Source organism: Geodermatophilus sp. SYSU D01045 (assembly GCF_054050295.1).
Map to the genome: position 1 here is coordinate 111,896 of NZ_JBJGZB010000009.1, position 51,299 is coordinate 163,194.

A 51,299-nucleotide genomic window follows, 5' to 3' on the forward strand; every position below is an offset into this window, starting at 1 on the left:
GGGGGTCGTCCACTGAAGTGAAACGAAGGCTACGAGCGGTGGACCCTCCTTCGGGTTACCCGTCCGTTACGTTCTGGTCGCCGGGCGGTTCGGACGTGCGCACGCGACCTAGGCTCGCCGGGTGGAGGTCTCCCCCGGTCCCGGCGCGCACGACGACGCGCCGAGCGGTCATCTCGAGGACGTCATCGCACTGCGCGTGCGGGAGTTCCGGCTCGCGCAGGGCATCTCGCTGGCGGAACTGGCCCGACTGACCGGCATGAGCAAGGCCATGCTGTCCAAGATCGAGAACGCGCAGACCTCCTGCAGCCTGTCCAGCCTCGCCCGCCTCGCCGAGGCGCTCGCCGTGCCGGTCACCGCACTGTTCCGGGGCCTCGACGCCGAGCGGGAGGCCGTCTTCACACCCGCCGGACACGGATCGCAGATCGTCCGCCGCGGCAGCAACGTCGGCCACCTCTACCAGCTGCTGGGGTCCCTGCGGGGCGAGCACAAGCGGCTCGAGCCGCTCCTGGTCACCCTCACCGAGGCCAGCGAGGTGTTCCCCTTGTTCCAGCACCCGGGGACGGAGTTCCTGCACATGCTGGAGGGGGTCCTGGTCTACGGGCACGGCGAGGCGCGGTACGAGATGCGCGCCGGGGACTCCCTCGTCTTCGACGGCGAGGGGCCGCACGGCCCGGTCGAGCTCGTCGAGCTGCCGGTCCGCTTCCTCAGCGTCACGGCCTACGGCCACCTGACCTGATACTCCTCACCCCCGACCCACCGGAGGCCGGTCCCGCGGCGCGGGACCGGCCTCCGTCGTCCGTGGACGGTCAGTGCGGCGTGCCACTCCCGGTGCGCGGGGCCGGCGCGGAGCCCGCGACCAGCCGCTCGGCCGAGGCGACGACGGCCTCGGGGGTCGGGCCGCTCCCGGGGGTGTGCACGGCGCCCTCGAGGTCGTAGGCGACCTCGGCGTGCTCGGTCAGGTCGAGACCGGCCGACTCGCCCTCCTTCGACACCCGCAGGCCCACCGTGTGCTTGACGGCCAGGGCGATCAGCAGGCTGATGACGAAGGAGTAGGCGACGACCGCCACGACGGCGACGGCCTGCGTGCCGAGGAGCCCCAGCCCGCCGCCGTAGAACAGGCCGGCCCGACCACTGGGCGCCTCGGCGGAACCGAACAGGCCGACCAGCAGGGTGCCGACGACGCCGCCGACGAGGTGGACGCCGACCACGTCCAGGGCGTCGTCGTAGCCGAAGCGGTACTTCAGCGCGATGGCCAGCGGGCAGACCGCACCGGCGACGGCGCCCACGGCCAGGGCGCCGAGCGGCGTGACGGCGCCGCAGGCCGGGGTGATGGCCACCAGCCCGGCGATGGCGCCGGACATCCCGCCGAGGGTGGTGGCGTGACCGTCGCGCAGCCGCTCCACCAGGAGCCAGGCGAGGATCGCCGCGCAGGTGGCGTTGAACGTCGTGAGCATGACGACCGAGGCGCTGTTGCCCGCAGCCAGGGCCGACCCGCCGTTGAAGCCGAACCACCCGAACCACAGGATGCCGGCACCGAGGGCGACGAGGGGCAGGTTGTTCGGCCGGGCCTGCCGGGGCCAGCCGGTGCGCCTGCCGACCACCAGCACCAGGGCCAGGGCGGCCACGCCCGCGTTGATGTGGACGGCCGTGCCGCCGGCGAAGTCCACCGCGCCGAGCGTGTTGGCGATCCAACCGCCCTGGACGCTGCCGTCGGCGGAGTCGAAGGCGAACACCCAGTGCGCGACCGGGAAGTACACCAGCGCCGCCCAGAGCCCGGTGAACAGCAACCACGGGCCGAACCGGACGCGGTCGGACACCGCGCCGGCGATGAGAGCGGTCGTGATGACCGCGAACAGCGCCTGGAACACCGCCACCAGGGCCGGCGGCAGGGCGGCCGTCTCGTCACCGGCCACGAGGTCACCGAGACCCAGGTACTCGGTGACGTCCCCCAGCAGACCCAGGCCGCCGTAGCTGTCCCCGAAGACCGCGGAGAAGCCGAAGAGGGTCCACAGGACGCCGACGACCGCGACGGCCCCGAACACCATCATGATCATGTTCAGGACCGAGCGGGACCCGACCATGCCGCCGTAGAAGAGCGCGAGGCCCGGGACCATGAGCGCGACCGCCATCGTGGCCGCGAGGATGAATGCAGTGCTGCCGACGTCCACGGCACACCTTTCGTCTACTGACAGTGGTCACTGTTCGGCAGCAGTAGACGACCCGCGTGTTGCCTCCGCAGTCACCCGCAGATGACTTCCACGTGACATGAACAGCGCCCGGGCGCCACGCATCTCGTCAGCTGCACGCACGGCCAAGCGGTGTCGACCGAGACCTCGCGCAGCACTGCAGGACCGCCGGACGAAGTGCCACAGCTCATGCACTCGGAGTCCCGGACGTCGGTGTGACGGGTTACCGGAGACCGGGGAGCAGGGTCAGCGGGCACGGGGCACAGCGGCCGCCGCGCCGACCGAGAGCGACGCCGGGAGCGCGAACAGCGGAGACACCAGGAGGCGCAGGCATCGGGCGAGGAGTCCGGTGCGAGCCGGCAGACGGGAGAGCACCTGACCACGGACGACGGGCCGCCGCGACGACCTGCGGCTGGTGCGGGGGGCCGATCACCCCGGGGAGCCGGGGACCGATCCCCGCGTGGTGCTCACCGACCTGCCGCCACCGCGCGTGGGAACGGAGCTGTGGGAACGGAGCCGAGCCGCGGCCTCCGGCCGGTCCGCGGTCCAGGTGGTCGAGCGACAGGTGCAGATCCGGGTCCGCTCGGCCCCGACCCGCCGGGACCGGCCGGTCGTGCTCACCGAGCTCGCCCGGCAGCTCGACGACGGTCGCATCCACGGCCGCGACCTCCCCGGCCCCGCCCGAGATCTGGGGCCCGTGCTGCAGGCGTACCGGCGGCGGGCACGCGGGACCGGAGCTCCCGAGCTGGCTGGAGCTCCGCCTCCAGGCCTTCTCCAGCAGCCGCGGACGGGTCAGCAGCGCCGTTCACCAGACGGGCGGGAGTCGCCGCCGACGCAACGGGAGAACGGCGAGCCCTGCGACCCCCGCGACGCCCTGCGCGCACTCGAGGTCGCCGCCACACGGGCCGGGATCCCGCACGCCGGGCTGCACGCCCTCCGGCACTCGGCCGCCAGCGTGATGCCGAGCCACGGCGTCCCGCTCGAGGTGGTGTCGGAGATCCTCGGCCACGCGTCGATCGCCATCACCGGCGACGTCCACGGACACGTCGCACCCGACGTCTCGCGCGAGGCGATGGACGTCCTCAGCGCTGCCTTCGGCGGGTGAGGGTGGCCTGATGGTGGTCAAGGAGGTGGTCAACCGCCCCGCGGAAGCAGTCAGGGGCCGTGTCCGGATCCCTCCGGACACGGCCCCTGAGCTGCGGTTCCCCGCTGTCGGCCTGACAGGATCTGAACCTGCGACCCCTTGACCCCCAGTCACGTTCGGGCCATTCGCTCACATCCGCGCACGTGCCATACGTGCAGGTCAGGGACTCAGAGCGTGCGCCGCCGTCCGCCGGCAGTCGTGGCCGTTCAGCGCGCGTTGCTGTACCCGTTGCTGTACTTTTCCCCCGCAGCCGGGCGTGTCATCCACGTGCAACCGGCACTGGTACCCCTTCATGGGCGAGCTGACCGTGCGCGCGGGGTCGGCCGTGCCCCAAGGTCTCCTTCAGCAGAAGCACTGCTGCTGCACAAAACCGAAGCGTAGGAGTGGCACGACGACGCCGGCGATCTCCGGTCCAGTCACAGCGACACACTCGCCGATGGCCGGTCAGACGATGCGCAGATCGACGTGCACGTCCTGGCGGGCCGCGTGGGTCATGGCGACGACCAACTCGAGTGCCATCTCCTCGAGGTCCTCGAACCTGTCGGCCTCGGTGGTACCGACACCCGGCACGTCGATCACCCAGTGGTCGCCCTCGCTGATGGCGGTCGCGGTGAAGTCGGCCATCCGTCCTCCCGATCGCTCCCAGCGGCCGGTGCGACCGGGGTGTCGCGTCAGCTGACCGCCAACCGCCCGCGTCGTCCGGGCAGCCGGAGCCCGCACGGGCCGAGCTCGTGTCGAGGCGGAACCCGGCCGCCGACCCCGCCCGCCCAGTGGACAGCGTGACGCCCCGCGGCCGGAACCCCGCCGGCCCCGGGACGGCGGTGATCCCTGGCGCCAGGGTTTCACCGCCCGACCCACGGACACCAGAGGACCTGCAGGAGCGGATCCTCCGGCGAGGGAGCGGACGATGATGACCGTGCTCACCACCAGCACGCTGCGGCCCGGAGGTCAGCAGGAGTGGGACGCAGTGATGCGGGATCGCCTCGAGGCCGCACGACGCATGCCGGGCTGGGTCTCCGGCCAGGTGCTGATCCCCGAGGACGACCCGCTGTCGCGGGTGATCGTCGGCACCTGGAACAGCCGCGAGGACTGGATGGCCTGGCACGACGATCCGGCGTTCCTCGACAAGCGCACGGTGCTCGAGGGCCTGGAATCAGCGCCCAACGTGACCCGGTGGTTCTCCGTCGTGGCCGATGCCGGGGTGGGCGGCTGACCGACCTGCCCGTGGGCTCGGGATCGGTCCGCCTCTCGCTGGGTCGCGCTGCCCGTCTCGGCGGCAGCTGCGCCCTCGCCCGTCACCGATGACGGCCGCTCCACCCCTCAGCGCGAGGCCGGGCCGGCCAGACGAAGAGCGCCTCGCCTCCCCAGGCGACGACCACCGCAGGACCGGCAGGCTCCTGATGGGCCCTCATCGCGGCCACCACGTCAGGGCCGCTGGAGCGCTCGGGACGGCGCGGCCGCCACACGGCGTCGGGCCTCAGCTGCTGCGGGGAGGGACCGGTGCGGCCCGGCGGGCGGTGAACCTGTCGAACAGCGAGCCGGCGTTGAGGGTCTCGACGTACTCGAGCATGTACTCCTGGCCGACGTCGACCGGGCCGAGCTTCGAGAACTTGACCCGTTCCTGGGTCTCCTCCTTGCTCCAGCCGGCGGCCACGCCCTCGGCGACAGCCGCCTTCCAGCTGAGGAGAGCGGCGCGCTGCCGATCCACGTAGGAGAGATCGGTGACGGGACCGTGCCCGGGGACGACGGTGTCGACGTCGAGCGACCGGATGATCTCGAGCGAGTTCAGCCACTCATCCACGTCGCTGGTCATCAGCCACGTCTGGCACTCGCAGAAGACGCTGTCGCCGGTGAAGACCATCCGCTCCTGCGGCACGTACACCGCGAGCTGACCGGGGGTGTGCCCGGGCGTGTGGAGCAGGTGGAAGTCGTGGTCCCCGACGCGCAGCGACAGGTCGCCGGTGAAGACGATCTGACCCTTGTTCGGGTCCTCGTAGTACTCGTCCCGGTCCGGGAACAGCGCGATGCCGTCCGGGTCGTCGGTGGCCAGGGCCTCGCGGGCGTACTCGAACGGGTCCAGCTCCGGATACACCGTCATGAAGTTGTCGTAGAGCCCCTTGTGGTTGACCACCGTGCCGGCGCCGCGGAAGTACCAGTTGCCGAAGATGTGGTCGACGTGGTGCTCGGTGTTGATCAGGTACTGGATGTCGCCGAACGTCTCGACGAAGCGGCGCATCTCCACGGCCCGGGTCGGCAGCTGCGGCGTGTCGATGACCACCGGACCGGCCGAGGTCACCACGAAGCTGGGGTTGCACCCCCGCACCTTGGTCTCGGTGAACACGCGGTCGTTGAGCTGCTGCATCGGAGTCTCCGTATAGCTCGGTCAGTGCGGGCGGAGGGGTCAGCTGTCCTGGGGCGTGTGTGCGCGGTTCAGCAGAGAAACGCCGAAGAACTCGATGTGCGCGCGCATCTCCTTGCCGGCCAGATCCGGGTCACGGAACTGGACGGCCATCAGCACGGGGCGGTGGAGCTCGGCGATGGCGTGCAGGTCGGAGTGCCCGCGCAGCACGCTGACCACGGTTCGGGCCTCGACCCGCAGCGAGCGCCACACCTCGAGGAGCACTTGATTCCCCGCCGCTTCGACGATGATCTCGTGGAAGCGGGTGTCGTGGACCAGTAGCGCATGCAGGTCACCGGCGTCAGCGGCATGGCGCATGCCGGTCAGCTCGTCCTCCAGCGCACCCACGTGGTCCTCTGTGATCCGGGTCGCAGCCTCCCGGCCGGCGACCTCCTCCAAGGCGGCCCGCACGGGATAGATCTGGCCCAGCTCCTCCACGGTCACTTCACGGACGCGGGCGCCCTTGTGCGGCTGCGACTCGATGAAGCGCATCGCTTCGAGATCCCGCAGCGCCTCACGAACGGGCGCCTGGCTGACACCGAACTCCGCCGCCAGCACGCTCTCCTTGACGCGGTCGCCCGGGCCGTAGGTGCCATCGAGGATGCGCTCGACGATCAGGTCCTTGATCTGGTCGCGCAGGACGCCGTCGCGGCGAAGTGGCCGATCCACTCGTTCTCCCTCGGATGAGGACCGCCCCAGGCGGCCCGCTTGATTATCGATAGTACGGCCTGATTATGTGCTGTCAACCACAGTGATCGATCGTTCACCACCCGTGAGATGCCGCCCAAGTCACGAAAACCCGGCTCGGAGGGTTGACGTGCGTCACACTGCCCTGCCAGATTATCGATAGTTCGGCCGTTCGCCCCGCTGGGTGAGAGCCGACGTACGCCCCCCACACATCTCCCAACGACCACGACCGGAGTGGGCATGAGCGACAACGTCTTGGCGACCTTCTTCGGGGACGACGAGTTCCCGGTGCAGTGGGAGGCCGGCCAGAAGGACCTGTTCTGGGTGCATGACGACCTCCACATCCCCAACCCCGTCTCCCCCATGTACGCAGACATCGGCGGCTGGTGGCTGAAGTGCGACTACATGTTCCGGCGCTTCGGTACCCCGTTCGCCTCTGACTGGATTTCCAAGATCGTCAACGGCTACGTCTACACCGCGGCCATCCCGGCCACCCCGGGCCTCTCGGCCGAGGCGTCCGAGTACGGCGCCCGCTACACGCCCCGGGTCCCCCTGGACCCGGAGGACCCGGCCGAGCTGGGCGGCTACATGGGTTGGACGCTGCCGTACTACGCCGAGAACTTCCTCGGCTGGTGGCGCGACCGGTTGCGGCCGGAGATGGAGCGCAACTTCGTGCGCTTCGACGAGTACGACTACGACGGGGCCAGCCTCGTCGAGCTCGCGATCCTGCTCGAGGACGCGATCGACATGCACGACCGGCACTGGTCCATCCACTGGGTGCTGAACTTCGCCCAGTTCTCCTCCACGCTGGCGCTCAACGCCGCGATCGCGGCGGCCAAGGGCGACGGCGACCACTCGGCGCTGATGGGCCGGCTCCAGAGCTCCACCGAGAACCGCAACTGGGACTCCATCGACGAGCTCTGGAAGATCAAGGAGTGGGTGAAGAACGAGCAGGGCGAGGTCGCCAAGGCCTTCACCAAGCCCACCGCCGTCGACGTGATCCGCGCCCTGGAGGGCACGGAGGCCGGGCGGACGTTCCTCTCAGAGCACATCGAGCCGTACCAGAAGGTCTTCGGGTACAAGTCGATGTACGCCCACGAGTTCTCGTTCAAGACGTGGCGCGAGAACCCGGCGCCGATCGTCGAGGCCGTGCGCGGCTACCTGGAGTCCGACTACGACTACCCGGCCGAGCTCAGGGCAGTGGCCGAGGACCTGGAGAGGGCGAAGGGCGAGGTCTTCGAGGGCGTGGAACCCGGCCCGGCCCGCGACGAGCTGGAGCGGGCGCTCGACCTGAGCCTGCGGATGAACCCGCTCACCCCTGACCACCACTTCTACATCGACCAGGGCACCAACGCTCGGGTCCGGCTCGTGCTCATCGCGATCGGGAAGAAGCTGGTCGGCGACGGCAAGCTCGACGATGCCGAGGACGTCATGTACCTCAAGTACAACGAGTTGCGCCGTCTGATGGCCGGCACCAACTCCTTCGACGCCCAGGAACTGGTCGGCGACCGCCGCGACGCCCGCGAGGACGCCTACGAGCTGCGGCCGCGCGACTGGGTCGGCACGGCCACCGAAGAGGCCGTCGCCTTCCCGTACCTGTCGCTGTGGGCGTTCCCGGAGAAGCTCAACCGGCCGGCGCCGAGCCACGAGGGCGAGATCCCAGGGCTCCCGGCCTCGGCCGGCGTCGTCGAGGGAACCGCCCGCGTCGTGCTCTCCCAGGAGCAGTTCAGCGAAGTCCAGCCCGACGAGATCGTGGTCTGCCGGATGACGAGCCCGTCCTGGGTCGTGCTGTTCACCAAGATCTCCGGTCTGGTCACCGACGCCGGCGGCATGGCGTCGCACCCCGCCGTGGTCTCGCGAGAGTTCGGGATCCCCGCGGTCGTCGGCACCTCCGACGCCACCCGCCGGATCAAGACCGGTGACCGCGTGCGGGTCAACGGCTCCACCGGCCGGGTCGAGATCGTGTCCGACGCCCCCGCCATTCCGGCCCCGGCCCAGGCCCCGGCCCCGGCCCCGGCCCCGGCCCTCTGAGAGGTGAGCCCGATGACCGCGATCCTCCCGCCCCCGACCGCCGAGGAGCACGCCGCCGTGTCGACGCACGAGCAGCCGCTCGTCCTGCCGTTCAGCGATCCCCGGTGCCAGGTGGTGGAGCTGACCGGCGGCAAGGGCGCCAGCCTGGCGACCATGACCGCCGAGGAACTCCCCGTCCCGCCCGGCTTCGTGATCACCTCGGCGGCCTTCGCCGCCGCGGTGGACGAGGAGGCCCTCCGGGACGCGATGCTCCGCAAGGACGTGGAGGCCGCGAGGTCCCTCGTCGCCGCGGCGAAGCCTCCGCGCGAGCTGATCGAACGTGAGTACGCCAAGCTGCAGGGTCTGGTCGCGGTCCGGTCGTCGGCCTGTGCCGAGGACTCCGAGGGCGCCAGCTACGCCGGCCAACAGGAGACGTTCCTCAACACCGAAGGCTTCGACGCGGTGCTGCACAACGTCGTCGAGTGCTGGCTGTCCTTCTTCACCGACCGCGCCGTCTTCTACCGGCAGGAGAAGGGGTCGCTGGAGGACGTCGCCATGGCCGTCGTCGTCCAGCAGATGATCGACAGCCAGAAGTCCGGGGTCATGTTCACCATCGACCCCGTGCACGGCCGCCGGGACCGCATGGTCGTCGAGGCCGCCCGAGGGCTCGGCGAGGCCGTGGTCTCCGGGGAGGTGACCCCGGACAACTACACGCTCTCCCGGCAGGGGGTCGTGAAGAGGGCCAAGGTGGTCGACGCCGAGCGGGTGCTCTCCGACGAAGAGTGCGTCGCCCTGGCCGAGATGGGCCAGAAGCTCGCCGAGCTGCACGGTGTCCCCCAGGACATCGAGTGGGCCTTCGACGCGGCGGGCGACCTCTTCCTGTTGCAGTCCCGCCCCATCACCACGGTCTGAGCGGGCCTTCCGGCCGGGCACGGCGCCGCACCTCGCCGCGCCCGGCCGGGCTGTCCACCGCACGCGAACCTCGATCAGGAGCCGCAGACGTGACCTCAGCCGCCGCTCCACCCGGCTGCCTCTCGCCCCGGAACGGGTGCTCGATCGCGCGAAGGACCCCGCGTCGTCCAGGTCTGCGACCGGCACCACGCCTGCAAGTGACGATCATCGACGCGGTCCAGGAGGTCGGCTCGTGAAGTACGTGACCTACGCAGCTCCCGACGGCACCAGCCGCGTCGGACGACTGGACGGCGACGAGGTCCTCGACATCGGCTTCGACGGCGACATGATCGCCTTCATCGAGGCCGGCGCGCCGATCGGCACAGAACGGCCGGCGCCGGACGCTCGCCTGCTGGCGCCGCTGCAGCCCCGGTCGTTCCGGGACTTCCTCGCCTTCGAGGGGCACCTGAAGAACGCGTTCAAGAACCTCGGCCGCGACATCCCCGCCGAGTGGTACGAAGTGCCCGCCTTCTACCGCAGCGTCGGCAGCACCGTCACCGGACCAGACACGGAACTGGCCTGGCCCTCCTACACCGAGCAGCTGGACCACGAGCTGGAACTCGCCGCGGTGATCGGCCGTCCGTGCAAAGACGTTCCCGCCAGCGAGGCGCTGGACTACGTCTTCGGGTTCACGATCTGGAACGACATGTCCGCCCGCGACGTCCAACGCCGCGAGCTACCGGTCGGCATGGGTCCGGCCAAGGCCAAGGAGTGGGACGGCTCCAACGTCCTCGGCCCGTGCATCGTCACCCCCGACGAGATCGACCTCGCCACCCTCGAACTCGAGGTACGGGTCAACGGAGAGCGCTGGGGCGGAGACACCACCGCCGCCATGCACCACAGCTTCGGTGACCTCATCGCCTACGCCGCCCAGGACCAGACCCTGCTGCCCGGTGAGGTGCTGGGCTCCGGCACCGCCACCGGCGGCTCCGGGCTGGAACTGGACCGCTGGCTACAGCCGGGAGACGTCATCGAGATGGAAGCCGGCCCCATCGGCGTCCTGCGCAACACCGTCGGAACACCCCATCGGAAGGACAACTGACATGGCGTTCGTCGTCGCAGCCACCTGGAAGGCCAAGCCCGGAGAGGCCAAGCGGGTCACCGACGTGATCAAGAAGATGACGCCGCTGTCGCGTGCCGAGCCGGGGAACGTCTTCTACCAGGCGCAGGTCAACCCGGAGGACCCCGAGACCTTTTTCCTCTACGAGCAGTACACCGACGCGCAGGCCTACGAGGACCACAAGAACACGCCGCACTTCCAGGAGAACGTGTTCGGCTACATCATCGAGTACCTGGCCGAGCGCAGCGTCAAGACGTACGAAACGATCGATGTCTGAGCCGTCCGGCCCCGACGTCGCTGTGGCGCACCGGCTCCTGCTGGTGCGCCACAGCGAGATCGCTTCGCACCGGGGGGACGTCCCGCTCACGGACAACGGGGTGGAGATCGCCCGGCAGGTCGGCCGTGACCTCGGCAAGGAGAGGCCGGCTTTCCGTGTCCTGACCGGCGGGACGTTGCGTACCCGGCAGACCGCCGAGGCCGTGGCCGAGGGGGCGCGGAGCGAGGGGGCGGAGGTCGAGGGACCTCGCGTGGCCTTCGCGCTGCGCAATCCCGACATCTACGTGGCAGGCGAACGGGTCGACATGGTGAGCAGCGCCGGTGCCCTCGCCGAGCAGGTTCCCGGCATGACCGAGGACCAGGCGGCGTCGAACCTGTTCTTCTCCGGGTTCTTCGACCACCCCGACCGGATCGGCTGGTGGCTGCGGCTACCGAACGTCCCCGGTGACGACGCGACGACTCTCGCCCGCCGCATCGACGCGTTCGCCGGCAGCCTGGCCGACCCAGGCGGCCCCACCGGTGGGCTCACCGTCGCGGTGACGCACTCCCCCGTGCTGCGCGCCTGCGCGCTGGCCCACCTCGGCGACGACCCCGGGGAGCCGCCGTGGGTGGGTGGCCTGGAGTACGCCGTCCTTCCCGACAGGTCGCTGCGGGTCAGCGCCTTCGCCATCGAACGCACCTGACGCCGATCGACTGACGGCCTCCGTCCTCACCGACGTGCTCGTCCTCGACTGAGCCATCGGCCGGCTCGACAACCGCCGCTGACCCACGACCAGCTAGGAGCTGCACATGCCTTCCACCGTCACCACGGTCGACCCGGCCACCGGCGAGCCACTGACGAGCTACCCCGGCTCCGACGTCGACGAGGTCCTCGCCGTCCTCGGCTCGGTGGCTGAGACGCAAGCCTCCTGGGCCGCGACCCCGGTGGAACAGAGAGCCGAGATCATCCGTGCGATCGGCGCTCAGCTGCGCAAGGACGTCGAGGAGCTCGCCGCCCTCATGACCGCCGAGATGGGCAAGCCGATCGCCGAGGCGCGCGCCGAAGTGGAGAAGTCGGCCACGGCGTGCGACTACTACGCCGACCACGGACCCGCTGCGCTGGCTCCAGTCGAGGTCGACACCGGCGACCAGCGCAGCTGGGTCGCGCACGAGCCCCTGGGCGTGGTCCTGGCCGTCATGCCCTGGAACTTCCCCTTCTGGCAGGTGCTCCGCTTCGCCGCGCCGACCCTGCTGGCGGGCAACACGGCGATCCTGAAGCACTCCCCCAACGTCACCGGCTGCGCGCTCGCCATCGAACGCGCCTTCCGGGACGCCGGCCTCCCCGAGAACGTGTTCCGCAGCATCGTCGTCGCCGAGGAGGACGTCCCCGCGGTCAGCCAGGCGCTGATCGAGGACGACCGGATCGCCGCGGTCAGCCTCACCGGCAGCGAGCGGGCCGGCTCGGCCGTCGCTGCCGCCGCCGGCCGGGCGATCAAGAAGAGCCTGCTGGAACTCGGCGGCTCCGACCCCTTCGTCGTCCTCGACGACGCCGACCTCGACCTCGCCGTCGCCGCCGCGGTCAAGAGCCGCTTCATCAACGGTGGGCAGAGCTGCCTGGCCGCCAAGCGGTTCGTCGTCCACCATGGGGTCGCCGCCGAATTCAGCCGCCGGTTCGCCGAGGCGGCGACCGAGCTGACCGTCGGACCGCCCACCGACCCGACCACGACCATCGGCCCCATGGCGCGAGCGGACCTGGTCGACGGGCTGGAGCGGCAGGTCCGCGAGTCGGTGGACGCCGGGGCCACGCTGCTGACCGGTGGTGAGCGGCTCGACCGACCGGGCGCCTGGTTCCCACCGACCGTCCTCGCCGACGTCACGCCGGAGATGCCCGTGATGGCCGAGGAGACCTTCGGACCGGTGGCCGCGGTCGTCGCGGTCGCCGACGACGACGAAGCAGCCCGCATCGCCAACACCACCCGCTACGGGCTGGCGGCCAGCGTCTGGAGCACGGACACCGAGCGCGCACTGTCCGTGGGACGGCGCATCACCTCCGGCGCGCTGTTCGTCAACGCCGTCGTCGCGTCCGACCCCCGCCTGCCGTTCGGCGGCACGAAGCGCAGCGGCTACGGCCGAGAACTCGGCGAGGCAGGCGCGATCGAGTTCACCAACGCCCGCACCTACGTCATCGGCTCGGGCGTGCTGCCCAGCGGCCCGCCCACGGAATGAGGTCCTGATGCGCGTCGTCCTGCTGGGCCCGCCGGGTGCGGGCAAGGGAACCCAGGCCCAGATCATCGCCGGGAGACTCGGTGTCCCGGCCATCTCCACCGGGGACATCTTCCGGGCCAACGTCAGCAACGGCACCGACCTCGGCCGGCAGGCCAAGGCCTTCATGGATGCCGGGGACCTGGTGCCGGACGAGATCACCGTCGCCATGGTGCTGGCTCGACTGGCCGAGACCGACGCCACCGGAGGCTTCCTCCTCGACGGCTTCCCGCGCTCCATCCCGCAGGCGGAGCGCCTGGACGAGGCGTTGGCCGAGCGGGGCCAGCGGCTCGACATCGTCCTGGAGCTCGTCGTCGACGAAGAGGAGGTCGTCCGCCGCCTCTCCGGTCGCCGGCTGCTGGTCGACGGCGAGTGGGTCGCGCGCGAGGACGACGAGCCCGAGACGGTCCGCCGCCGTCTGCAGGTGTACCGGGACCTCACGGCGCCGCTCACCGCCTTCTACGCCGCCGCGGGCCTGCTCCGTCGAATCGACGCCATCGGGGAGATCGACGAGGTGACCAAGCGGGCATGCGCCGCACTCGGTCCCAGCCCGGTCTCCACCATCAGTCATCCCTGACCAGTCACCCCGGAAGGACGGCGAGGATGCCGAGGTACTACCGGCCGACCACCACGGCCGACGCGCTGACCGCACTGGCCGACGGCGGCGAGCGCGCACGGCCGCTCGTCGGCGGCACCGACCTGCTGGTCGGGCTCCGGCACCACACCGTCGAGCCGGACCTGCTCGTGGACCTCAAGGCGGTCACCGACCTGCCCGAGCCGATCATCGCCACGGACGACGGCGTGCGGATCGGCGCCACGTGCACGCTCGGCGAGCTCGTCGCGCATCCGGTGGCCCAGGACTGGTACCCGGCGCTGGTCGAGGCGGCCCTCACGGTGGGGTCCGTGGCCATCCGCAACCGGGCGAGCCTGGTCGCCAACTCCTGCAACGCGTCGCCCGCAGCTGACACCGCTCCCCCGCTGCTCGTGCACGACGCGCGGGTCACCATCGCGTCGCTGGACGGCGAGCGCACCGCGTCGCTCGACGAGTTCTTCCTGGGGCCACGGCGCACCCTCTGCGGGCCCGGCGAGCTGGTGACGCGCATCGATCTCCCCCACCCCTCGCCAGGCTCGGGGTCGGCCTTCCGCCGCCTCACCCGGCGGCGCGGCGTCGACCTCGCCACGGTCAGCGTGGCCGCGGGGGTGCGCTCCGACGGCGGGCTGGTCGTCGGGATGGGGGCTGTCGGGCCACGGCCGCTGCGCGCCGAGGTGCCCGGACCGGTCGACCTGGCCGACGAGGGCGCCCTGGGCGCGGCCCTCGACCAGCTGCTGTCGGCCGCGACTCCGATCTCCGACGTCCGGGGCAGCCGCGAGTACCGCCTCGCCACGCTCCGCGTCCTCGCCACCCGTGCGGTGCACGCCGCCGCCAGCCGACGCAACCCCAGGGAGATGGCCTCATGAGCGTCAACGACCACCTCGTGGACGACGAGTTGCAGCCGGTCACGCTGACCGTGAACGGCAGCGAGCGCACCGTCGCCGTCCCCGCCCACCGCACCCTGCTGGACGGCCTCCGCGACGAGGTCGGGCTGCCGGGGACCAAGAGCTGCTGCGCCGAGGGCGAGTGCGGCGCGTGCACCGTGCTGCTCGACGGCAAGGCGGTCAACTCCTGCCTCGTCCTCTGCGTCGAGGCCGAGGGCCACGAGGTCACGACCGTCGAGGGGCTGTCCGCCGACGGCCTCACCGACCTGCAGGAGGAGTTCCTCAACGCGGGCGCGGTCCAGTGCGGCTTCTGCATCCCGGGCCAGGTCGTCTCCGCGGAGTACCTGCTGCGGACCAACCCGGCGCCCGACGAGACCGAGATCCGCGAGGCCCTGTCGGGCAACCTGTGCCGCTGCGCCGGTTACCAGCGCATCGTGCGCGCGGTGCAGGCGACCGCCGTCCGGCGAGGAGCGGCGCAGTGACCACCGCGCCGGAGCGCGCGATCGAGCAGCGCGACGACCTGGGCATCCCGGCGGATCTGCATCCGGGCGGGCAGGTCGGCCGGCCCGTGTTGCGCTACGGCGGGGACGCGCGGACCTCGGGCGCCCAGCGGTTCCTCGCCGACCTGCGCTTCCCCGGGGCGCTGCAGGTCGCGGTCGTGACGCTGCCAGTGGGCAGCGCGGACGTGCTCCGCATCGACGCGACGGCCGCCCGAGCGATCCCCGGCGTCGTCGACGTGGTGACCCCGGCGGACCTGCCCGCCCCCATGCCGCGGTTCGGCGTCTCCCACACCGACCGTCCGGTGCTGGCCGACGGCCGGGTCAACTACCACGGCGAGCCCGTGGCGGCGGTGGTCGCCGAGACCCTCGATGCGGCCCAGGCCGCCGCGCGCGCCGTCGTCGTCGACTACCGGGAGCTGCCGGGCGTCTACACCCTCGAGGCCGCCCTCGACCCGGGTGCGCAGCTCGTCCAGGACCCCTCGATCCGGCCGGGACACGCCCTCGCCGGCACCAACGTGCTCGAGGACGCGCACTACGCCTGGGGCGACCTCGAGACAGAGGAGGCGCGCACGGACGTCGTGGTCGAGAACACCTACACGTTCCCGATGGTCACGCACTTCCCGATCGAGCCCGGCGGCACCGTCGTCGTCCCGACGGACCAGGGCGGCCTCGACGTCTACTCACCCGTGCAGCACCCCTTCGTGCTGCAGCGCACGATCGCCTCGGTCATCGGACTGCCCCTCAACCAGGTGCGGGTCTTCGCGCCCGACCCCGGCGGAGGCTTCGGGGGCAAGCAGAACCCCAAGATCGAGCCGCTGATCGCCTTCCTCGCGCTCCGGACCCGGCGGACCTGCCGGATCGTGCTGTCCCTGGAGGAGACCTTCCAGAGCATGCGGCGTGCCGGCTGCCGGATAGCCGCCCGGACCGGCTTCACGTCCGACGGCGCGCTCACGTTCCACCAGGTGTGGGCCGACTTCCAGATCGGCGCCTACGCCGACGTGGCCCCACGAGTCATGGGCAAGGGCAGCTACGTCGCGGCCGGGCCCTACCGCATCCCCGGTGTGCGGATCGACGCCCGCGCCGTCATGACCAACACGACGCCCAGCACCGCCTTCCGCGGCTTCGGCAGCCCGCAGGTCGCGTGGGCGATCGAGTCGCAGCTCGACGCGGGCGCGAGGGAGCTGGGCCTGGACGGCCTGGAGATCCGTCGGCGGAACCTGGTCGCCCAGGGCGAGGCTTTCGTGCGCGGCGAGTCCGAGGCCGCGGCCGACGGCAGGTGGCACGAGAGCCTGGAGAAGGCCGCCGAGCTGATCGACTGGGGGACGCCGCTCCCCCCCAACAGGGGCCGTGGCATCGCGGTGGGCATCAAGCCGGGCGCCACCTCGGGGCTGTCGCAGAGTCTCGTGCGGCTGCTGGCCGACGGCAGCGCGATCGTCTACGCGGGCACCTCCGACATGGGCCAGGGCGCCCGGACGCTGTGGCAGCAGATCCTCGCGGACGAGCTCGGGGTGGCGCTCGACCACGTCTCAGTGGTCAGCGGCGACACCGGCACCGTGCCCTTCGACCTCCAGACCTCGGCGAGCCGGTCGACGGTGTTCATGGGCTCGGCCGTACTCGAGGCCTGCCAGGACGTGCGCCGGCGGGTGCTGGAGCTCTACGCCGAGTCGAAGGACGTCCCCGCCGACGAGTTGTCCGAGCGTCCCGGCGTGCTGGTCACTCCCGACGGCGAGCTGAGCCTGCCCGAGGCGGCCCGGCAGGCACTGGGCCCGCTGCGCGGGGAGTTCATCGGCCAGGGCACCCGGCGGCTGCGCGGCAAGAGCAAGCACCCGCTCGGCGGCGACGCCGCCTTCTACGAGTTCAACGCCACCGCCATCGAGGTGGAGGTGGACCGGGAGACAGGAGAGCTGCTCCTCACCAGGCACGTGACGGTGAGCGACGTCGGCACGGAGCTCAACCCGCTGCAGGTGGTCTCCCAGGACGAAGGCGCCGCGATCATGGGACTGGGCCACAGCCAGATGGAGCAACTGCTGCTCGACGAGCACGGACGAATCCGCAACCTCGGCGCCCTGGACTACCGCATTCCCACGTTCAAGGACGTCCCGGTGGAGCTGGTGAGCGCCGCCGTCGAGAACCACGACGGTCCAGGGCCCTACGGGTCGAAGGGAATCAGCGAAGGCGCGCTGCTGTGCACGGCCGGGGCCCTCGCCGCGGCAGTCACGGACGCCACCGGCGTGGTGATACGGGACCTCCCCCTGACACCGGAGCGGGTCTGGGCCTCGATCCAGGAGGCCGCGACCGACCGGCCCGGCTGAGCACGCGCCTCCCGCGGTGAGGACCCGGACTGCCCGGAGGCCTGGCTAGGGCCACCGCGACGCCTGGGTCCAGCAGCGCGTCGACGGCGACCTCGTCACCGGGACGACGTCTCCCGGCCGGCAGCCCTGCCCCGGCCCACATCGCGGCGGTGAGCAACGACGCGGACGGGTCGTGCTCACCGGGCTCGAGCACGAACGTGCTCCAGCAGCCGATCGCATGCCTGGCCTCCGGCAGGCGAACAGCAGCGACCGAGCCCTTAGGGCACGTCACACAGGCGCCCTCCAGACGAGCCAGGCGCTGGTGTCCCTGAGCGGCCGACTTTGGGACATCCGTCCAGCCATACTCCGTCGGAGCGTCCCTCGGTTGGCCCTGCCCCAAGTCCTCGTTATGTCCGACTACGACCGCTTCACGTGATCGAGTTGTCCGGACGTTTCTCGATTGCATTGGGCGGCTGCGCCGTTAGCCGAAGCTTGTCAAGGGCCCCACCACTGAACCTGAACGTCCTTCACCTCCACTCCGTCGCCCATCTCCCAACTGATGGTGTCTGACGGGGTGATCTCGAGCGATCCATCCTCCCTCCTAACAGCACTTTGGATGGTCGACGAATCGAGTGAGAACTGAGGATATCGACGCAAGGGATGAGTCAAGTGGTCGACTCCCCCGACCATGACCGCGGTTACGTATCGCGACAGGGGAGCGCAAGCAAGTGGCGACGCGGAATCGCCTGACCCCATCTCCTCAGCAAAAGACTCCTCCACGCCCAGGAGTTGCAGTATCGCCTCACGAAGATAAGCGGCGATGGTCCGATAATGAGTACCTGAGAGTTGGCGAATCTTCACCATGTCCAGATGCCGTGCTCCAAGCCATCACTGGCCTCACGCGCTTCTGCGTACGCTTCCGCGTCTCCTCGGCAGAGAACCCGTCTACGAACCTCGGAATCCAGTTGCTTCAGCTCTATGCCCCACTCGGCGAGCAGGTCATCTCTCGAGCCTGCACGCGCGACCTCTCGCGCCCGCGCGATCGGGGTGAGAGCCTCCATAGCCATCCAGGCATGCGCTATTGCCATTATCTCCATGCCGGGACGCATGTATCGAAGCGTCTCGAGGTATTGCCCAACGGCTCTCAGCATGCGCGCGGGATCATTTATTCGATCAACCGCCCTGAGGATCGCGTCGAAGTGCTCGCCGTTCGGGCGGCGCATGACGCGGGGTATGCCGACCTCCCGGTCGTAAAGTTGTTGCCAGAGCTGGTGCTCTTGCACGGCCGGAGTCGCATCGAATACCAACTCAAGCTGCAAGTAATCCATGGCAGCATTGGCCGCCAAGGACAGCATCTGCAATATCATGCTCGCAACTTGGGGTCCGTGTTGCATCGCGTCTTCAATCGTTGGCGCAGGCATCGAAACCTCGCACCAGAGATGGCGCGGAACTGAGCCACGGTCTCCGAGATCCTCATAAAAGGTTCGAATTGCCACGACACCCTCACCGAAGGCGGTCACGACCGACACTGTGAACGTCTGATCCTCGTCCAGTCGCACGGCGGACTGGCAGCGAACGACAACAACGAAGCGGGGTAGCGCAGTAGGGGCTTCCACGGACGGGACGGTATCCATCCGCAACTGCGGGGCACTCGCGCCGGCGCAGCAATCTGGTACGGGCCTCGGCCCGACAGCTCACCGGACGAGCGCCCACGTCCCTAAAGCCGCCTTCAGGGACGGTCTCCAGCCACCGCGGCTGACTCGCGCATGGCCTAGCTTCACACCTGTCGTTCGCTCCTGGCCTTGATCCCCTCGGCCTCGGCGATGAGGTAGCGATCGGTCAGCCGGCGGTAGAACCGTCCCATCACCACGCCCACGGGCCCGGCCTGCTCCACCGCCAGGGTGACGCGCGTGCCGCCGACGCCGAGATCCTCGAGCAGGTGCCGAGCGGTGGTGCGGACGCCCGGACCGGTGGCCACCCAGGTGAACGAGCGGCTCGGCTCGAGCTCCGTGACCACGTACTCGGTCGAAGGGATCCGGGGCTGCTCCACCCGAACCCGGGACCCGACGGTGAGTGGCCCGTCGTCCAAGCGTCGAACGGAGGTCACCGTCGGCGCCCACTCCGGCCACAACTCGACCTCGCTCAGCACCTTCCAGACCTGCTCGACCGGCGCCTCGACGTCGATCCTGGTGCTCTGCTCCACCAGGTCATCCTGCTCTCATCGCCACCGGAGATGGCCAAGATCAAGTGCCACACACCTCTTGCATTGTCGGCCGCGGCTTTCGTCGTGATGATTAGGATGGCCGCCATGGCCAGGAGGCGGAGGGAACAGCGAGAGCCCAATCAGCAGCCACGGACAGCGGCGTCTCCGAAGCCTGCGCCCAGCGTCGATGCCGGACGCGCAGAGGCGACTTCCGTTGCGGCCGATCCGAGTGATCGCCGCCGAGCAGCGACGACCTGCGGATGGTGCGGCGGACCGATCCAGCCGAAGGCCCGCGGGCGCATCCCCACCTGGTGCTCACCGGCATGCCGGCAACGCGCCTGGGAGCAATCACGGGCCGCGGCCTCCGGCCTCAGCGCAGTCCATGTCGTCGAGCGGCGCGTGGAGGTCCCGATGCGGCAGCCGCTCACTCGCCGAGACTGGCCCCAGGCGCTACAGGAGCTGGCTCAGCAGATTGATGACGGGCGGATCTACGACCGCGACCTCTCCGGGCTGTCCGTTGCTCTCGACGCCGTCCTCGACGCCTACAACCGCCGGCCCTACGTCCGCCTCCGAGCTGCCGACGAGCACCGCATGACCTGGGGTCCCCGACACCCGTCCCGCTGACGTGTGCGCCTGGGACAACGGGCGTACCGGAGGTCTACTGCAGGCGCCGTTCTGCAGACCGCCTCGGGAACGTGTCCTGAGCGGCCCTCTCCAGCTCTCCTCCAGTTGAGGCTCCGGGACCTGGAGAACAGTCGCAGCCCCGAGCCCCCCGCCGTGTCGACAGCGCATGCCTGGTCGCAGATGCACTGGAGGAGCACCCGAGACCGTTCCCCCATCGTCGACGGACGCACCGCATCAGCCGCCGTGCGCGAATGGCCGCAGTCGGGCGTCGGCGGGCGGAGTGGAAATGGGGAGGAGATGACATGGGCGACCCGGAGCGCCTTCACGACCTGCTGGCCAGCAATCCCCTGCTGCTGACCCCCGAGGAGGCAGCGACGGTCCTCCGCATCGGTCGGACGACCATCTACGCGCTCATGAAGGCCGGCGACCTACGCCCGGTGCACATCGGCCGCAGTTGCCGACTCCCCCGCACCGAGCTCGAGCGCTACGTCCGCTGCCTGGAGACGTCCGCGAACGCCGCGCCGGCACCGACGGCCGAGCGCCATGCAGCAGGCTCTCCGCGACGTCGGATCGACGCCAGCCCACGCCGCATACACGCCCGATAGCCGTCCCGCCTCTCGGCTGGGGACAACGCCGCCGCCATCCACCGGTTTGTCCCGCCGGCGGCTGCACCAGGCGCACCCGTGGTGACGTCGCCCAGCTGGTCTCGGGACCGCAGGTCGCCGGCAGGGAGCGAGTGCCCGGGTAGGCCGACATCGCCGGAGGAGTCGACGTGGCAAGACGCGCGAACGGCGAGGGGTCGATCTTCCGGCGGAAGGACGGCACCTGGTCGGCAGAACTCAGCTACCGAGACGACCACGGCACCCTGAAACGTCGGACGGTCTACGGGAAGACGCAGGCCGAGGTCCGGGCCAAGCTCCGCGAGGTCCGCGAGCGGATCGAGTCCGGAGCACCGGTCAAAGACGCCTCCATGACGGTGGCCGCATGGCTTGAGGACTGGATCACCAAGTCGCTTGCCGCCAGCGACCGCAAGCAGGCAACCAAGGACCTCTACGCCACCCTCGCCCGCACCCACCTCGCGCCCACGGTCGGGACGATTTCCCTCGGCCGGCTGCGTCCCTCAGACGTCGAAGCGCTCATCGTCACCAAGCGGGACGCCGGCCTGGCTGCATCAACGGTGCGGACGATCTACACCGTCCTGCGGGCGGCGCTCGACGTCGCCGCTCGCGACGGGCTGATCCGCAACAACCCCGCGGCCGCCGTCAAGCGGCCCGGCGTCGAGCGCAAGGACGGGCCGCACCTGACCACGGAGCAGGCGCATGCACTCCTACACGCGATCCGTGGCGACCGGTTGGAGAGCCTGTTCCGGCTCATGCTGGCCACCGGGCTGCGCCGCGGAGAGGCGCTGGCCCTTCACTGGTCCGACGTGGACCTCGACTCCGGGCTACTGCGGGTCCGCTGGACCCTCGCCCGGACCTCTCAGGGGCTGCGGCTCGACGAGCCCAAGACCGACAAGTCCCGCCGGACCGTGCCACTCCCCCGCTCGGCCATCGAGACGCTCCAGGTGCACCGAACCCGGCAACTGGAGGAACAGCGCACGGCTGTCGGAGCCTGGCAGGACCACGGCCTGGTCTTCACAACCGAGATCGGCACACCGCTCGAACCCCGCAACGTCCTACGGCGCTTCGAAGTCCTCGCCGCGCGCGCCAGCCTCCGCGGCATCACCCTGCACACCCTCCGGCACTCCGCGGCCAGCTCCCTGCTGGCGGCCGGAACCCACACCAAGGTGGTCCAGGAGCACCTCGGTCACTCGTCCTATGCGATCACTGCCGACATCTACAGCCACGTCGGCCCCGCCCAGCAGCGCGAGGCCGCCGACCGGCGGGAGCAGGCACTCCGCTGGTGACCGCTGCTGTATCGAGCGCCGCGTTGCTGTACGCGTTGCTGTACTGACGCGAGAGGCGGGCCACCCTCGTCGGGTGACCCGCCTCTGACCTGCGGTGTCGCTGTCGGGCTGACAGGATTTGAACCTGCGACCCCTTGACCCCCAGTCAAGTGCGCTACCAAGCTGCGCTACAGCCCGAGCGCCGGGCGGCTCGCGCCGCCCGATCGCTGCGTAGAGCAGGTTACCGCACCTGCTCCCCCGCTCCGCCCGGTGGTCGGCCGCGTGCCGCGGTGAGTCGTTCGCCGGCTCCCACAGCCGGCGCCGGACGTCGGGGTCGCGTCCCTGGCCGGGCGTGGGCAGCTCCCGGCGCCGCGCGAACAGGTTGCCCGTCACGGTCGCCGTCTCCGGGGCGGTCGCCGGCCACAGCACCGTGTCCGCGCCCTGCTCGGGCGTGCGGCCGAAGCGGTGTCGGGAATGCGCGACGACGGCCGGCGTTGGTGGTTGACCGTGACAACCGTGACCCGGGCCTCGGTCGGGCTCCGTTCCGAGCGCGGCCCCGTGTTGGGGGCGGTCATGCTCAGCACCGCGCTGATCGCCCTCGACAGCACGATCATCGCCACCGCCGTCCCCGCCGTCGTCGACGACCTCGGCGGGTTCAGCCAGTTCCCCTGGCTGTTCAGCGTCTACCTGCTCACCCAGGCGGTGACCGTGCCGGTCTACGGCAAGCTCGCCGACGTCCTCGGGCGCAAGCCGGTGCTGCTGTTCGGCATCGCGGTGTTCGTCGCCGCCTCGCTGTTCTGCGGCCTGGCCTGGTCGATGCGGGCGCTGATCGTCGGGCGGGCGCTGCAGGGCATCGGCGCCGGCGCCATCCAGCCGATCGGCATGACCGTCATCGGCGACATCTACACCGTCGAGGAGCGCGCCCGGGTCCAGGGCTACCTCGCCTCGGTGTGGGGCGTCTCGTCGGTGCTCGGGCCCACGCTCGGCGGCGTCTTCAGCGACTACCTGTCCTGGCGCTGGATCTTCCTGGTCAACCTGCCGCTGGGCGCGCTGGCGTTCGTCGCGCTGCTGCGCCGGTGGAGCGAGCGCGTCGAGCGCCGCGAGCACCGCTTCGACGTCGCCGGAGCCGTGCTGCTGTCGGCCGGGTTCGCGCTGCTGATCCTCGGGCTGCTGCAGGGCGGCAGCGCGTGGGCCTGGACGTCGGGGACGTCGATCGCGGTCCTCGCGACGGCGGTCGTCCTGCTCGCGGCCTTCGCGGTCGTCGAGCGGCGGGCCGCGGAGCCGGTGCTGCCGCCGTGGGTGCTGCGCCGCCGGATCCTGCTGTCCGGCAACGTGGCCGCCCTCGGCCTCGGCGCGCTGCTGATCGGGCTGAGCTCCTACCTGCCGACCTGGGCGCAGGGCGTCCTCGGCGCCGGTGCGCTCGAGGCCGGCTTCGCCCTCGCCGCGCTGACCCTCGGCTGGCCGATCGCGGCGAGCCTCGCCGGCCGGCTCTACCTGCGGATCGGCTTCCGCACCACCGCGCTGATCGGCGTCGCGCTCGCCGTCGCCGGGACCGTCGGGACGGCGCTGCTCGGCGCCGACGCCCGGCTGTGGCAGGTCGGCGCGTGGATGTTCGTCACCGGCGCGGGCCTCGGGCTGTCGTCGTCGCCGCTGATCGTCGCGGTGCAGTCGGTGGTCGGCTGGGACCGGCGCGGCGTCGTCACCGCCACCAACATGTTCGCCCGGTCGATGGGGTCGGCGGTCGGCGCGGCGGTGTTCGGCGCGATCGCGAACACCACGCTGGCCGCCCGGTTCGCCTCACCACCGCCGGGCCTGGACGGCGCGGTCCCCACCGACGTCGACAGCACCACCGCGGCGCTGTCGCAGGGCGGCGCCGTCGCGGAGTTCGCGCGGGAGAGCCTGCACGCGGCCTCGCACGGCGTGTTCGTCGCGACCGCCGTGACCGCCGTCGTCATCGCGCTGGCGGTGCTGGCCATGCCCCGCCGGACCGAGCCGCTGCGCTTCGACGACGACCCGGCCCCGGCGGGCTGACCTCAGCCGCGCCGGTCGTTCCCCCGGCCCTCGCGGACCTTGACCGAGATGTCCAGCGGCGTGCCGCCGAAGCCGAACCGCTCGCGCAGCTTGCGCTCGAGGAACCGGCGGTAGCCGGCCTCGAGGAACCCGGTCGAGAAGACGACGAACCGCGGCGGCCGGACGTCGGCCTGCGTCACGTACTTGATCTTCGGGGCGCGCCCGCCGCGGGCCGGCGGCGGCGTCTCCTGCACCAGCTGCCGCACGTAGGCGTTGAGCTCCGCCGTCGGCACCCGGGTCTCCCACGAGGCGAGCGCGGCGCGCAGGTGGTCCGGCAGCTTGCCGATCCCCCGGCCGGTGGCCGCGGAGATGTTGACCCGGCTGGCCCACCGGACGCGCGCGAGGTCGCGCTCGACCTCGCGCTCCAGCTGGGCGTGCCGGTCCTCGTCGAGGGTGTCCCACTTGTTGAACGCGATGACCAGCGCGCGGCCGGCCTCGATCACCTGGGTGATCACCCGCTGGTCCTGCTCGCTGATCACCTCGTCGGCGGCGAGCAGGACGACGGCGACCTCGGCGGCCTGGATCGCGGCCTCGGTGCGCAGGCTCGCGTAGTACTCCGTGCCGCTCGCCGTCGACACCTTGCGGCGCAGGCCCGCGGTGTCGACGAACCGCCACTCCTCGCCGCCGAGGGTGATGATCGAGTCGACCGGGTCGACGGTGGTGCCGGCCACCGAGTCGACGACCGAGCGCTCCTCCTTGGCCAGCCGGTTGAGCAGGCTGGACTTGCCCACGTTGGGCCGCCCGACCAGCGCCACGCGGCGCGGGCCGCCCTCCTCGGGCTGCTCCCGCGGCGCCTCGGGCAGCGCGTCGAGCACCAGGTCGAGCAGGTCACCGCTGCCCCGCCCGTGCAGCGCGCTCACCGGCTGCGGCTCCCCCAGCCCCAGCGACCACAGCTCGGCGGCGTTGGCCTCGCTGCGCTCGTCGTCGATCTTGTTCGCGACGACGATCACCGGCCGGTCGCTGCGGCGCAGGATGCGCGCGGCGGCCAGGTCGGTGTCGGTGGCGCCCACCCGGCTGTCGACGACGAACACGATGACGTCGGCGGTGCGCATCGCGAACTCGGCCTGCCGGCTGATCGACGCGCCCAGCCCCTCGGCCTTCGGGTCCCAGCCGCCGGTGTCGGTGACGGTGAACCGCCGCCCGTTCCACAGCGCCTCGTAGGAGATCCGGTCGCGGGTCACGCCCGGCACGTCCTGCACCACCGCCGCGCGCCGGCCCAGGAACCGGTTCACCAGCGTCGACTTGCCCACGTTGGGCCGGCCGACGATCGCCACCACCGGCAGCGGACCGCCGGTGCCCTCCTCGCTCATGCCCTCTCCCCTGCCCCGACCGCCGAGAGCGCCAGGTCGACGATGCGGTCGACGACGGCCTCCCGGTCCAGGTCGGTGCTGTCCACGACCACCGCGTCGGCGGCCGGCCGCAGCGGGCTGTCCGCGCGGCTGCTGTCGTACTCGTCCCGGCGGCGCATGTCGGCGGCGAGCGCCGCGACCTCGGCCGCGGTGCTCAGGCCCAGCTGGGCGGCCCGCCGCTGCGCGCGCGCCTCGGGCGCGGCGGTCAGGTAGACCTTCACCGTCGCGTCGGGCAGCACCACGGTGCCGATGTCGCGGCCCTCGACGACGACGGCGTCGGCGGCGGCCACCAGGGCGCGCTGCTGGTCGACCAGCTGCCGGCGCACCGCGGGCACCGCCGAGACCGCCGAGACGTTGCGGGTCACCTCGGCGCCGCGGATCCGCACCGCGACGTCGGTGCCGTCGACCTCGACCCGCTCGGTGTCGGCCGCCGTCCCCACCTCGATGCGCGCGCCGGCCACCACGCGGGCCACCGCCCCGGCGTCCCCGGGGTCGACGCCGGCGTCGAGGACGGCCACGGTCGCGGCCCGGTACATCGCACCGGTGTCGAGGTAGGCCGCGCCCAGCCGGGTCGCCGCCGCGCGCGCGACGCTGGACTTGCCCGTGCCCGACGGCCCGTCGAGGGTCACCTGGCCACGGAACCGCGCGCTCACTGCGCCGTCACCCCGCGCAGTGGTGTCCGCTCGCCGGCGCTCGCTCACTGCGCGATGTCCCGTCGCAGCGCCACGGCACCCCGCAGGTACACGTGCTGGATGTCCTCCCGCGGCCGCTCGGTCTCCACGTGCGCCATGAGCCGCAGCACCCGCGGCAGTGCGCGCTCCACGCCGATCTCCGTGGCGCACATCAGCGGCACGTCGCCCATCCCGAGCTCGCGGGCGGCCAGCGCCGGGAACTCCGAGACCAGGTCCGGGGTGGCGGTGAACAGGATGCTGATGATGTCGTCGTGGTGGAGGCCGTTGCGCTCGACCACGGTGCTCACCAGCTCCCGGGTGGCCTCGAGGACCTGCTCGCGCTCGTCGGCGTCCACCTGCGTCGCGCCCCGGATGGCCCGTACGGCCACGTGCACCCTCCTCGGTCGGTACCGGCTCCCGGATCAGGGGTGCCCGGTCGAGTCTAGGTACCCCGCGCCACCTCCCCGCCGCCGGTGACCGCACCCGTCGGCGCCCCCCGTGCCTTCCCCGTCCGCGCCCGGACCTGCCATTGCCAAGTAGTTGGGGATAACGGGAATGCGCGGAGTGCCGGGCACCGGTGGCCCCGCTTCCTCGACGGGGACGTGCGGACCGTGACGGGCCGCACTCCTTGCGTGTCGGCCCGCGGTGGACCGGGCCGTCCCCGGGACCTAGGGCCCTGGGGATTCCGGACGGATTCGTCACGGTGAGGGGGTGAGTCGAGAAGAGGCCCACCGCCGCACCGCCGCCCGACGACGGCGTGCCCCCTCGGGACCGCCCGCGATCCAGCGGGAGCCCGAGGACGGCGCCCGTCCGCTGCCCCCGCTGTCCACCGCGCGCACCGACCGGACCACCGGCGTCATCAGCGTCCGCGGCCGTCTCGACCGGATCGGCGCCGAGGCGCTGTGCCGGACCGTGACCGGGCTCCGGCGGCTGGGCCACCGGCAGGTCGTCGTGCGGCTCGACACGGCGACCGTGGCCGACGACGCCCGTGCGCTGCTCGCCGACCTCGCCCGCCGGATGCCCGCCGGCGAGCGCCTCGTGCTGCGGTGAGCGCGGACACGCGGCGCCGCGAGCACTGGACGATGGGCGCGGACGACGTGCGCCCCCTCGAGTGCGGCGGGGAGTCGCTGGACCTGCCGGTGGGCCGCCTGCACGCGGTGGGCGGCGACGGGCTGCTGGTCGGCCGGTCGGTGTGCCTGGCGCCGGTGACGCTGCTCGACCCGGCGGTGTGGTCCTGGCCCGAGGACCGGGACGACGCCGGCGACCCGCTGTGCTGGATCTGCCTCGCCCTGACCGCCTGACCCCCGCTCCGGCGGTCAGAGCGGGCGGATGCCCCAGGTGCCGGTCGTGGACTCCCCCGGCGCCAGCCGCCGCACGGCCTCGCCGGTGCGGAACGCGTCCGGCGGGCACGTCATCGGCTCGACGGCGAGCCCGTGCCGGCGGCGCGACGGCGGCTCGACGACGTCGCCGGTGAACACCTGCAGGTGCCCGTAGGAGGCGTCCATCCAGACCGCGGCGCCGCTGCCGTCGGGGCGGACCAGCCGCACCTCGGCGAGGCCGTCGGCGTCGCGGGCGAGGTCGGTGAAGCAGTCGTCGACCACCAGGTCGCCGACCCGCCGGCCTCCCCGCAGGTCGAACGGCGTCCCCTCCACCGGCTCGCGGCCGACCGGCAGCAGCCGGTCGTCGGTCAGCAGCCGGGTGGCCGCGGGCAGGGTGAGCGTGCAGTCGTCGACGAGCAGCCCCGGGCCTACGGCGAGGTAGGGGTGGTGCCCCTCGCCGTAGGGCAGGTCGGTGGCGCCCTCGTTGGTGGCGGTGGTGGTCACCCGCAGACCGTCGTCGGTGAGCTCCCACGCCACCTGCAGCCGCAGGCTGAAGGGGTACCCCGGCTGCGGGTGCAGCAGGTGGCCGAGGACGACGCGGTCCTCGGCCCGCTCGAGCACCCGCCAGGGCACGTGCCGCACCAGCCCGTGGATCGCCGTCCCCCGCTCGGGCTCGGTCACCGGGGTGACGTGCCGGACGCCGTCCCAGGACCAGACGCCGTCGCGCAGCCGGTTGGGCCAGGGCGCGAGCACGTGCCCGCGCACGTCGGCGGCCATCTCGGCGGTGTCGTAGCCGTCGACGACGTCGCGGCCGCCGGCCCGGTAGGTGCGCAGGCCGCCGCCGACCTCGACGACGACGGCCTCGGCGTCGCCGCGGCGGAGGACGTGCTGCTCGCCGGTGGGCGGGAGGCTCACCCGAGCCGCTCGCCGTCGACGGTGGAGAACAGGTGCACGTGGCCGGCGCGCGGCGTGACGTGCACCCGGTCGCCCTTGACCGGCGGGCGGCGGCCGTCGACCCGGACGGTCACGGTGTGCCGGGTCCCGTCGAGGTCGGCCCCCTCCAGGAGGGCATGGCCGTACACGTAGGCGTCGGCGCCGAGCTCCTCGACGACGTCGACCTCCACCGGGATGCCGTGCTCGCCGACCTCGAGGTCCTCGGGGCGGACGCCGAGCACCACCCGGTCGGCGGCCGCGCGGCCGAGCACCTCGCGCTCGACCGGGTGCACGGTGTCGCCGAACCGGACGCCGCCGTCGGTCACCGGCAGCTCGACGAGGTTCATCGCCGGCGACCCGAGGAAGCCCGCGACGAAGACGTTGCGGGGCCGGTCGTAGAGGTCCCGCGGCCGGCCTGCCTGCATGAGCAGCCCGTCCTTGAGGACGGCGACCCGGTCGCCCATGGTCATGGCCTCGACCTGGTCGTGGGTGACGTAGACGGTGGTGATGCCCAGGCGCCGCTGCAGCGCGGCGATCTGGGTGCGGGTCTGCACGCGGAGCTTGGCGTCGAGGTTGGACAGCGGCTCGTCCATCAGGAAGACCTGCGGCTGGCGGACGATCGCCCGGCCCATCGCCACGCGCTGCCGCTGCCCGCCGGAGAGGGCCTTGGGCTTGCGGTCGAGGTACTGCTCGAGGTCGAGCAGCTTCGCCGCCTCGCGCACCCGCTCGCCGATCTCGGCCTTGCCGACCTTGGCCATCTTGAGCGCGAAGGCCATGTTGTCGGCGACGGTCATGTGCGGGTACAGCGCGTAGTTCTGGAACACCATCGCGATGTCGCGGTCCTTGGCCGGCAGGTCGGTGACGTCGCGGTCGCCGATGAGGATGCGGCCGCCATCGACGTCCTCGAGGCCGGCGAGCATCCGCAGCGAGGTGGACTTGCCGCACCCGGACGGGCCGACGAGGACGAGGAACTCGCCGTCCTCGACCTGCAGGTCCAGCGCGTCGACGGCGGGCCGCTCGGCGCCGGGGTAGACGCGGGTCGCGGAGTCGTAGGTGACAGTGGCCATGGGGGTGCTCCTCGGGGGTACGGCGACGGTGCCGGTGGTGCGGGGGTGGGTCAGGTCAGGTCCGGTTCGCGGTGAGGTCGCGGACCTCGGCGTAGCGCTCGCGGACGGCGGGGGTCGGGTCGGCCTCGTGCACCTCGGTGCCCGGCCGCGGCCACTCGGGTGCGGTGTCCGCGCCGGACAGCACCCAGGCGGCCTGGCGGGCGGCGCCGTCGGCCACGTACTCCCCCGGCGGCGGCACGAGCACCGGCACGCCGAGGACGGCGGGGGCGATCCGGCGGACCGCCTCCGAGCGGGCGCCGCCGCCGACGAGGAACACCCGGCGCACCTCCGCGCCGGTGGCGCGGACGGCGTCGAGGCCGTCGGCGAGGCCGCACAGCAGCCCCTCGACGGCGGCGCGGGCGAGCGAGGCGGGGGTGGAGGTGGCCAGCGTCAGCCCGTGCAGCGCGCCGGTGGAGTCGGGACGGTCCGGCGTGCGCTCGCCCTCCAGGTAGGGCACGAGGACCAGGCCGCCGGCGCCGGCCGGGGCCGACAGCGCCAGCCGGGACAGCTCGTCGTGGCCGACGCCGAGCAGCCGCGCGGTGGCGTCGAGGACGCGGGCGGCGTTGAGCGTGGCCACCAGCGGCAGGTAGTTGCCGGTGGCGTCGGCGAACCCGGCGACGGCGCCGCTGGGGTCGGCGGCCGGGGTGGTGGAGACGATCGACACGACGCCGGAGGTGCCGATCGAGCAGACGACGTCGCCGGGCTCGGCGGCCAGGCCCAGCGCCGCGGCGGCGTTGTCGCCGGTGCCGGGGCCGAGGACGGCGCCGCTGGTGCCGCCCCACGCCACCGCCCCGGCGGCCTCGGCCGGGCCGAGCACCCGCGGCAGCACCGGCGTGCTGCCGAAGGCGCGCTGCAGCAGGTCGGGGCGGTACTCCCCCGTCGCCGCCGACCAGTACCCGGTGCCGCTGGCGTCGCCGCGGTCGGTGACCAGCGAGTCCAGGCCCGGCTCCCCGGCCAGGACCCAGGTCAGCCAGTCGTGCGGCAGGCACACCGCGGCCGTGCGCTTCGCGTTGTCGGGCTCGTGCTCGGCCAGCCAGCGCAGCTTGGTGACGGTGAACGACGCCACCGGCACCAGGCCGACGGCGTCGGCCCACGCCTGCGGGCCGCCGAGCTCGCGGGTGAGGTCGGCGGCCGCGCCGGCGGAGCGGGTGTCGTTCCAGAGCAGGGCGTCGCGCACGACCCGGCCGTCCTCGTCGAGGCAGACCATGCCGTGCTGCTGGCCGCCCACGGCGACGGCGGCGACGTCGTCGAGCCCGCCGGCCTGCGCCACCGCCTGCTCCAGGGCGGCCGCCCAGGCCGCGGGGGCCACCTCGGTGCCGTCGGGGTGCGGCGCCCGGCCCTCGCGCACGAGGGCACCGGACGCCGCGTCCCGGACGACGACCTTGCAGGCCTGGGTCGAGGTGTCGACCCCCGCGACCAGTGCCATCAGCGGGCGCCGAGCAGGTGCTCGAGGGCCAGCTGGGACAGGCGGACCTGGCCACCGCGGCGGCCGCCGGCGGCCGCGGCGTCGAAGTCCTCGAACGCCGAGCGGTCGGCCAGCAGCTGCTCGTAGGACTCGCCGTCGCCGAGGGTCGGCTGGGCGAGCTCGGGCACGGCGGCGTCGGCGAGGGCCTCCTGCACCTCCGGGTCGGCGCGGAACGCGGCGGCCCGCTCCTTGAGCAGCAGGTAGGTGCGCATGTTGGCCTCGGCCGACTCCCAGACGCCCTTCACGTCCTCGGTGCGCAGCGGCTTGTAGTCGAAGTGGCGGGGGCCCTCGTAGCGGGCGCCGCCGGACGGGAAGCCGTTCTCCAGCAGGTCGACGGTGGCGAACGCCGACAGCAGGTCGCCGTGACCGAAGACGAAGTCCTGGTCGTAGCGCGGGCCCTTCTGCCCGTTGAGGTCGATGTGGAAGAGCTTGCCCTGCCACAGCGCCTGGGCGATGCCGTGCGTGTAGTTGAGGCCGGCCATCTGCTCGTGCCCGACCTCGGGGTTCACGCCCACCAGGTCGGCGTGCTCGAGGGTGTGGATGAAGGCGATCGCGTGGCCGATGGTCGGCAGGAAGATGTCGCCGCGCGGCTCGTTGGGCTTGGGCTCCAGGGCGAAGCGCAGGCCGTAGCCGCGGTCCTCGGAGTACTGCGCCAGGGTGTCGAGGCCCTCGCGGTAGCGGTCGAGCGCGGCCTTGAGGTCCTTGGCGCTGTCGACCTCGGCGCCCTCGCGGCCACCCCACAGCACGTAGGTCTGCGCGCCGAGCTCGGCGGCGAGGTCCATGTTGCGCATGACCTTGCGCAGCGCGAACCGGCGGACGCCGCGGTCGTTGGCGGTGAGCCCGCCCTCCTTGAACACCGGGTGGGTGAACAGGTTGGTGGTCACCATCGGCACGACCAGGCCGGTGTCGGCCAGCGCCTTCTTGAACGCGTCGATCCGCTGGGTGCGGGCGGTGTCGTCGCTGCCGAACGGGATCAGGTCGTCGTCGTGGAAGGTGACGCCGTAGGCGCCGAGCTCGGCGAGCCGGTGCACGCTCTCGACCGGGTCGAGATCGGGGCGGGTGGCCTCGCCGAACGGGTCGCGCGCCGGCCAGCCGACCGTCCAGAGGCCGAAGGAGAACTTGTCCTCGCGGGTGGGCTGAGGTGTCGACATGGGGGTTCCTCTCGGGTGCGGTGCGGTGCGGGGGTGGAGTCGGGATCTGCGGTCAGCGGAGGGAGACGGCTGTCCAGGAGACCGGCGGCAGGCTCATCCGGAGCCCGCCCTCGATCAAAGCCGTTCGGGCGTTCGGCTGCAGCCGGACCCGGTCCTGCCGGTCACTGGTGTTGGCCGCGTGCGGGTCCGGGTCGGAGAGCGTCAGTGCCTCCTCGACGGTGCTCACGCCCAGCGGTGCGAGGTCGACGGAGACCTCCGCCTCCTCCGTCTGCGAGCGGTTCACGAGGAAGAGCGCGGCCACGCCGTCGTCGGCCGTGGCGGCGGCGTCGACGACGGGCACCTCGCCGTACTCGGCGGTGTCGTAGCCGGGGCACTCGACGCCCACCCGGAGGGAGACGCCGCGCGCCAGGCGCGCGGTGGTCGCGAACGGGAAGAAGGTCGACCTCCGCCACGCCGGTCCCTGCGGCTCGGCCGCGATCGGGGCGATCACGTTGACGAGCTGGGCCATCGAGGCGCTCGTGACCCGGTCCGCGTGCCGGATCAGCGACATCAGCAGGCTCCCCACGACGACGCCGTCGGCCACGGTGTAGGGCTCCTCGCTGATGGCCGGCGCGAGGGGCCAGTCGTCGATGCGCCTGGCGAGGCCGGCCGGCACCTTCGACAGGTACCAGACGTTCCACTCGTCGAAGGAGATGTCGATGGTCCGCTGGCTCTTGCGGACGGCCTTCACGTGGTCGGCGGTGGCGACGACCGTCTCGATGAACCGGTCCATGTCCGTCGCAGAGGCGAGGAAGGACCCGAGGTCGCCGTCCTTCTCCTCGTAGTACGCGTGGCAGGAGATGAAGTCCACGTCGTCGTAGGCGTGGGTGAGGACGGTGCGCTCCCACTCCCCGAAGGTCGGCATGGTCGCGCCCGACGAGCCGCAGGCGACCAGCTCGATGTCGGGGTCGACCTGGCGCATGGCCTTCGCGGTCCGGGCGGCGAGCTTCCCGTAGTCGTCCGCGGACCGCTGGCCGAGCTGCCACGGACCGTCCATCTCGTTCCCGAGGCACCACATCCGGACGTCGAACGGCTGCCGGCGCCCGTTCCGGATCCGCTGCTCCGCGAGCGTCGTGCCGGAGGGCACGTTCGCGTACTCGAGCAGGTCGAGCGCCTCGAGGGTGCCGCGGGTGCCGAGGTTCAGGGCGAGCATGAGCTCGGCGCCGACCTCCTCCAGCCACGAGGCGAACTCGTGCAGCCCGACCTCGTTGGTCTCCGTGCTGTGCCACGCGAGGTTGAGCCGGACGGGGCGGTCCTCACGGGGCCCGACGCCGTCCTCCCACCGGAACCCGGAGACGAAGTTCCCGCCGGGATACCGGACCGTCGTCACCCCCATCTCCCTGACGAGGTCGATCACGTCGCGGCGGAAGCCGTCCTCGTCCGCCGTCGGGTGCCCCGGCTCGTAGATGCCGCCGTACACGCCGCGTCCCATGTGCTCGACGAAGGCGCCGAAGAGGCGGCGGGACACCGGGCCCACCGGTCGCGTCCGGTCGACGGTGAGGCGTGCGTGCAGCATCAGGCGCCCCGCCCCTCGAGCCGGCTGCGCAGCCAGGTCAGCTGCGCGCGCTGCTGGAAGGCCTCCCCGCCCTCGTGGTCGTTGAACGGGTAGACCTCGATCTCCTTGGGTCCGGCGTACGCGTGGTACGCCGCGAAGACCGTCGACGGCGGGCAGACCTCGTCCATGAGGGCGACGGAGAACAGTGCCGGTGCCGACGACCGCCGGGCGAGGACCGCGCCGTCGAAGTACGAGAGCGTCCGGAAGACGCGGTCCACGCGGTCGCGGTGGGCCCTGAGGTACCGCACGATCTCGCCGTACGGGTCGCCGGGGGCGACGCGCGTGGCGCGCGGGAAGTCGCAGAGGAACGGCACGTCGGGCATGACCGCCCGCACCCCGTCGGCCAGCGCGGAGACGGCCAGGGCGAGGCCGCCGCCCTGGCTGGTGCCGGTGACCGCGACCCGGTCGCCGTCGACCTCGGGGTGGCCCCGCAGCACCTCGACGGCCCGCGTGGCGTCGGTGTAGACGCGCCGGTAGTAGTAGTCCTCCGGCGCCAGCACGCCCCGGGTCAGGAACCCGGGCTGCGCCGCGGCGGAGCCCACCGGGTCGCCGGTGTCCCCCACCGACCAGCCGCTGCCCTGCCCGCGCGTGTCCACGACCAGCTGGGCGAAGCCCGCCGACGCCCAGAACGCGTGCTCGTGCGGCAGACCCCGTCCGCCGTTGTAGCCCTGGAACTGGACGACCCCGGGCAGCGCGCCGTCGCCGCGCAGCGCGCGGGCAGGCAGGTGCAGCCAGGCGCGGACCTCGGACCCGCCGGAGCCGGCGAAGGACACGTCCTGGGTCTCGACGGTCACCAGCCCGGTGTCGACCGGCGTGCAGGACACGTCCAGCGGGCGCTCGGCCGCCTCGGCCAGGGTCGTCTCCCAGAAGTCCCAGAGGTCGTCCGGGGCCGGGAGGTCCGGGCGGTAGCGCCGGAGCTCCTCGAGCGGGAGGTCGGTGTGCGGCATCAGTCGGTGGCCGTTCCCGGCTCCACGACGGTCCCGGGGTGCAGCACCCGCTCGAACCCGACCGTGCGGCGGCCGCCGGTGAGCGTGAACCTCAGCGTCTCCCGCACGTCGGCGCTGGAGGCGCCCACCCGCAGCTCCACCTCACCCGGCTCGACGATCCGCGCGCCGTCCCGCCCCGTGAAGGAGGTGAGGTCGGCGTGCAGGCTGAACCGGACGGTCGCGGTGGACCCCGGCGCGAGGTCGACCCGCCGGGCGGCGACGAGGGCCTGCACCGGCCGGACCACCTCGGCCACGGGGTCGTGCAGGTAGACCTGCACGACCTCGGTCACCTCGCGGTCAGTGTCGTTGCGGAGCTCGACCTCCAGCTCGGCCGTGCCGTCGGTGTCCCACTCCGGACCGCCGACCGGGCGGACGCCGGCCCAGGTGGCGGCGCCGTAGCCCAGCCCGTGGCCGAAGGGGAACAGCGGGGTCGGGTCCACCGTGCTCACGTCGGTGCGCCGGCCCAGCGGCGCCGCGAGATAGGTCGCCGGCTGGCTGCTCCCCGCGCGCGGGAAGCTCACCGGCAGCCGGCCGGACGGGGACACCCGCCCGCTGAGGACGTCGGCCACCGCCGGGCCGCCCTCCTCGCCCGGGAAGAACCCGCACACCACCGCGGCGAGCCGGTCCACCTGGCGCGACAGCTCGTAGGGGCGCCCGGCGAGCAGGACCAGCACGACCGGCTTCCCCGTCGCGAGCAGTGCCTCGAGCAGCTCCTCCTGACGGCCGGGCAGCCGCAGGTCGACAGCGTCGCAGCCCTCCCCCGAGGTGCCGTTGCCGAACAGGCCTGCCTTGTCGCCGAGGACGGCGACGCACACGTCGGCGTCGGCCGCGGCTCGGGCGGCGGCCGCGATCCCCTCGTCGTCGCCACCCAGCACCGGGCAGCCCTCCGCGACGACGACGTCGAACGCCTCCGGGGCCGCCTCCAGCGCGTCGGCGAGCGTCGGGATGTCGACGCCCACGGGCACGTCCGGGTGGTGCACGCCGACGTGCATCGGGAACGAGTAGCAGCCGAGCATCGCCTGGGCGGTGTCGGCGCGGGGACCGACCACCGCCAGGCGCAGCCCGGGCCGCAGCGGCAGCGTCCCGTCGTTGGCGAGCAGCACGACCGAGCGGCGGGCGAGCTCCCCGGCGACGGCCCGGGACTCCTCGGAGTCCAGGCTCACCGCTCCGTCCAGGACCGCCGGCGAGTCCGGGGACCAGTCGGCGTCGAGCAGGCCGAGCTCGCACTTCTGCAGCAGCACCCGGCGCAGCGCCCGGTCCACCAGGCCCTCGTCCACGGCTCCGCCGCGCACCGCCTCGACCAGCGGCCGGCCGTAGCAGTTCACGGTCGGCAGCTCCACGTCGATCCCCGCCTCCAGGGCACGCGCGGCCGCCTCCGCCGGCGAGGCCGCCACGCCGTGCAGGGTCTGGAGGAAGGCGATCGAGAAGTAGTCGGCGACGACCGTGCCGGTGAACCCGTAGGTCTCCCGCAACAGGGACGTGAGCAGCGCCGGGTCCGCCGCGGCGGGCACGCCGTCGATGTCGGTGTAGGAGTTCATCACCGACCGGGCACCCGCCCGCAGGGCCATCTCGAACGGTGGGAGGAACACGTCGGCGATCTCCCGGGGGCCGGCCGAGACCGGCGCGAGGTTGCGCCCCGCCCGGGAGCCGGAGTAGCCGACGAAGTGCTTGAGGGTCGCCACGACGCCGCTGGACTCCAGGCCGCGGACGTAGGCGCTGCCGATCGTGCCCACGAGGTGCGGGTCCTCGCCCATGGTCTCCTCGACCCGTCCCCAGCGCAGGTCGCGGGCGACGTCGAGGACTGGGGCGAGCCCCTGGTGGACGCCGAGCCGGCGCATGCCCTCCCCGATGAGCGCGCCCATCCGCTCCACCAGGTCCGGGTCGAAGCTGGCCGCCCAGCACAGCGGCGAGGGGAAGACGGTCGCCGTCCACGCCGCGAGACCCGTGAGGCACTCCTCGTGCACCAGCGCGGGGATCCCGAAGCGGCCGGCCGCCACGATCTGCCGCTGGCTCTCCGCCAGGCCCTTGGCCCCCACGAACGGGTCGACGGGCGCGGTCCCGAACGGCCGGGTCAGCTGCCCCAGCCCGCTGCGGATCAGCTCGCTCCAGTCCACCGGCGCCGCGGCCATGTCGTGCTGGTGCGGGGCCACCTCGCCCTCGGTCTCGTCGATGCCCACCCAGACGCCGTACAGCTGGGCGACCTTCTCCTCCAGCGTCATGCGGGAGACGAGGTCTGCGACCCGGTTCTCCGCGGGGACGGCGGGGTCCCGCCACGGCGCCTGTCCGGTGTCCCTGCCGATCTCGTCGTTGGTACCCATGCCCTCGGGAGTCCGTCCAATCTCGTCGTTGTGATCGCGGTGGGCCGGCGTCGCCGGCGGTGCTGGGTGGTCGGTGCAGCGGTCAGGCCAGGGTGACCTCCGGCTGCAGCGCGTCGGGCCGCAGCGTCCAGGACCCGGAGCCGTCCTCCGCCGACACCAGGTAGTCGCCGGCCCACCCGCGCACCGACACCCGGCCCTCGCCGTCGGTCCGCAGCCGGGTCGGCGCGAGCCACCACTCCCCCTTGACCAGGCCGCGGAGGGCGTCGTACGCCGGCTTGGGAGTGCCGTCGGCGCGCACCAGGCCCGCGGGTGCGCCGAGCCAGGACCCCCGGTCGGTGATGCCCCAGTAGGTCACGGCCTGGACCGCGGGGTGCGACAGGAGCGTCCGGTAGTGGCGGACGACGTCGTCGGCCTGCCGCTCCTCGCCCTGGGGCGTCGACGGCCACTCGTCGACCTGGTGGTCGTTCAGGTCCACGATCTCCGGCGGCATCAGGTCCCCGGACACCAGGGTCGTCTCGGTCCAGTGCAGCGGGAGGCCGTAGCGCGCGAACCGCTCCAGGACCGCCAGCGTCCGCTCCTCGCCCCAGTAGCCCTGGTGCATGTGGCTCTGCAGACCGATCGCGTCGACCTGCACCCCGGCTTCGAGGACTCCCTCGATGAGGCACTCGTACGCCGTCGACAGGTTGAAGTCGTTCAGGACCAGCGTGGTCGCCGGGTTCGCCGCGCGCGCCTCCTCGAAGGCCAGGCGGATGGTCGGGATGCGACCGATGCGGCGGCACAGGCGGGTGATCGCGTTCTGCCTGTCCTCGTTCGCGAAGACCGGCATGATCACGACCTCGTTGATCGCGTCCCAGGTGTCGACCAGCCCCGCGAAGGCCCCGACCTCCCTCCGGACCCGCGCCCGCACGATCTCCTCGACCTCCTGGTCGGGGTACTCCCTCAGCCAGTCCGGGGCGAGCGTGTGCCAGACCAGCGGGTGGCCCTTGACGGACACGCCCCGTTCCCGGAACCACGCTGCCGCGGCCTGCAGGCGGCGGGTGTCGGGCTGCCCCTCCACCGGCTCGAAGCCGGCCCAGTAGAACGGGAGGGTGGCGGTGTTGAACAGGTCGAGCCAGAGGTGCTCGAGCCGCTCGGCCGCCGCCGGGTCGGCGCCGCCGAAGACGTTCTCGCGGGACTCGCCCCGCTCCCCGTTGGCCAGCCCCACGAAGTCGAAGCCGATGTTGCCGAAGGCGAAGTCGTGCCGCACCTGCTCGACCACCACCTCCCGGTCCGCGCAGGGCGAACCGTCGGCGTGGCGCACGGTCAGCGTGGCCTCGGAACACCGGACGTCGGAGACGGTGGATGTGGAGCAGGTCACCTCGAAATCGTTATCGACAACGATTGACAGCGCAAGACCTTGCTGCCACCTTCTTCGAATGTGTTCCACGCCACCGAGGCGTGCGGAGTGACGAAGGGGTCAGACATGCGGCGTACGGGGCGAGCAGCTCTCTCTGTGCTGTGCAGCAGTGCGGTGCTGCTGACGGCCACTGCCTGTGGCGGTGGCGACAGCAGCGCCTCGGGAGGCGACGACAACACGATCACCTGGTGGCACAACTCGAACAACGAGCCCGGCAGGGGCTACTACGAGCAGGTGGCCGCCGACTTCGAGGAGGCCAACCCGGGCGTCGAGGTCGAGGTCGTCGCCATGGCCCACGAGGACATGGTCGACAAGCTCGAGGCGGCGTTCCAGAGCGGCGACGTGCCGGACGTCTACATGGAGCGCGGCGGCGGCGAGCTGGCCGACCACGTGGAGGCCGGCCTGGTGCGCGACCTGTCCGAGGACGCGGCGGAGGAGATCGACAAGGTCGGCGGCTCCGTCGCCGGCTGGCAGGTGGAGGACAAGACCTACGCGCTGCCGTTCTCCGTCGGCGTCGTGGGCTTCTGGTACAACACCGAGCTCTTCCAGCAGGCGGGCATCACGGCGCCGCCGACCACGATGGAGGAGCTGGCCTCCACGATCGAGACCCTGAAGGGCGCCGGCATCACGCCGATCTCGCTCGGCGCGGGCGACAAGTGGCCCGCCGCCCACTACTGGTACTACGCGGCGGTGCGCGCGTGCTCCGAGGACGTGCTGACCGACGCGGTCACCAGCCTCGACTTCTCCGACCCGTGCTTCGTCCAGGCGGGCGAGGAGGTCCAGGCGGTCATCGACACCGAGCCCTTCAACCCCGGCTTCCTGACGACGCCGGCCCAGGAGGGTGCCACGTCGGCCTCGGGCCTGCTGGCGACCGGGCAGGTCGCGATGGAGCTGACGGGCCACTGGGAGCCCGGCGTCATGCAGGGCCTCACCGAGGACGGCCAGGGCCTCGGCGACAGGACCGGCTGGTTCCCGTTCCCGGCGGTCCAGGGCGGCGAGGGTGACCCCCAGGCCCAGCTCGGTGGCGGCGACGCGTGGGCCGTCGCGCAGAGCGCTCCGGACGAGGCGGTCGACCTCGTGAAGTACCTGCTCTCCGACGAGGTGCAGACGGGCTTCGCCGAGAACGACATGGGTCTCCCGACGAACCCGGCGGCCTACGGCTCGGTCTCCGACCCGGCGCTCGCCCGGCTGCTCGAGGTCCGCGACGCGGCGCCCTACGTCCAGCTGTACTTCGACACCGCGTTCGGGGCGTCGGTCGGTGGTGCGATGAACGACGCGATCGCGCTGCAGTTCGCGGGCGAGGCGACGCCGCAGGACATCGTGGACCAGACCCAGCAGGCCGCCGACCAGGAGGGATGATCCGACGATGACCTCCCAGGGCGCCGTGACGGCGGCTGACCCGGGGACCGCGGTCACCCGGCGCGCGCAGGCGCGCCGGGTGACCGGCCGTTCCGGTCGTGACAGGGGCCGGAAGCGCCTGGAGATCCTCTTCTTCGTGGCGCCGGCCCTGGTGCTGATGGCGATCTTCGTCGTCTACCCGGTCTTCTCCGCAGCCCGGATGTCGTTCTACCGTTGGAAGGGCTTCGGCCCGATGGTGGACTTCGTCGGGCTGCAGAACTACGTCCGCGTGCTGGCCGACGAGGTCTTCACCGACGCGGTCGTGCACAACTTCATCATCGTCTTCGCGTCGATCCTCGTGCAGCTGCCGCTGGGCCTGGCGCTGGCGCTGCTGCTCAACCGCCGCATCAGGGCGCGAGGCGTGCTGCGGACGATCATCTTCGTCCCGTACGTGCTGGCCGAGGTGATCGCCGGCGTCGTGTGGTTCCAGCTGCTGCAGCCCCGGACCGGCCTCATCGAGACCATGCTGACGTCGGTGGGGCTCCCGGTCCCCGCGCAGGGCTTCCTCGGCACCCCCGACCTGGCCCTGGCCACGGTGTTCGTCGTGCTCACGTGGAAGTACCTCGGCCTGGCCGTGCTGCTGTTCCTGGCCGGGCTGCAGGGGGTCCCCGACGAGCTCCACGAAGCCGCGCAGCTCGACGGGGCCTCGTGGTGGCAGGTCCAGCGCCGCATCGCGATCCCGCTGCTCGCGCCCACCATCCGGACCTGGGTCTTCCTGTCCATGATCGGCTCCCTGCAGCTGTTCGACATGGTCTGGATCCTCACCGGCGGGGGACCGGCGAACGCGACGACGACGATGGCGACGTACCTGGTCAGCCAGGGCACGCAGCGGGGCAACTTCGGGATCGCCGGAGCCGCGTCGGTCGTGCTGTTCCTGATCGGGTTCGCGATGGCCGTCGCCTACCAGCTGCTGGTGCTGCGCCGCGACACGAAGGCGGACACGTGAACCCGGTGGACGAGACACGCGAGAGGAGTGCCCGGTGATGGCCCGACGGGCGACGACGTACGGGCGGGGCGGCCCGCTGGTCTACCTGGTGGCGCTCGCGGTCGTGGCGCTCACGCTGGGGCCGGTGCTCTACGGCGCACTCGGCGGCTTCCGCAGCAACGAGCAGCTGGCGCGGGACCCCGCCGGGCTCCCCGACCCGTGGGTGCTGGAGAACTACACCGGCGTCCTCACCAACCCGGCCTTCTGGCAGTACGCGCTGAACTCCACGGTGATCGCCCTCCTCACCACGGCCGTGGCGGTGCTGGCGGGCGTGATGGCCGCCTACCCCCTGGCGCGCTACCAGTTCAGGTTCCGGGAACCGCTGTTCCTGGTGTTCGTCCTGGGGTTGCTCTTCCCGGCGGCCGTGGCGATCGTCCCGCTGTTCATCCTCGTGACGCGCGACCTGCAGCTGGGCAACACCTGGTGGGGGGTCGCCCTGCCGCAGGCGGCGTTCGCGCTGCCGACCACGGTCGTGATCCTGCGGCCCTTCCTGATGGCGCTGCCCCGGGAGGTCGAGGAGGCGGCCATGATCGACGGCGCCTCCCGGATCGGCATCTTCTGGCGGATGGCGCTGCCGCTGTCGATGCCCGGGCTGGTCACGGTCGGCGTCCTCGCCTTCGTCGCGTCCTGGAACGCCTACCTCCTCCCGCTGCTGCTGCTCCAGGGGGAGATGCGCACCCTCCCGCTGGGCGTGGCCGACTACTCGACCGAGCACTCGGCCGACACCGCGGGGGTGCTGGCGTTCACGACCATCGCGATGATCCCGGCGCTGATGCTGTTCCTGGCCATGCAGCGGCGCATCGTGGGCGGGCTGCAGGGGGCGGTCAAGGGCTGAGCCGGCTCCGGCGCCCGGAGCCGTGCGGACCGGCTCCGGCGCCCGGAGCCGTGCGGACCGGCTCCGACCCGGGTCCTCCGTGTCCGACTACCTGGACAGTGCGCTGTCCTCGACAGTGCACTGTCCAGGACGGCGCAGCACCCACCCCCGGCGATCCGACCACCGAGGGCCCGACCGAGAAGAGGTTGACCCATGCAGCTCGACTCCCCGAGTGACGACGTCGTCGGCTCCGCCCTCCTCGGGGGGCCGGGCAACGGGACGACCGACGGGCACCCTCCCGCGCCGTCCCTCCGCGGCCGGGTGACGATGCAGCAGGTGGCCGCGGAGGCCGGCGTCTCGATCTCCACCGTGTCGAAGGTCATCAACGGGCGGTACGGCGTGTCCGCCGAGACCGTCGACCACGTGGCCCGGGTGATCGATCGCCTCGGCTACGAGGCGAGCCTCGTCGCACGCAGCCTGCGCAACCGCCGTACCAACGTCATCGGCCTCCTCGTCATGGACTTCGAGCCCTTCAGCACCGAGGTCCTCAAGGGGGTGGCCGACGCCGTCCACGGCTCCGGCTACGAGCTGATCGCCTACTCCGCCGGCGGGCACGTCGAGGCGCACACGGGGTGGGAGCGCCGATCGCTGAGCCGGTTGATGGCGACGCTCGTCGACGGTGCCGTGCTCGTCACGCCGACCGTGACGGACGTCCCGGCCGACGGACCGGTGGTGGCGGTCGATCCGCAGGCCGGGCCGTCGCGGCTGCCCTCGGTGGCTGCGGACAACCTGCAGGGTGCGCGGATCGGCGTGGAGCACCTGCTCGCGTCCGGACACACCCGGATCGGCATGATCACCGGACGGTCGGACCTACTGTCCGCGCAGCAACGCGAGCAGGGCTACCGCCATGCGCTCGGCGCCGCCGGGTTGCCCGTGGACGAGACGCTGGTGCGGTCCGGCGGCTTCGACCCGGAGCTGGCGCGTGAGGCGGCCCGCGAGCTCCTCTCACGCCCCGAGCCACCGACCGCGGTGTTCGCGGCCAACGACCTCTCGGCGCTGGCGACCCTGGAGGTCGCGACCGAGCTGGGTCTGGACGTACCGCGTCAGCTCTCGGTGGTGGGCTTCGACAACATCCCGGAGTCCGCACTCGCCGATCCCCCGCTGACCACGGTGCAGCAGCCGATCCGGCGGATGGGCGAGGAGGCCGCGAAGATGCTCCTGACCCTCATCGCCGGCGGTGAGCTCCCCCAGCAGCACCGCACGCTGACGACCTCGCTGCTGCTGCGGGCGTCCACCGCCCCTCCGGAACGGGCGCGCTGACCGGGCCCGGGTCCTCCGTCAGAGCCCGACGAGCTCCTCGAGCGCGCCGACCTCCTGGCGGGTGAGCCGGCGGATCGAGCCGCTGCGCATCCGCTGCAGCGAGACCGGCCCGATGGCGGTGCGGGTCAGCCGGGACACCGGCAGGCCCACCGCGGCCAGCAGCCGCCGGACGACGTGCTTGCGGCCCTCGTGCAGCACGACCTCGACGACCGACTGGCCGGCGTGGGTGTCCACGACGTGGAAGGCGTCCACCTTCACCGGGCCGTCGTCGAGCTCGATCCCGGCGCGCAGCCGGCGGTGCAGGTCGCGCGGGACCGACCCGGACACCTGCGCCAGGTAGGTCTTCTTCACCTCGTAGGAGGGGTGCGCGAGCCGGTGCGCCAGCTCGCCGTCGTTGGTGACCAGCAGCAGGCCCTCGGTGTCCTGGTCGAGCCGGCCGACGTGCACCAGCCCGGGCGCGAGGTCGCCGACCATGTCGCCGACGGTGGGACGGTCGCGGTCGTCGCTCATCGCGGTGATGACGCCCGGCGGCTTGTTGAGCGCGTAGGTGACCCGGTCGTCGCGCAGCTCGATCCGCCGCCCGTCGACGGCGATCTTGTCCGTGTGCGGGTCCACGCGCATGCCCTGCACGGTGACGACGCGGCCGTTCACGCTGATCCGGCCGCGGTCGATCATCTCCTCGCAGACGCGGCGGGAGCCGACGCCGGCGCGGGCGAGCACCTTCTGCAGCCGCTCCCCCTCGCGCTCCGCCGGCGCGGCGGACGGCTCGCGGTCGCCGGGGTGGGCCGGGGCGAGCTCCATGTCCTCCGACCAGCCCTCACCGCCGGGGGTGCCGGGGGCCTCGTCGGGGTCGGTGTACTCGTCGCTGTGCGGTGCGGTGTCCATGTCGCCCTCCAGTCTCCCACCCCCGTGACGGGAGCCGGCCGGTGCGGCAGGACGGTCAGCAGTTCTCCCGGCCGTAGGCGTCCACGGCCTCGCCGGAGGAGGTCAGGTCCTCCTGCAGCTCCTGCAGCCGCGGCGCCAGGTCGGCGTTCGCCGAGGGGTCGGCGAGGTCGGCCTCGCCGAGCAGGTCCGACAGCGCCCGCCAGGAGGTGACCAGGTCGCCCCAGTCCGCGGCCACCCCCTCCGGCGGCTCGACGGCCTCCAGCCGGCCGACCGCCTCCTCGACCACCTGCGGCGCCGACTGCGGGTCGGCCGCGACGGCCTCCACGTCGCCGGTGACGTCCTCCAGCAGCCCGGGGACCTCCTCGCAGAAGGCCTCCTGCCGCTGCGCCTCCTCCGACGAGCAGCCGGCCGCGGCCAGCGCGCAGAGTGCGAGCGCGGCGGCGGTGCGCGGGGTCCTGTGGCCGGTCACCGGTCCGGGTCCTCCTCACGGGCGAGCACGGTGGGGTCGGGCAGCAGCGGCGCCAGCGGCGGGAGCTCCTCGAGGCCGGTGAGCCCGAGCCGCTCGAGGAACAGCGGCGTCGTGCCGTAGAGCCCGCCGCCGCTGTCGGGGTCGGTGCCGACCTCGGCGACCAGGCCGCGGGCGAGCAGGGTGCGCATGACGCCGTCGACGCCGACCCCGCGGATCGCCGACACCCGCGCGCGGGTCACCGGCTGCCGGTAGGCGATGACGGCGAGGGTCTCCAGCGCCGCCTGGGTCAGCCGGGTCCGCTGCCCCTCGGCCAGGTGCCGCTCGACGACGGGCGCGAACTCCTCGCGGGTGTAGAACCGCCAGCCCTCCCCCGCCCGGCGCAGCGTGATGCCGGACCGGCGTGCGTCGTGGTCGGCGGCGAGGTCGGCCAGCGCGGTCCGCACCCGGGCGACCGGGCAGCGCAGCGCGCCGGCCAGCGTCGCCTCGTCGACCGGCCCGTCGGCGACGAACAGCAGCGCCTCCAGCCCGCCGCGCAGCTCCGCCGGGTCGAGCTCCACCTCCGGCTCCGGCTCGGGCGCCGGCGGCGGCTCGGGCATCCCCGGGAGGACGAGCGGCTCCTCGGGGACGGGCGGGACGTCGTCGTGCGCCGGCGCCGGCCGCTCGGCGACGCGGGCGGCGAGCTCCGCGGCGACGGCGTCCCACACCGCGGGGTCGGCCGCGTCCGGGCGCCCGGGGTCCTGCTCGCGGGTGGCCTCGAGCTCGGCGGCCAGGGTCTCCCAGGAGATCGGGCCCCGCCCCTCCGGCTCCTGCCCGGCCGGCTCCTGCTGCTCCGGCCGGTCGGTCACGGCAGGTCCTCCGTCGCCACGTCGTCGGCGGGGTCGTCGGCGGGGTCGTCGGCGGGGTCGTCGGCGGGGTCCTCCCCCGCGGGACCGGACGGGACCGGCCCGGTCCAGCGCACGTGCAGCTCCCCCAGCGGCGTCAGCTGGGTGAAGGTGACCCGCTGCTGCCGGTAGAGCTCCAGCAGCGCGAGGAAGCGGGCCACGACCTCCAGGGTCGAGCCGCACCCGGCGGTCAGCGCCCGGAAGGTGAGCGTCCCGGCGCCGATCAACGCGGTGCGCACGGCGAGCAGCTGCTCGGCCACGCTCACCGGCGGGGCGTGCAGGTGGGAGACGCCGACGGTCGGCGGCTCCTTCGGCGCGAGCGCCTTGGCGGCGAGCGCGGCGAACCGCTCCGGCGTCACGCCGAGCAGCACCTCGGGCAGCAGCCCGGCGAACCGCGGCTCCAGCGGCGCCTCACGGGGGTACCGGCCGGCGGCGACGGTCTCGCGCTCGCGGAGGAACGCGGCGGCCTGCTTGTAGGCGCGGTACTGCAGCAGCCGGGCGAAGAGCAGGTCGCGGGCCTCGAGCAGCTCGAGGTCCTCCTCGTCCTCGATCTCGGCGGCGGGCAGCAGCCGCGCGGCCTTGAGGTCGAGCAGGGTCGAGGCGACGACGAGGAACTCGCTGGCCTGGTCGAGGTCGAGCTCGTCGCCGAGCGCCCGCAGGTGGGCGATGAACTCGTCGGTGACCACCGACAGGGCGATCTCGGTGACGTCGAGCTGGTGCTTGCCGATCAGCTGGAGCAGCAGGTCGAACGGGCCCTCGAAGTTGGTGAGCCGCACGGTGAAGCGCGCCGGCTCCGCCGGGCGCTCCGCCACCGCCTGCACCTCACCGCTCACGGGGAGCAAGCGTATGCGCCCTGGCCCCCGTGCAGGGGCCCGCCGCGAGCGTGCGAGGGGCGGGGGCGTCCGTCGTCAGCCCCGGAGCCGGCGCACCAGCACCGAGTCCTCGCCCTGCTCCTCGAGGTCGGCGAGCAGCACCGCGATCGCCTCGCGCACGATGCGGCCGCGGTCGGCGGCCACGCCGTGCTGGGCGCGCAGCGTGAGCCGGGCGCTCTCCAGGCCCAGCAGCTCCTCGGCCGAGAGGTAGACGGTGATCTTCTCGTCGTGCTTGGTCCGGCCGTTGCCCGCGGCCCGGGCGGGCTTGCCGCGGGTGCGGGCGCCGGGGGCCGGGGCGGGGCCCGGGGTGCGGAAGGCGGCCAGCGCGTCGGCCGGCGCGCCGCCGGGGACCAGCGTGAGCGGGGCTGGCGCCTCCTCGGCGGGGGGCGGCTCCACCGCGCGGCGGGCACCCCGCAGCGCCGGGGAGCTGACCGCCGAGCTCACGCTCGGCAGCTCGGTGACCTCCGCCTGCGGCACGTCGGTGCGGCGGAACAGCTCGGCCGCGCCGGGGAGGACGGGGCGACGCGTCACAGGGCGATGACCTCCTTGGCCAGGTCGCGGTAGGCGGCCGCACCCGAGGAGGTCGGCGCCCAGGTGGTGATCGGCTGGCCGGCGACGGTCGTCTCCGGGAAGCGCACGGTGCGCTGGATGACCGTCTGGAACACGGTGTCGCCGAAGGCCTCGACCACCCGGCTGAACACCTCCCGGCAGTGCACGGTCCGGGTGTCGTACATCGTGGCGAGGATCCCGGAGATCTCCAGCTCGGGGTTGAGCCGCTCGCGCACCTTGTCGATCGTGTCGACCAGCAGCGCCACGCCGCGCAGCGAGAAGAACTCGCACTCCAGCGGGATGACCACGCCGTGCGCCGCGGTCAGGGCGTTGACCGTGAGCAGGCCCAGCGAGGGCTGGCAGTCGATGAGGACGTAGTCGTACTCGTCGCGGACGTCGGCCAGCTTGCGCATGAGCGTCTGCTCGCGGGCGACCTCGCTGACCAGCTGCACCTCGGCGGCGGACAGGTCGATGTTGCTCGGCACCAGGTCCAGGCCGGGCACGTCGGTGGGCACGCGGACGTCGGCCAGCGTGGTCCGCGGCTCCATGAGCGCGTTGTAGATCGTGCGGTCCAGCTGCTGGGAGGGCACGCCCAGGCCGACCGACAGCGCGCCCTGCGGGTCCAGGTCGACCAGCAGCACCTTGCGGCCGTACTCGACCAGCGCGGCGCCCAGGTTGATCGTCGACGTCGTCTTGCCGACGCCGCCCTTCTGGTTGCACATCGCGATGACCCGCGCCGGGCCGTGCTGCGTCAGCGGCGGCGGCTCGGGGAGCCTGCGCTGCCGCGCGCGGGCAGGGTCCAGCTTCGAGGCGGCCGCACCCATCTCCCCGCCGTCGGCCGGGAGTGCGAGCGCCTGGCCGGCCACGTCCCCTCGGATCGCCATGAGTCGCCACTCCTCCGTGCTCCCCGGCGGAGCCGGCCGCGGTCTCGGCCGGCCCGGTCCGCTCGGGTCGTCTGCGACGGTAGGGAGATCAACTCGAACGATCCACGGGACACGCCGGTTGCTGGCGGATGTCGCCCAGGTTCCGGCGTACCGGCGGGTAGCCGTGGGCAGGACCTGCCAGACGGGCCGCCCCGCACTCGTCAGGACAGGGCCCTCGGGTGGCTGCTGGCGTAGACCTCGCGCAACTTGTCGACGGTGACCAGCGTGTAGACCTGGGTGGTCGTGACCGACGCGTGGCCGAGCAGCTCCTGCACCACGCGGACGTCGGCGCCGCCGTCGAGCAGGTGGGTGGCGAACGAGTGCCGCAGCGTGTGCGGCGAGACGTGCTCGAGGTCCAGCCCGCCCCGCTCGGCCGCCGACCGCAGGATCGCCCAGGCGCTCTGCCGGGACAGCGGCCCGCCACGGGCGTTGAGGAACAGCCGCCCGCCGCGGACCCCGCCCCGGCCCGCGGCGGCCAGGGCCGGCCGGGCGCGCACCAGGTAGTCCTCGACGGCGCGCAGCGCGTAGCTGCCCACCGGCACGATCCGCTCCTTGCCGCCCTTGCCGGCCAGCCGCACCACGGCCTGGCCGCGGTCGAGGTCGTCGACGGCGAGGCCGACCGCCTCCGAGATGCGGGCGCCGGTGCCGTAGAGCACCTCGAGCAGCGCCCGGTCGCGCAGCCCGCGCGGCCCCTCCACCGAGCCCGCGGCCTCGATCAGCGCCGCCACCGCCTCGACCGGGATCGCCTTGGGCAGCCGCCGCGCCGGCGCGGGCGGGCGGACCTCCGCGGCGACGTCGCCGGGCACCAGCCCGTCGAGCAGCGCGAAGCGGTGCAGCCCGCGGACGGCGACGACGGCGCGCGCGGCCGAGGTGGCCGACAGCGGCGGGTGCTCGTCGTCGCCGGCCCGCAGCGCCGCGAGGAACCCGGAGACGTCGCTCTCGGCGACCTCCCCCAGGCCCCGGACCCCGGCGTCGGCGAGGAACCGCGTGTACCGGCGCAGGTCGCGCCGGTAGGAGGCGATGGTGTTGGCGGCCAGGCCACGCTCGACGGCGAGGTGGTCGAGGTAGCCGCTCACCACCCGCTCGACGTCGGGACCGGCACCCAGCGTCGCGGTCAGGGCAGGACCTCCTCCCACGGCACGGCGGTCATCCCGTGCGCCTCGGCCACCTCGGACAGCGTCACCTGCCCGGCGACGACGTTGACGCCGTGCGCGAGCGCCGGGTCCGCGGCGACGGCCGCCCGCGTCCCCTGCTCGGCCAAGGCCATGACGTAGGGCAGCGTCACGTTGGTGAGCGCGTGCGTGGAGGTGTTCGGGACGGCGCCGGGCATGTTCGCCACGCAGTAGAACACCGACTCGTGCACCCGGAAGGTCGGGTCGTCGTGTGTCGTGGGACGGGAGTCCTCGAAGCACCCGCCCTGGTCGACGGCGATGTCGACGAGCACCGAGCCCGGCTTCATGCGGCTGACCAGCTCGTTGCTCACCAGGGTGGGCGCCTTGGCGCCGGGGACCAGCACCGCGCCGATCACCAGGTCGGCGTCGAGGACGGCGCGCTCGACCTCGTAGGCGTTGGAGGTCACCGTCTGCAGGTGGCCCCGGTAGACGCGGTCGGCGGCGCGCAGCTTGTCGACGTCGCGGTCGAGGACGACGACCTCGGCCTGCATACCCAGGGCGATGGTCGCGGCGTTCATGCCCGACACCCCGGCGCCGATGACGACGACCTTGGCCGCGTACACGCCCGACACCCCGCCGAGCAGGACGCCGCGGCCGCCGTGCGCGCGCTCGAGGCTGTGCGCGCCGACCTGCGGCGCCATCCGCCCGGCGACCTCGCTCATCGGCGCGAGCAGCGGCAGCGCGCCGCCGGCCGTCTGCACGGTCTCGTAGGCGATGGCGGTGGTGCCGGAGGCGACCAGCGCCTCGGTGCACGCCCGCGACGCGGCCAGGTGGAGGTAGGTGAACAGCGTCTGCCCGGCGCGCAGCCGCCCGTACTCCTCCTCGACCGGCTCCTTGACCTTGAGCAGCAGGTCGGCGTCGGCCCAGACGTCGTCGGCGCCGCCGACGATCCGCGCGCCGGCGGCGGTGTAGTCGGCGTCGGGGATGGAGCTGCCCTCCCCCGCGCCCTGCTCGACGAGCACCGTGTGCCCGGCCCGGGTCAGCTCCGTGACCCCGGCCGGGGTCAACGCCACCCGGTACTCCCTGTTCTTGACCTCGCGGGGCACCCCGACGCGCATGACCAACTCCTGGTTGTCGACCGGGCCGAGGTCGTCGGCCCGCGCCTGCCGTCTGCTCCCGGGTGAGGGAGCTCACTCCCGGACCCTAGGGCCTGGCCCGTCCCGTGCTGCCGGGACGGTGCGCAGCGCCGACGATGGCGGGGGCCCCGATGCGTCGCCGAACCCCGGGAGGACCCGCTGATGCGCCTGTACGCCGCCCGACCCGACCACCGCCTGCGCCAGGTGGGTGCCGACGCCGGCCTGCTCGCCTGGGTCGTGCTGTGGGTGCTGGTGGCGCGCGCGGTGCACGGGGCGGTGCTGGCGCTGGCCGCGCCCGGCCGGGCGGTGGAGGACCTCGGGTCGTCGGTGGCCGACAGCATGGGCTCGGCCGCGGACGCCGCACAGGACGTGCCGGTGGTCGGCGACGAGCTGTCCTCGCCGTTCGACGCGCTGGGCGACGCCGCGGGCTCCGTGCGGGGCGCCGGGCAGGCGGCGCAGGACGCCGTCGGCACGCTCGCGCTGGTGCTCGCCGTCGTCCTGGTGCTGCTGCCGGTGGGCTGGCTGCTGCTGCGCTGGCTGCCGTGGCGGCTGCGCTGGGTGCAGGAGGCCACGGCGGTGCAGCGGCTGGCCGCCGGCCCCGACCCGGACCTGCACCTGCTCGCCGCCCGCGCCGTCGCCACCGCCCCGCTCCCCCGGCTGGCCGCGCTGCCGCCGGGGACCGGTGCGGCCTGGCAGGCCGGCGACCCCGCCGCGGTGCGGGCGCTGGCCGCACTCGAGGCCGGCCGGCTCGGGCTGCGGCTGCCCGCGCCGGACGCCGCGGGCTCCGGGGCGACCTCATCCGCGCCCGGGTCCGGCGCCACCGCGCCCCCGCTCTCGGGTTGAGTCCCCGCACGGCGGTGCCGATGTCCCCTCCCGAGCCGGGAGGTGTCCGTGGGACGAGCGAGACGGCGGCGGGGCGCTGCCGCCCGCCGGGTGGCCGGCGGGATCGCCGGGCGGGTGGCCGCCGTGGCGGCGGTGGGGCTGGTCGCGCTGTCGGCGCCGGCCACGGACCTCGCCGCGCAGGTGACCGCCTCGTGGGCGCCGTTCCGCGACGCGGGCACCGCCGGCGGCCCGGAGCCCGCGCGCGTGGCCGACGCTCCGCAGCCGGTCGCCGCGGCGCCCGAGCCGGTGGTCGACGCCCCGGTGCTCGCGCTGCCGGTGCCGCGCCGGCTGCACGTCGAGGTGCCGAGCCCGCTGGTCCCGCACGGCGAGCCGCTGCGGACCACGCCGCCGCCCGCGCAGTGCGGCGGGTACGGCGGCCTGCGCCAGGTGCCGCCGGGCGTCGTCCCCGGGGTGGGGTCGGCGACGGTGAGCTGGCAGGCCGACGGCCGCGAGGCGGTGCAGGGCTACCGGGTGACGGCGGTCAGCCAGCAGCTGGTCGCCGGCCCGCAGCCGGCGCCGCCGCAGGTGACCGTCGGGCAGCGCGGCGACTGCGGCGAGGTGACCGCCGTCCTCGGCGGCCTGACCAGCGGGGTCCCCTACGTCTTCTGGCTCGAGGAGCTCGTCCTCGACGCCGGCACGCAGGTCACCGGGTACGAGCAGGTCGGCTGGTCCGCCCCCGTCGTCATCGGCTGACGCGGCTCGGGGGGGGGGGGGGGGGGGGGGGGGGGGGCGCGGGGGGGGGGGGGGGGGGGGGGGGGGGGGCGGGGGGGGGGCGGCGGGGGG

49 protein-coding genes and 1 tRNA gene are annotated in these 51,299 nt (G+C 73.0%); 24 read left to right on the forward strand and 26 right to left on the reverse strand.

The window, feature by feature from the left end:
- Window positions 1–121 precede the first annotated feature (121 nt).
- Window positions 122–736 carry a helix-turn-helix domain-containing protein gene (locus ACI798_RS09540; protein ID WP_456941018.1) on the forward strand — a complete coding sequence of 205 codons (615 nt, stop codon included), beginning with the start codon at window positions 122–124 and terminating at the stop codon, window positions 734–736.
- Window positions 737–806: 70 nt separating this feature from the next.
- On the opposite strand, the gene ACI798_RS09545 is transcribed toward ACI798_RS09540, so the two are convergent.
- Window positions 807–2,168 (reverse strand): ammonium transporter, encoded by a 1,362-nt coding sequence (locus ACI798_RS09545; protein ID WP_457047799.1) that lies wholly within the window; start codon window positions 2,166–2,168, stop codon window positions 807–809.
- Between the two features lie 583 nt (window positions 2,169–2,751).
- Between ACI798_RS09545 and ACI798_RS09550 the strand changes: the two genes are divergently transcribed.
- Window positions 2,752–3,291, forward strand: coding sequence for a tyrosine-type recombinase/integrase (locus tag ACI798_RS09550; RefSeq protein ID WP_456941016.1), 540 nt, complete (start codon window positions 2,752–2,754; stop codon window positions 3,289–3,291).
- Between the two features lie 483 nt (window positions 3,292–3,774).
- Here the strand turns inward: ACI798_RS09550 and ACI798_RS09555 are convergent, their stop codons facing one another.
- Complete coding sequence (locus ACI798_RS09555) at window positions 3,775–3,954, reverse strand: hypothetical protein (RefSeq protein WP_457047800.1); 180 nt, start codon at window positions 3,952–3,954, stop codon at window positions 3,775–3,777.
- 286 nt (window positions 3,955–4,240) lie between these two features.
- Here ACI798_RS09555 and ACI798_RS09560 point away from each other — a divergent pair, with 286 nt between their 5' ends.
- A complete protein-coding gene (locus tag ACI798_RS09560; RefSeq protein WP_457047801.1) occupies window positions 4,241–4,543 on the forward strand; it encodes an antibiotic biosynthesis monooxygenase family protein in 303 nt (100 codons plus the stop codon).
- Window positions 4,544–4,807: 264 nt separating this feature from the next.
- On the opposite strand, the gene ACI798_RS09565 is transcribed toward ACI798_RS09560, so the two are convergent.
- Both ACI798_RS09565 and ACI798_RS09570 read right to left on the reverse strand, forming a co-directional pair.
- Window positions 4,808–5,692 carry an MBL fold metallo-hydrolase gene (locus ACI798_RS09565; RefSeq protein ID WP_457047802.1) on the reverse strand — a complete coding sequence of 295 codons (885 nt, stop codon included), beginning with the start codon at window positions 5,690–5,692 and terminating at the stop codon, window positions 4,808–4,810.
- 39 nt (window positions 5,693–5,731) lie between these two features.
- A complete protein-coding gene (locus ACI798_RS09570) occupies window positions 5,732–6,397 on the reverse strand; it encodes a GntR family transcriptional regulator (RefSeq protein ID WP_456941013.1) in 666 nt (221 codons plus the stop codon).
- Window positions 6,398–6,655: 258 nt separating this feature from the next.
- On the opposite strand from ACI798_RS09570, the gene ACI798_RS09575 reads away from it, so the two are divergent.
- The 10 genes from ACI798_RS09575 (at window position 6,656) to ACI798_RS09620 (ending at window position 17,241) form a co-directional block, all read left to right on the forward strand.
- Window positions 6,656–8,446 carry a PEP-utilizing enzyme gene (locus ACI798_RS09575; protein WP_457047803.1) on the forward strand — a complete coding sequence of 597 codons (1,791 nt, stop codon included), beginning with the start codon at window positions 6,656–6,658 and terminating at the stop codon, window positions 8,444–8,446.
- A gap of 12 nt (window positions 8,447–8,458) precedes the next feature.
- On the forward strand, window positions 8,459–9,337 hold the full coding sequence (locus tag ACI798_RS09580; protein WP_456941011.1) for a PEP/pyruvate-binding domain-containing protein: 879 nt from the start codon (window positions 8,459–8,461) through the stop codon (window positions 9,335–9,337).
- A 232-nt stretch (window positions 9,338–9,569) separates the two neighbouring features.
- Window positions 9,570–10,418 (forward strand): fumarylacetoacetate hydrolase family protein, encoded by an 849-nt coding sequence (locus tag ACI798_RS09585; protein WP_456941010.1) that lies wholly within the window; start codon window positions 9,570–9,572, stop codon window positions 10,416–10,418.
- A gap of 1 nt (window position 10,419) precedes the next feature.
- A complete protein-coding gene (locus tag ACI798_RS09590) occupies window positions 10,420–10,713 on the forward strand; it encodes a putative quinol monooxygenase (RefSeq protein WP_456858705.1) in 294 nt (97 codons plus the stop codon).
- A complete protein-coding gene (locus ACI798_RS09595; protein ID WP_457047804.1) occupies window positions 10,706–11,395 on the forward strand; it encodes a histidine phosphatase family protein in 690 nt (229 codons plus the stop codon). Before ACI798_RS09590 ends, ACI798_RS09595 begins: the two co-directional genes overlap by 8 nt.
- 106 nt (window positions 11,396–11,501) lie before the next feature.
- Window positions 11,502–12,917: an aldehyde dehydrogenase family protein gene (locus ACI798_RS09600; RefSeq protein ID WP_456941506.1), complete on the forward strand. Its 1,416-nt coding sequence runs from the start codon at window positions 11,502–11,504 to the stop codon at window positions 12,915–12,917.
- Between the two features lie 7 nt (window positions 12,918–12,924).
- Window positions 12,925–13,530, forward strand: coding sequence for an adenylate kinase (locus ACI798_RS09605; protein WP_457047805.1), 606 nt, complete (start codon window positions 12,925–12,927; stop codon window positions 13,528–13,530).
- A 26-nt stretch (window positions 13,531–13,556) separates the two neighbouring features.
- Window positions 13,557–14,411 (forward strand): FAD binding domain-containing protein, encoded by an 855-nt coding sequence (locus ACI798_RS09610; RefSeq protein ID WP_457047806.1) that lies wholly within the window; start codon window positions 13,557–13,559, stop codon window positions 14,409–14,411.
- Window positions 14,408–14,911, forward strand: coding sequence for a (2Fe-2S)-binding protein (locus tag ACI798_RS09615; RefSeq protein ID WP_456941503.1), 504 nt, complete (start codon window positions 14,408–14,410; stop codon window positions 14,909–14,911). The genes ACI798_RS09610 and ACI798_RS09615 overlap by 4 nt, the downstream gene beginning before the upstream one ends.
- Window positions 14,908–17,241 carry a xanthine dehydrogenase family protein molybdopterin-binding subunit gene (locus tag ACI798_RS09620; protein ID WP_457047807.1) on the forward strand — a complete coding sequence of 778 codons (2,334 nt, stop codon included), beginning with the start codon at window positions 14,908–14,910 and terminating at the stop codon, window positions 17,239–17,241. Before ACI798_RS09615 ends, ACI798_RS09620 begins: the two co-directional genes overlap by 4 nt.
- An 836-nt stretch (window positions 17,242–18,077) precedes the next feature.
- On the opposite strand, the gene ACI798_RS09625 is transcribed toward ACI798_RS09620, so the two are convergent.
- Both ACI798_RS09625 and ACI798_RS09630 read right to left on the reverse strand, forming a co-directional pair.
- Window positions 18,078–18,740, reverse strand: coding sequence for a hypothetical protein (locus ACI798_RS09625; RefSeq protein WP_457047808.1), 663 nt, complete (start codon window positions 18,738–18,740; stop codon window positions 18,078–18,080).
- Between the two features lie 257 nt (window positions 18,741–18,997).
- The gene (locus ACI798_RS09630) at window positions 18,998–19,423 is read right to left on the reverse strand and encodes an SRPBCC family protein (protein WP_456941500.1); all 426 of its coding nucleotides are present in this window, start codon (window positions 19,421–19,423) and stop codon (window positions 18,998–19,000) included.
- A gap of 926 nt (window positions 19,424–20,349) precedes the next feature.
- Between ACI798_RS09630 and ACI798_RS09635 the strand changes: the two genes are divergently transcribed.
- The gene (locus ACI798_RS09635; RefSeq protein WP_456941499.1) at window positions 20,350–20,652 is read left to right on the forward strand and encodes a helix-turn-helix domain-containing protein; all 303 of its coding nucleotides are present in this window, start codon (window positions 20,350–20,352) and stop codon (window positions 20,650–20,652) included.
- A gap of 167 nt (window positions 20,653–20,819) precedes the next feature.
- Window positions 20,820–21,953, forward strand: a complete 1,134-nt coding sequence (locus tag ACI798_RS09640; protein WP_457047809.1) for a tyrosine-type recombinase/integrase — start codon at window positions 20,820–20,822, stop codon at window positions 21,951–21,953.
- Between the two features lie 103 nt (window positions 21,954–22,056).
- Here ACI798_RS09640 and ACI798_RS09645 read toward each other — a convergent pair.
- Window positions 22,057–22,130: transfer RNA gene (locus tag ACI798_RS09645), tRNA-Pro, on the reverse strand.
- 375 nt (window positions 22,131–22,505) lie between these two features.
- Between ACI798_RS09645 and ACI798_RS09650 the strand changes: the two genes are divergently transcribed.
- Entirely contained in the window at window positions 22,506–23,963 is a 1,458-nt protein-coding gene (locus ACI798_RS09650) for an MDR family MFS transporter (protein WP_457047810.1), read from the forward strand.
- Window positions 23,964–23,965: 2 nt separating this feature from the next.
- On the opposite strand, the gene der is transcribed toward ACI798_RS09650, so the two are convergent.
- Genes der through aroH form a run of 3 tightly spaced genes read right to left on the reverse strand, consistent with a single transcriptional unit; the run spans window position 23,966 to window position 26,411 of the window.
- The gene (gene der, locus ACI798_RS09655) at window positions 23,966–25,312 is read right to left on the reverse strand and encodes a ribosome biogenesis GTPase Der (protein ID WP_456941496.1); all 1,347 of its coding nucleotides are present in this window, start codon (window positions 25,310–25,312) and stop codon (window positions 23,966–23,968) included.
- Window positions 25,309–26,004, reverse strand: coding sequence for a (d)CMP kinase (gene cmk / locus ACI798_RS09660; RefSeq protein ID WP_456941495.1), 696 nt, complete (start codon window positions 26,002–26,004; stop codon window positions 25,309–25,311). The genes der and cmk overlap by 4 nt, the downstream gene beginning before the upstream one ends.
- A 44-nt stretch (window positions 26,005–26,048) precedes the next feature.
- Complete coding sequence (aroH, locus tag ACI798_RS09665; protein WP_457047811.1) at window positions 26,049–26,411, reverse strand: chorismate mutase; 363 nt, start codon at window positions 26,409–26,411, stop codon at window positions 26,049–26,051.
- A 322-nt stretch (window positions 26,412–26,733) separates the two neighbouring features.
- Between aroH and ACI798_RS09670 the strand changes: the two genes are divergently transcribed.
- The gene (locus ACI798_RS09670; protein ID WP_456941493.1) at window positions 26,734–27,072 is read left to right on the forward strand and encodes a hypothetical protein; all 339 of its coding nucleotides are present in this window, start codon (window positions 26,734–26,736) and stop codon (window positions 27,070–27,072) included.
- Window positions 27,069–27,323, forward strand: coding sequence for a hypothetical protein (locus tag ACI798_RS09675; protein ID WP_456941492.1), 255 nt, complete (start codon window positions 27,069–27,071; stop codon window positions 27,321–27,323). Before ACI798_RS09670 ends, ACI798_RS09675 begins: the two co-directional genes overlap by 4 nt.
- Before the next feature lie 15 nt (window positions 27,324–27,338).
- On the opposite strand, the gene ACI798_RS09680 is transcribed toward ACI798_RS09675, so the two are convergent.
- The 8 genes from ACI798_RS09680 to ACI798_RS09715 form a co-directional block, all read right to left on the reverse strand.
- A complete protein-coding gene (locus tag ACI798_RS09680; protein ID WP_456941491.1) occupies window positions 27,339–28,256 on the reverse strand; it encodes an aldose 1-epimerase family protein in 918 nt (305 codons plus the stop codon).
- On the reverse strand, window positions 28,253–29,341 hold the full coding sequence (locus tag ACI798_RS09685) for an ABC transporter ATP-binding protein (protein WP_456941490.1): 1,089 nt from the start codon (window positions 29,339–29,341) through the stop codon (window positions 28,253–28,255). The genes ACI798_RS09680 and ACI798_RS09685 overlap by 4 nt, the downstream gene beginning before the upstream one ends.
- A gap of 55 nt (window positions 29,342–29,396) precedes the next feature.
- Window positions 29,397–30,806, reverse strand: a complete 1,410-nt coding sequence (gene xylB / locus ACI798_RS09690; protein ID WP_456941489.1) for a xylulokinase — start codon at window positions 30,804–30,806, stop codon at window positions 29,397–29,399.
- Window positions 30,806–31,996, reverse strand: a complete 1,191-nt coding sequence (xylA, locus tag ACI798_RS09695) for a xylose isomerase (RefSeq protein ID WP_456941488.1) — start codon at window positions 31,994–31,996, stop codon at window positions 30,806–30,808. The genes xylB and xylA overlap by 1 nt, the downstream gene beginning before the upstream one ends.
- Window positions 31,997–32,048: 52 nt before the next feature.
- Window positions 32,049–33,551, reverse strand: a complete 1,503-nt coding sequence (arfA, locus tag ACI798_RS09700; RefSeq protein ID WP_457047812.1) for an arabinosylfuranosidase ArfA — start codon at window positions 33,549–33,551, stop codon at window positions 32,049–32,051.
- The gene (locus tag ACI798_RS09705; protein WP_456941486.1) at window positions 33,551–34,537 is read right to left on the reverse strand and encodes an acetylxylan esterase; all 987 of its coding nucleotides are present in this window, start codon (window positions 34,535–34,537) and stop codon (window positions 33,551–33,553) included. Before ACI798_RS09705 ends, arfA begins: the two co-directional genes overlap by 1 nt.
- Entirely contained in the window at window positions 34,537–36,894 is a 2,358-nt protein-coding gene (locus ACI798_RS09710) for a beta-xylosidase/alpha-l-arabinosidase (RefSeq protein WP_457047813.1), read from the reverse strand. Before ACI798_RS09710 ends, ACI798_RS09705 begins: the two co-directional genes overlap by 1 nt.
- Before the next feature lie 82 nt (window positions 36,895–36,976).
- Entirely contained in the window at window positions 36,977–38,251 is a 1,275-nt protein-coding gene (locus ACI798_RS09715) for an endo-1,4-beta-xylanase (protein ID WP_457047814.1), read from the reverse strand.
- Window positions 38,252–38,386: 135 nt separating this feature from the next.
- On the opposite strand from ACI798_RS09715, the gene ACI798_RS09720 reads away from it, so the two are divergent.
- From ACI798_RS09720 to ACI798_RS09735, 4 genes are all read left to right on the forward strand, one after another.
- A complete protein-coding gene (locus ACI798_RS09720) occupies window positions 38,387–39,649 on the forward strand; it encodes an extracellular solute-binding protein (protein WP_456941483.1) in 1,263 nt (420 codons plus the stop codon).
- A 7-nt stretch (window positions 39,650–39,656) separates the two neighbouring features.
- A complete protein-coding gene (locus ACI798_RS09725) occupies window positions 39,657–40,634 on the forward strand; it encodes a carbohydrate ABC transporter permease (protein ID WP_456941482.1) in 978 nt (325 codons plus the stop codon).
- Window positions 40,635–40,671: 37 nt separating this feature from the next.
- Entirely contained in the window at window positions 40,672–41,508 is an 837-nt protein-coding gene (locus tag ACI798_RS09730; RefSeq protein ID WP_456941481.1) for a carbohydrate ABC transporter permease, read from the forward strand.
- 192 nt (window positions 41,509–41,700) lie between these two features.
- Window positions 41,701–42,807, forward strand: a complete 1,107-nt coding sequence (locus tag ACI798_RS09735; RefSeq protein WP_456941480.1) for a LacI family DNA-binding transcriptional regulator — start codon at window positions 41,701–41,703, stop codon at window positions 42,805–42,807.
- Between the two features lie 18 nt (window positions 42,808–42,825).
- Here ACI798_RS09735 and ACI798_RS09740 read toward each other — a convergent pair whose 3' ends face one another.
- The 8 genes from ACI798_RS09740 to ald all read right to left on the reverse strand — a co-directional run bounded on the left by ACI798_RS09740 (window position 42,826) and on the right by ald (window position 49,616).
- Window positions 42,826–43,692 carry a pseudouridine synthase gene (locus ACI798_RS09740; RefSeq protein WP_457047815.1) on the reverse strand — a complete coding sequence of 289 codons (867 nt, stop codon included), beginning with the start codon at window positions 43,690–43,692 and terminating at the stop codon, window positions 42,826–42,828.
- Between the two features lie 55 nt (window positions 43,693–43,747).
- Window positions 43,748–44,161: a hypothetical protein gene (locus tag ACI798_RS09745; protein ID WP_457047816.1), complete on the reverse strand. Its 414-nt coding sequence runs from the start codon at window positions 44,159–44,161 to the stop codon at window positions 43,748–43,750.
- The gene (gene scpB, locus ACI798_RS09750) at window positions 44,158–45,006 is read right to left on the reverse strand and encodes an SMC-Scp complex subunit ScpB (RefSeq protein ID WP_457047817.1); all 849 of its coding nucleotides are present in this window, start codon (window positions 45,004–45,006) and stop codon (window positions 44,158–44,160) included. Before scpB ends, ACI798_RS09745 begins: the two co-directional genes overlap by 4 nt.
- Window positions 45,003–45,875, reverse strand: a complete 873-nt coding sequence (locus ACI798_RS09755; protein ID WP_456941476.1) for a segregation and condensation protein A — start codon at window positions 45,873–45,875, stop codon at window positions 45,003–45,005. The genes scpB and ACI798_RS09755 overlap by 4 nt, the downstream gene beginning before the upstream one ends.
- 75 nt (window positions 45,876–45,950) lie before the next feature.
- Window positions 45,951–46,445, reverse strand: a complete 495-nt coding sequence (locus ACI798_RS09760; RefSeq protein ID WP_456941475.1) for a hypothetical protein — start codon at window positions 46,443–46,445, stop codon at window positions 45,951–45,953.
- Window positions 46,442–47,347 carry a ParA family protein gene (locus ACI798_RS09765; protein WP_456941474.1) on the reverse strand — a complete coding sequence of 302 codons (906 nt, stop codon included), beginning with the start codon at window positions 47,345–47,347 and terminating at the stop codon, window positions 46,442–46,444. The genes ACI798_RS09760 and ACI798_RS09765 overlap by 4 nt, the downstream gene beginning before the upstream one ends.
- A gap of 200 nt (window positions 47,348–47,547) precedes the next feature.
- The gene (locus ACI798_RS09770; RefSeq protein ID WP_457047818.1) at window positions 47,548–48,522 is read right to left on the reverse strand and encodes a site-specific tyrosine recombinase XerD; all 975 of its coding nucleotides are present in this window, start codon (window positions 48,520–48,522) and stop codon (window positions 47,548–47,550) included.
- A complete protein-coding gene (gene ald, locus ACI798_RS09775; RefSeq protein WP_456941472.1) occupies window positions 48,501–49,616 on the reverse strand; it encodes an alanine dehydrogenase in 1,116 nt (371 codons plus the stop codon). Before ald ends, ACI798_RS09770 begins: the two co-directional genes overlap by 22 nt.
- Window positions 49,617–49,796: 180 nt before the next feature.
- On the opposite strand from ald, the gene ACI798_RS09780 reads away from it, so the two are divergent.
- A complete protein-coding gene (locus ACI798_RS09780) occupies window positions 49,797–50,477 on the forward strand; it encodes a hypothetical protein (protein WP_456941471.1) in 681 nt (226 codons plus the stop codon).
- A 48-nt stretch (window positions 50,478–50,525) separates the two neighbouring features.
- Window positions 50,526–51,209: a hypothetical protein gene (locus ACI798_RS09785; protein ID WP_457047819.1), complete on the forward strand. Its 684-nt coding sequence runs from the start codon at window positions 50,526–50,528 to the stop codon at window positions 51,207–51,209.
- The last annotated feature ends 90 nt before the right edge of the window (window positions 51,210–51,299 follow it).

What these genes read in the sequence shown, in the direction of transcription:
- ACI798_RS09590 (WP_456858705.1), top strand. Translation starts at nt 10,420, where the DNA reads ATGGCGTTCGTCGTCGCAGCCACCTGGAAGGCCAAGCCCGGAGAGGCC.
- ACI798_RS09635 (WP_456941499.1), top strand. Translation starts at nt 20,350, where the DNA reads ATGGGCGACCCGGAGCGCCTTCACGACCTGCTGGCCAGCAATCCCCTG.
- xylB (WP_456941489.1), bottom strand. Translation starts at nt 30,806, where the DNA reads ATGGCACTGGTCGCGGGGGTCGACACCTCGACCCAGGCCTGCAAGGTC.
- arfA (WP_457047812.1), bottom strand. Translation starts at nt 33,551, where the DNA reads ATGCTGCACGCACGCCTCACCGTCGACCGGACGCGACCGGTGGGCCCG.
- ACI798_RS09610 (WP_457047806.1), top strand. Translation starts at nt 13,557, where the DNA reads ATGCCGAGGTACTACCGGCCGACCACCACGGCCGACGCGCTGACCGCA.
- ACI798_RS09765 (WP_456941474.1), bottom strand. Translation starts at nt 47,347, where the DNA reads ATGGCGATCCGAGGGGACGTGGCCGGCCAGGCGCTCGCACTCCCGGCC.
- ald (WP_456941472.1), bottom strand. Translation starts at nt 49,616, where the DNA reads ATGCGCGTCGGGGTGCCCCGCGAGGTCAAGAACAGGGAGTACCGGGTG.
- xylA (WP_456941488.1), bottom strand. Translation starts at nt 31,996, where the DNA reads ATGTCGACACCTCAGCCCACCCGCGAGGACAAGTTCTCCTTCGGCCTC.
- ACI798_RS09555 (WP_457047800.1), bottom strand. Translation starts at nt 3,954, where the DNA reads ATGGCCGACTTCACCGCGACCGCCATCAGCGAGGGCGACCACTGGGTG.
- ACI798_RS09740 (WP_457047815.1), bottom strand. Translation starts at nt 43,692, where the DNA reads ATGGACACCGCACCGCACAGCGACGAGTACACCGACCCCGACGAGGCC.
- ACI798_RS09650 (WP_457047810.1), top strand. Translation starts at nt 22,506, where the DNA reads ATGCTCAGCACCGCGCTGATCGCCCTCGACAGCACGATCATCGCCACC.
- ACI798_RS09575 (WP_457047803.1), top strand. Translation starts at nt 6,656, where the DNA reads ATGAGCGACAACGTCTTGGCGACCTTCTTCGGGGACGACGAGTTCCCG.
- ACI798_RS09705 (WP_456941486.1), bottom strand. Translation starts at nt 34,537, where the DNA reads ATGCCGCACACCGACCTCCCGCTCGAGGAGCTCCGGCGCTACCGCCCG.
- ACI798_RS09560 (WP_457047801.1), top strand. Translation starts at nt 4,241, where the DNA reads ATGACCGTGCTCACCACCAGCACGCTGCGGCCCGGAGGTCAGCAGGAG.
- ACI798_RS09605 (WP_457047805.1), top strand. Translation starts at nt 12,925, where the DNA reads ATGCGCGTCGTCCTGCTGGGCCCGCCGGGTGCGGGCAAGGGAACCCAG.
- der (WP_456941496.1), bottom strand. Translation starts at nt 25,312, where the DNA reads ATGAGCGAGGAGGGCACCGGCGGTCCGCTGCCGGTGGTGGCGATCGTC.
- ACI798_RS09565 (WP_457047802.1), bottom strand. Translation starts at nt 5,692, where the DNA reads ATGCAGCAGCTCAACGACCGCGTGTTCACCGAGACCAAGGTGCGGGGG.
- ACI798_RS09725 (WP_456941482.1), top strand. Translation starts at nt 39,657, where the DNA reads ATGACCTCCCAGGGCGCCGTGACGGCGGCTGACCCGGGGACCGCGGTC.
- ACI798_RS09730 (WP_456941481.1), top strand. Translation starts at nt 40,672, where the DNA reads ATGGCCCGACGGGCGACGACGTACGGGCGGGGCGGCCCGCTGGTCTAC.
- ACI798_RS09710 (WP_457047813.1), bottom strand. Translation starts at nt 36,894, where the DNA reads ATGGGTACCAACGACGAGATCGGCAGGGACACCGGACAGGCGCCGTGG.
- ACI798_RS09615 (WP_456941503.1), top strand. Translation starts at nt 14,408, where the DNA reads ATGAGCGTCAACGACCACCTCGTGGACGACGAGTTGCAGCCGGTCACG.
- ACI798_RS09735 (WP_456941480.1), top strand. Translation starts at nt 41,701, where the DNA reads ATGCAGCTCGACTCCCCGAGTGACGACGTCGTCGGCTCCGCCCTCCTC.
- ACI798_RS09600 (WP_456941506.1), top strand. Translation starts at nt 11,502, where the DNA reads ATGCCTTCCACCGTCACCACGGTCGACCCGGCCACCGGCGAGCCACTG.
- ACI798_RS09595 (WP_457047804.1), top strand. Translation starts at nt 10,706, where the DNA reads ATGTCTGAGCCGTCCGGCCCCGACGTCGCTGTGGCGCACCGGCTCCTG.
- ACI798_RS09685 (WP_456941490.1), bottom strand. Translation starts at nt 29,341, where the DNA reads ATGGCCACTGTCACCTACGACTCCGCGACCCGCGTCTACCCCGGCGCC.
- ACI798_RS09580 (WP_456941011.1), top strand. Translation starts at nt 8,459, where the DNA reads ATGACCGCGATCCTCCCGCCCCCGACCGCCGAGGAGCACGCCGCCGTG.
- ACI798_RS09780 (WP_456941471.1), top strand. Translation starts at nt 49,797, where the DNA reads ATGCGCCTGTACGCCGCCCGACCCGACCACCGCCTGCGCCAGGTGGGT.